This window comes from Streptomyces sp. NPDC048516 (genome assembly GCF_043199875.1).
Classification (GTDB): Bacteria; Actinomycetota; Actinomycetes; order Streptomycetales; family Streptomycetaceae; genus Streptomyces.
In genome coordinates this window covers 40050-95052 of the sequence record NZ_JBICWS010000009.1, presented here as the reverse complement: position 1 = coordinate 95052, position 55003 = coordinate 40050, and the positions used below count along the sequence as shown (strand labels likewise).

56 protein-coding genes, 2 pseudogenes and 1 riboswitch (1 of these 59 running past the window's edge) are annotated in these 55003 nt (G+C 72.0%); of the genes and pseudogenes, 30 read left to right on the top strand and 28 right to left on the bottom strand.

Features of this window, described 5'->3' with window-relative positions; all coding sequences use genetic code 11:
- Positions 1-44, top strand: the final stretch of a protein-coding gene (locus ACGFR7_RS19515) for a winged helix-turn-helix domain-containing protein (protein WP_393320446.1). Its footprint begins 532 nt before the window's first position; the window shows 44 of its 576 coding nt (coding positions 533-576); its start codon lies beyond the left edge, outside the window; it ends in the stop codon at positions 42-44.
- A 168-nt stretch (positions 45-212) separates the two neighbouring features.
- On the opposite strand, the gene ACGFR7_RS19510 is transcribed toward ACGFR7_RS19515, so the two are convergent.
- A complete protein-coding gene (locus ACGFR7_RS19510; protein ID WP_393320443.1) occupies positions 213-1922 on the bottom strand; it encodes an enoyl-CoA hydratase-related protein in 1710 nt (569 codons plus the stop codon).
- Between the two features lie 346 nt (positions 1923-2268).
- Between ACGFR7_RS19510 and ACGFR7_RS19505 the strand changes: the two genes are divergently transcribed.
- The 8 genes from ACGFR7_RS19505 (at position 2269) to ACGFR7_RS19470 (ending at position 9119) form a co-directional block, all read left to right on the top strand.
- Positions 2269-2424: a hypothetical protein gene (locus ACGFR7_RS19505; RefSeq protein ID WP_393320440.1), complete on the top strand. Its 156-nt coding sequence runs from the start codon at positions 2269-2271 to the stop codon at positions 2422-2424.
- Between the two features lie 139 nt (positions 2425-2563).
- Positions 2564-3802: a hypothetical protein gene (locus tag ACGFR7_RS19500; protein ID WP_393320437.1), complete on the top strand. Its 1239-nt coding sequence runs from the start codon at positions 2564-2566 to the stop codon at positions 3800-3802.
- Between the two features lie 37 nt (positions 3803-3839).
- Complete coding sequence (locus ACGFR7_RS19495) at positions 3840-4430, top strand: hypothetical protein (RefSeq protein ID WP_393320434.1); 591 nt, start codon at positions 3840-3842, stop codon at positions 4428-4430.
- A gap of 45 nt (positions 4431-4475) precedes the next feature.
- A complete protein-coding gene (locus ACGFR7_RS19490) occupies positions 4476-5783 on the top strand; it encodes an MFS transporter (protein ID WP_393320431.1) in 1308 nt (435 codons plus the stop codon).
- Positions 5784-5883: 100 nt separating this feature from the next.
- Complete coding sequence (locus ACGFR7_RS19485; protein WP_393320428.1) at positions 5884-6351, top strand: hypothetical protein; 468 nt, start codon at positions 5884-5886, stop codon at positions 6349-6351.
- 91 nt (positions 6352-6442) lie between these two features.
- Positions 6443-7045: a carbonic anhydrase gene (locus ACGFR7_RS19480; protein ID WP_393320425.1), complete on the top strand. Its 603-nt coding sequence runs from the start codon at positions 6443-6445 to the stop codon at positions 7043-7045.
- A 17-nt stretch (positions 7046-7062) separates the two neighbouring features.
- Entirely contained in the window at positions 7063-8517 is a 1455-nt protein-coding gene (locus ACGFR7_RS19475) for a SulP family inorganic anion transporter (protein ID WP_393320422.1), read from the top strand.
- Between the two features lie 155 nt (positions 8518-8672).
- Positions 8673-9119 (top strand): nitroreductase family deazaflavin-dependent oxidoreductase, encoded by a 447-nt coding sequence (locus tag ACGFR7_RS19470; RefSeq protein ID WP_393321003.1) that lies wholly within the window; start codon positions 8673-8675, stop codon positions 9117-9119.
- 21 nt (positions 9120-9140) lie between these two features.
- Here ACGFR7_RS19470 and ACGFR7_RS19465 read toward each other — a convergent pair whose 3' ends face one another.
- From ACGFR7_RS19465 to ACGFR7_RS19455, 3 genes are all read right to left on the bottom strand, one after another.
- On the bottom strand, positions 9141-11114 hold the full coding sequence (locus ACGFR7_RS19465) for an ABC transporter permease (RefSeq protein ID WP_393320420.1): 1974 nt from the start codon (positions 11112-11114) through the stop codon (positions 9141-9143).
- 169 nt (positions 11115-11283) lie between these two features.
- The gene (gene modA, locus ACGFR7_RS19460) at positions 11284-12084 is read right to left on the bottom strand and encodes a molybdate ABC transporter substrate-binding protein (protein ID WP_393320417.1); all 801 of its coding nucleotides are present in this window, start codon (positions 12082-12084) and stop codon (positions 11284-11286) included.
- Positions 12085-12228: 144 nt separating this feature from the next.
- A complete protein-coding gene (locus tag ACGFR7_RS19455) occupies positions 12229-12624 on the bottom strand; it encodes a molybdopterin-binding protein (RefSeq protein ID WP_393320414.1) in 396 nt (131 codons plus the stop codon).
- A gap of 298 nt (positions 12625-12922) precedes the next feature.
- Here ACGFR7_RS19455 and ACGFR7_RS19450 point away from each other — a divergent pair, with 298 nt between their 5' ends.
- On the top strand, positions 12923-13342 hold the full coding sequence (locus ACGFR7_RS19450) for a molybdopterin-binding protein (RefSeq protein ID WP_393320411.1): 420 nt from the start codon (positions 12923-12925) through the stop codon (positions 13340-13342).
- A gap of 106 nt (positions 13343-13448) precedes the next feature.
- Here ACGFR7_RS19450 and ACGFR7_RS19445 read toward each other — a convergent pair.
- Positions 13449-13787: pseudogene (locus tag ACGFR7_RS19445) on the bottom strand (molybdopterin-dependent oxidoreductase); the annotation flags it as partial.
- Positions 13788-14241: 454 nt separating this feature from the next.
- Here ACGFR7_RS19445 and ACGFR7_RS19440 point away from each other — a divergent pair.
- From ACGFR7_RS19440 to ACGFR7_RS19420, 5 genes are read left to right on the top strand one after another with little or no spacing between them, the layout of a single operon-like run.
- The gene (locus tag ACGFR7_RS19440) at positions 14242-14427 is read left to right on the top strand and encodes a hypothetical protein (protein WP_393320408.1); all 186 of its coding nucleotides are present in this window, start codon (positions 14242-14244) and stop codon (positions 14425-14427) included.
- 16 nt (positions 14428-14443) lie between these two features.
- The gene (locus ACGFR7_RS19435; protein WP_393320405.1) at positions 14444-15145 is read left to right on the top strand and encodes a hypothetical protein; all 702 of its coding nucleotides are present in this window, start codon (positions 14444-14446) and stop codon (positions 15143-15145) included.
- Positions 15142-16125, top strand: a complete 984-nt coding sequence (locus tag ACGFR7_RS19430) for a DUF6895 family protein (protein ID WP_393320403.1) — start codon at positions 15142-15144, stop codon at positions 16123-16125. The genes ACGFR7_RS19435 and ACGFR7_RS19430 overlap by 4 nt, the downstream gene beginning before the upstream one ends.
- Positions 16122-17045: a DUF6895 family protein gene (locus ACGFR7_RS19425; protein WP_393320400.1), complete on the top strand. Its 924-nt coding sequence runs from the start codon at positions 16122-16124 to the stop codon at positions 17043-17045. The genes ACGFR7_RS19430 and ACGFR7_RS19425 overlap by 4 nt, the downstream gene beginning before the upstream one ends.
- Positions 17042-18094 (top strand): serine hydrolase domain-containing protein, encoded by a 1053-nt coding sequence (locus ACGFR7_RS19420; RefSeq protein WP_393320397.1) that lies wholly within the window; start codon positions 17042-17044, stop codon positions 18092-18094. The genes ACGFR7_RS19425 and ACGFR7_RS19420 overlap by 4 nt, the downstream gene beginning before the upstream one ends.
- A 12-nt stretch (positions 18095-18106) precedes the next feature.
- Here ACGFR7_RS19420 and ACGFR7_RS19415 read toward each other — a convergent pair whose 3' ends face one another.
- The 4 genes from ACGFR7_RS19415 to ACGFR7_RS19400 form a co-directional block, all read right to left on the bottom strand.
- Positions 18107-20137, bottom strand: coding sequence for an ATP-binding protein (locus ACGFR7_RS19415; RefSeq protein WP_393320394.1), 2031 nt, complete (start codon positions 20135-20137; stop codon positions 18107-18109).
- Positions 20138-20232: 95 nt separating this feature from the next.
- Positions 20233-22059 (bottom strand): alkyl/aryl-sulfatase, encoded by a 1827-nt coding sequence (locus ACGFR7_RS19410; RefSeq protein WP_393320391.1) that lies wholly within the window; start codon positions 22057-22059, stop codon positions 20233-20235.
- A gap of 192 nt (positions 22060-22251) precedes the next feature.
- The gene (locus tag ACGFR7_RS19405) at positions 22252-22692 is read right to left on the bottom strand and encodes an SPW repeat protein (RefSeq protein ID WP_393320388.1); all 441 of its coding nucleotides are present in this window, start codon (positions 22690-22692) and stop codon (positions 22252-22254) included.
- Positions 22693-22827: 135 nt separating this feature from the next.
- Positions 22828-23400: a histidine phosphatase family protein gene (locus ACGFR7_RS19400; protein WP_393320385.1), complete on the bottom strand. Its 573-nt coding sequence runs from the start codon at positions 23398-23400 to the stop codon at positions 22828-22830.
- A 160-nt stretch (positions 23401-23560) separates the two neighbouring features.
- Positions 23561-23646: riboswitch (cobalamin riboswitch) on the top strand.
- Positions 23647-23709: 63 nt separating this feature from the next.
- Between ACGFR7_RS19400 and ACGFR7_RS19395 the strand changes: the two genes are divergently transcribed.
- Both ACGFR7_RS19395 and ACGFR7_RS19390 read left to right on the top strand, forming a co-directional pair.
- Positions 23710-23928: a CbtB-domain containing protein gene (locus tag ACGFR7_RS19395; protein WP_350249405.1), complete on the top strand. Its 219-nt coding sequence runs from the start codon at positions 23710-23712 to the stop codon at positions 23926-23928.
- Between the two features lie 15 nt (positions 23929-23943).
- Positions 23944-24693 (top strand): CbtA family protein, encoded by a 750-nt coding sequence (locus tag ACGFR7_RS19390; RefSeq protein ID WP_393320382.1) that lies wholly within the window; start codon positions 23944-23946, stop codon positions 24691-24693.
- Between the two features lie 105 nt (positions 24694-24798).
- Here ACGFR7_RS19390 and ribA read toward each other — a convergent pair whose 3' ends face one another.
- The gene (gene ribA, locus ACGFR7_RS19385) at positions 24799-25482 is read right to left on the bottom strand and encodes a GTP cyclohydrolase II (protein ID WP_393320379.1); all 684 of its coding nucleotides are present in this window, start codon (positions 25480-25482) and stop codon (positions 24799-24801) included.
- A 112-nt stretch (positions 25483-25594) separates the two neighbouring features.
- Here ribA and ACGFR7_RS19380 point away from each other — a divergent pair, with 112 nt between their 5' ends.
- Complete coding sequence (locus ACGFR7_RS19380) at positions 25595-26350, top strand: creatininase family protein (protein ID WP_393320376.1); 756 nt, start codon at positions 25595-25597, stop codon at positions 26348-26350.
- A pseudogene (locus ACGFR7_RS19375) lies at positions 26310-26981 on the top strand (RibD family protein); the annotation flags it as partial. The gene ACGFR7_RS19380 and the pseudogene ACGFR7_RS19375, both read left to right, overlap by 41 nt.
- A 102-nt stretch (positions 26982-27083) precedes the next feature.
- On the opposite strand, the gene ACGFR7_RS19370 reads toward ACGFR7_RS19375, so the two are convergent.
- From ACGFR7_RS19370 to ACGFR7_RS19350, 5 genes are all read right to left on the bottom strand, one after another.
- Complete coding sequence (locus ACGFR7_RS19370) at positions 27084-28091, bottom strand: lysylphosphatidylglycerol synthase transmembrane domain-containing protein (protein ID WP_393320373.1); 1008 nt, start codon at positions 28089-28091, stop codon at positions 27084-27086.
- Positions 28088-28969, bottom strand: coding sequence for a methyltransferase domain-containing protein (locus tag ACGFR7_RS19365; protein WP_393320370.1), 882 nt, complete (start codon positions 28967-28969; stop codon positions 28088-28090). The genes ACGFR7_RS19370 and ACGFR7_RS19365 overlap by 4 nt, the downstream gene beginning before the upstream one ends.
- The gene (locus ACGFR7_RS19360; RefSeq protein ID WP_393320367.1) at positions 28966-30087 is read right to left on the bottom strand and encodes a glycosyltransferase family 4 protein; all 1122 of its coding nucleotides are present in this window, start codon (positions 30085-30087) and stop codon (positions 28966-28968) included. Before ACGFR7_RS19360 ends, ACGFR7_RS19365 begins: the two co-directional genes overlap by 4 nt.
- Positions 30084-30482 carry a 6-carboxytetrahydropterin synthase gene (locus ACGFR7_RS19355; protein ID WP_088796329.1) on the bottom strand — a complete coding sequence of 133 codons (399 nt, stop codon included), beginning with the start codon at positions 30480-30482 and terminating at the stop codon, positions 30084-30086. Before ACGFR7_RS19355 ends, ACGFR7_RS19360 begins: the two co-directional genes overlap by 4 nt.
- A gap of 77 nt (positions 30483-30559) precedes the next feature.
- Positions 30560-31543 carry a zinc-binding alcohol dehydrogenase gene (locus ACGFR7_RS19350; protein ID WP_393320364.1) on the bottom strand — a complete coding sequence of 328 codons (984 nt, stop codon included), beginning with the start codon at positions 31541-31543 and terminating at the stop codon, positions 30560-30562.
- A 166-nt stretch (positions 31544-31709) separates the two neighbouring features.
- On the opposite strand from ACGFR7_RS19350, the gene ACGFR7_RS19345 reads away from it, so the two are divergent.
- Positions 31710-32447 carry a CDP-alcohol phosphatidyltransferase family protein gene (locus ACGFR7_RS19345; protein ID WP_393320361.1) on the top strand — a complete coding sequence of 246 codons (738 nt, stop codon included), beginning with the start codon at positions 31710-31712 and terminating at the stop codon, positions 32445-32447.
- Here ACGFR7_RS19345 and ACGFR7_RS19340 read toward each other — a convergent pair.
- Complete coding sequence (locus ACGFR7_RS19340; RefSeq protein WP_393320358.1) at positions 32416-32583, bottom strand: hypothetical protein; 168 nt, start codon at positions 32581-32583, stop codon at positions 32416-32418. The two genes, ACGFR7_RS19345 and ACGFR7_RS19340, sit on opposite strands and share 32 nt — an antisense overlap.
- Positions 32584-32941: 358 nt before the next feature.
- A complete protein-coding gene (locus ACGFR7_RS19335; protein ID WP_393320355.1) occupies positions 32942-33322 on the bottom strand; it encodes an ArsR/SmtB family transcription factor in 381 nt (126 codons plus the stop codon).
- A 554-nt stretch (positions 33323-33876) separates the two neighbouring features.
- Here ACGFR7_RS19335 and ACGFR7_RS19330 point away from each other — a divergent pair.
- The 3 genes from ACGFR7_RS19330 to ACGFR7_RS19320 all read left to right on the top strand — a co-directional run bounded on the left by ACGFR7_RS19330 (position 33877) and on the right by ACGFR7_RS19320 (position 37005).
- The gene (locus ACGFR7_RS19330) at positions 33877-34443 is read left to right on the top strand and encodes a VOC family protein (protein WP_393320352.1); all 567 of its coding nucleotides are present in this window, start codon (positions 33877-33879) and stop codon (positions 34441-34443) included.
- A 419-nt stretch (positions 34444-34862) separates the two neighbouring features.
- Positions 34863-35969: a nitrous oxide reductase family maturation protein NosD gene (locus ACGFR7_RS19325; RefSeq protein WP_393320349.1), complete on the top strand. Its 1107-nt coding sequence runs from the start codon at positions 34863-34865 to the stop codon at positions 35967-35969.
- Positions 35970-35976: 7 nt separating this feature from the next.
- Positions 35977-37005, top strand: coding sequence for a methyltransferase (locus ACGFR7_RS19320; protein WP_393320346.1), 1029 nt, complete (start codon positions 35977-35979; stop codon positions 37003-37005).
- A 113-nt stretch (positions 37006-37118) separates the two neighbouring features.
- Here ACGFR7_RS19320 and ACGFR7_RS19315 read toward each other — a convergent pair whose 3' ends face one another.
- From ACGFR7_RS19315 to ACGFR7_RS19285, 7 genes are all read right to left on the bottom strand, one after another.
- Entirely contained in the window at positions 37119-37451 is a 333-nt protein-coding gene (locus tag ACGFR7_RS19315) for a TcmI family type II polyketide cyclase (RefSeq protein ID WP_159478707.1), read from the bottom strand.
- Positions 37452-37507: 56 nt separating this feature from the next.
- Entirely contained in the window at positions 37508-37981 is a 474-nt protein-coding gene (locus tag ACGFR7_RS19310; RefSeq protein WP_393320343.1) for an SRPBCC family protein, read from the bottom strand.
- Position 37982: 1 nt separating this feature from the next.
- Complete coding sequence (locus ACGFR7_RS19305; RefSeq protein WP_393320340.1) at positions 37983-38270, bottom strand: acyl carrier protein; 288 nt, start codon at positions 38268-38270, stop codon at positions 37983-37985.
- A gap of 15 nt (positions 38271-38285) precedes the next feature.
- Positions 38286-39536 (bottom strand): ketosynthase chain-length factor, encoded by a 1251-nt coding sequence (locus ACGFR7_RS19300; RefSeq protein ID WP_393320337.1) that lies wholly within the window; start codon positions 39534-39536, stop codon positions 38286-38288.
- Positions 39533-40801 (bottom strand): beta-ketoacyl-[acyl-carrier-protein] synthase family protein, encoded by a 1269-nt coding sequence (locus ACGFR7_RS19295; protein WP_393320334.1) that lies wholly within the window; start codon positions 40799-40801, stop codon positions 39533-39535. The genes ACGFR7_RS19300 and ACGFR7_RS19295 overlap by 4 nt, the downstream gene beginning before the upstream one ends.
- Positions 40798-41232, bottom strand: a complete 435-nt coding sequence (locus tag ACGFR7_RS19290) for a cupin domain-containing protein (RefSeq protein WP_088796354.1) — start codon at positions 41230-41232, stop codon at positions 40798-40800. Before ACGFR7_RS19290 ends, ACGFR7_RS19295 begins: the two co-directional genes overlap by 4 nt.
- Before the next feature lie 67 nt (positions 41233-41299).
- A complete protein-coding gene (locus tag ACGFR7_RS19285; protein ID WP_393320331.1) occupies positions 41300-42418 on the bottom strand; it encodes a SchA/CurD-like domain-containing protein in 1119 nt (372 codons plus the stop codon).
- Positions 42419-42671: 253 nt separating this feature from the next.
- Here ACGFR7_RS19285 and ACGFR7_RS19280 point away from each other — a divergent pair, with 253 nt between their 5' ends.
- The 3 genes from ACGFR7_RS19280 (at position 42672) to ACGFR7_RS19270 (ending at position 45273) form a co-directional block, all read left to right on the top strand.
- Entirely contained in the window at positions 42672-44306 is a 1635-nt protein-coding gene (locus tag ACGFR7_RS19280) for an FAD-dependent oxidoreductase (protein ID WP_393320328.1), read from the top strand.
- A gap of 207 nt (positions 44307-44513) precedes the next feature.
- Complete coding sequence (locus tag ACGFR7_RS19275) at positions 44514-44825, top strand: hypothetical protein (RefSeq protein WP_393320325.1); 312 nt, start codon at positions 44514-44516, stop codon at positions 44823-44825.
- Positions 44785-45273 carry a glutathione peroxidase gene (locus tag ACGFR7_RS19270; protein ID WP_350249423.1) on the top strand — a complete coding sequence of 163 codons (489 nt, stop codon included), beginning with the start codon at positions 44785-44787 and terminating at the stop codon, positions 45271-45273. Before ACGFR7_RS19275 ends, ACGFR7_RS19270 begins: the two co-directional genes overlap by 41 nt.
- Positions 45274-45438: 165 nt before the next feature.
- On the opposite strand, the gene ACGFR7_RS19265 is transcribed toward ACGFR7_RS19270, so the two are convergent.
- A complete protein-coding gene (locus ACGFR7_RS19265; protein ID WP_393320321.1) occupies positions 45439-45855 on the bottom strand; it encodes an STAS domain-containing protein in 417 nt (138 codons plus the stop codon).
- A gap of 609 nt (positions 45856-46464) precedes the next feature.
- On the opposite strand from ACGFR7_RS19265, the gene ACGFR7_RS19260 reads away from it, so the two are divergent.
- From ACGFR7_RS19260 to lnt, 4 genes are all read left to right on the top strand, one after another.
- Positions 46465-47877 (top strand): GAF domain-containing protein, encoded by a 1413-nt coding sequence (locus tag ACGFR7_RS19260; protein ID WP_393320318.1) that lies wholly within the window; start codon positions 46465-46467, stop codon positions 47875-47877.
- A 147-nt stretch (positions 47878-48024) separates the two neighbouring features.
- Positions 48025-49968, top strand: a complete 1944-nt coding sequence (locus ACGFR7_RS19255) for an ABC transporter ATP-binding protein (RefSeq protein WP_393320315.1) — start codon at positions 48025-48027, stop codon at positions 49966-49968.
- A 61-nt stretch (positions 49969-50029) separates the two neighbouring features.
- Positions 50030-50512 (top strand): nuclear transport factor 2 family protein, encoded by a 483-nt coding sequence (locus ACGFR7_RS19250; RefSeq protein WP_393320312.1) that lies wholly within the window; start codon positions 50030-50032, stop codon positions 50510-50512.
- Positions 50513-50645: 133 nt separating this feature from the next.
- Positions 50646-52256, top strand: coding sequence for an apolipoprotein N-acyltransferase (lnt, locus tag ACGFR7_RS19245; RefSeq protein ID WP_393320309.1), 1611 nt, complete (start codon positions 50646-50648; stop codon positions 52254-52256).
- Here lnt and ACGFR7_RS19240 read toward each other — a convergent pair.
- The 3 genes from ACGFR7_RS19240 to ACGFR7_RS19230 form a co-directional block, all read right to left on the bottom strand.
- Complete coding sequence (locus ACGFR7_RS19240; protein ID WP_393320306.1) at positions 52225-53133, bottom strand: Gfo/Idh/MocA family protein; 909 nt, start codon at positions 53131-53133, stop codon at positions 52225-52227. The genes lnt and ACGFR7_RS19240 overlap by 32 nt on opposite strands.
- A gap of 135 nt (positions 53134-53268) precedes the next feature.
- Positions 53269-53805, bottom strand: coding sequence for a hypothetical protein (locus ACGFR7_RS19235; RefSeq protein WP_393321001.1), 537 nt, complete (start codon positions 53803-53805; stop codon positions 53269-53271).
- Positions 53806-53944: 139 nt separating this feature from the next.
- Positions 53945-54613: a uracil-DNA glycosylase gene (locus ACGFR7_RS19230; protein ID WP_393320998.1), complete on the bottom strand. Its 669-nt coding sequence runs from the start codon at positions 54611-54613 to the stop codon at positions 53945-53947.
- Positions 54614-55003 lie beyond the last annotated feature (390 nt).

Genomic DNA, 55003 nt, shown 5'->3' with positions numbered 1-55003 from the left:
GCTACAAGTACCTGCCTGCCGCACAGGCCGACGGCCGCGACTGACCCGCCGCCGCAGCCGTCACCAGCCCGCCGCCAGCCCCCGTGGACGCAGACAGCGGGCCGGCGACCGACGGAAATCGGCCACCGGCCCGGCCTGCCGGGAGGCCCGGCCCGCCCGCCGTTCCCCGGCACTCACGCGGCACTCACGGCCACGGACCGGGGCCGTCCCCCTCAGGTCCCGGCGGGTGAGGTGTTCAGGTGTGCGGGGGCTCCGGCCGCGGGTTCCTTGCGTACGAAGGCCCGGCGCAGGGCGTGATACGGCTCGTCAGGGTCGAAGAAGGTGCGGTGCATACGGGCCAGTTCATCCTCCCGGTAGGCGGCGAGCGGCCGCTCGGCCTCGTCGCGCTCCCGGGACGCCTTCTTCGTGGCGATACGGGCCTGGGTCGCGGAAGCCGATGCCAGCCGGACGGCGAGGCGGGCGGTCTGTGCGGCGAAGTCCTGCGCGGTGCAGTCGATGATCCGGTCGACCAGGCCGAGCCGCGCACCGGCCGCCGCGGTCATCGGCAGGGCGCGGGCCATCAGCTGCCCGGCCACCTCGGGGCCTGCCCGGCCGGGCAGCGTGTAGGTCCAGTACTCGGAACCGTAGAGCCCCATCAGCCGGTAATGCGGGTTGAGCACCACGGCCGAGCGGCACCACACCTCGTCGGCGGCGAGGGCCAGCATCGCCCCGCCCGCCGCGGCATTGCCGCCGAGCGCGGCGACCACCAGCCGGTCCGTGGTGGTCAGGACGGCATGCACCAGGTCGTCCATGGCGTTGATATTGGCCCAGGACTCCTCGGCGGGGTCGGCGGCGGCCTCGATGACATGGAGATGGATGCCGTTGGAGAAGAAGTCCCGGCGGCCGCCGAGGACCAGCACGGAGGTCGGCCGGGCACAGGCGTGGCGGTAGGCGGCGAGCAGGCGCCGGCAGTGACCGGTACTCATCGCACCGCCGGGAAAGGAGAACTCCAGGAAGCCGGCCGGCCCGTCCTCGCGGTAACGGATGTCGCTCCAGGTACGGGGGCCGCCGCCGGGGTCGAGCGGGGCCGGGATCTCCGGGAGCCGCGGGAGGCGGTCACCCAGCGCCAGTGTGGCGGGCAGCTTGGGGGTGCCGGGCTCCCCCGGCGCGCGGGGCGCCCGCAGCTCCGGGATCCATACCGCGCCGTCGGCCGTCGCCCGGCAGATCGCACCGCCCCGGGTGGCGAGCAGCTCACCGGGCCGGCCCGTCAGGGTGTCCTCGGGGTGGCCCCCGTGCAAATACCAGCGCTCGCCGAGGAGTTCATCACGGACACCTGGCTGTGAATCGGCGGCACGCAGCGTGCGTACGACGGTATCGGTGGGGTCGGACCGCCAGTCGATCCGGCGCAGCTCCTGACGGAAGGGCGGGCGGGGGCGGCCGGGCCGCGCGGCGTCGGGCAGGGTGGCCTGCGGCTGCGGCCGGTGGGTGCCGGAGGCCACCCGGGCAACGGCCGTCAGCACCGCTTCGACCGCACCGTCGGCGATCTCGTTGCGGTACAGGTCGCTCTTGCCGACCTCGGGTACGGGGAAGTCGGCCGCCGCCCAGATGTCGCCGGCATCCATCTCGTCATTGGCCTGCAGGACCGTGACCCCCCACCGGTCGGCGCCCAGGTGCACCGCCCAGTCCACCGAGGACGGGCCGCGGTCGCCGACGGGCCCGGGGTGCACGATCAGGCAGGTGTACGCCGACCACACCTCGTGGGGCACGGCCGTCTTGAGCATCGGTGCCACGATCAGGTCGGGGGCGTGCCGGCGTACGGCCTCAAGGAGCGGCGTCCCGCGCGTCACCAGCTCCACACCCACGTGGTGCCCTCGCTCGCCGAGTTCCGCGTAGACGCGCTGCGTCAGGCTGTTGAACGCGCCGGCGATGAGCAGAATGCGCACAGCGGACTCCCCTGGGGCTGGAACCGGTCAGCGGGTGATTGGTCGTGATCGTTCCTCACGGGCGGCCGTCCGACTCCGGAGCCGCGCCAGGGGTCACCCGATCGCGGCCGCCGTGCGGCCCAATGCGCGCCCGAGACACGAGTTGACAGGCCGTCAGTTAGTTCCGCCTGAAGATCATCTCGACGGAATCCCGCCAAAGTTGGCGCACTCCACACACTTCCGCGGACCGCGACATTGCCGTTAATTGACATTCACTTGGTCATACTTTTACCTTCGATGGTGCGGCATCAGCGCAGGTCAGCGCCGTATGCCCGGTTCGTCTTCCGCAATCTCACCGGAGGTTCCCATGGAGCAGCTCATCAAGAAGATGGCCCAGGACCACGTCTGGCAGAGCTGGCTGGCCGCCAACTCCGCACAGCAGACGGCGAAGAACGGTTGCATCAGCGCGGCGCCGAAGGCGGGCTGCATCAGCGCCGCACCCAAGGCCGGCTGCATCTCCTGACCCTCGCGGCTCAGGTGCCCGGAGCGGACCGGCGATCACCGGGAGCGGGCCACCCCCGCCCCCGGCCACCGGCCCGCTCCGGGCACCACCCCCTGCCTTCCCGTGTGGGCACCGTCTCCCGACCAAGGACGAGGAATCCATGGATGGTCAGCCGACCGCCGAGGTCATCGAGCAGATCCGCGACATACCGATCTACCGTGCGTCGCTGGCGAAAGGCCACTTCCCCCTGCTCGACAAGCCGGAGATCGCGCGCGGCTTCCCCGACAACTGGATGACCCCCCGGCTGGCCGCGGCCCTGGAGTCCGGGGAGGCGGAGTTCGTTCTCTCCACCGGCACCCACCACGCCCGGATGCAGATCATCCGGCCCCCGTATTTCCTGCTGCACTCCTACTACCGGCTGTGGAGTGAACATCCCGATATCGCCGACACCTGGGAATCAGGCTGCCGGCGGGTCTCCCTGACCACGGTGCTGGCCACGGAACACGTGGCGCGGGTCAATGCCGCCCGGCGCGGTACTCCGCCGGATCCGGTGCCCGCCCTCGCCGACCGGCAGCTCGATGCGCGTACCTGCTACCTCAATCTGCGGCTCGATCCGGCGCTGTGGGAGCGCGACGAGGTGGTGCGGATGCTCCGGGAGATCCGGACCGCCGCGCAAGCGCACCCGCGCGGCTGGTACCACCTCGACTGCTCCGGCTATCACCTGGCGCATCTGCTGCGGAAGGTCGCCGCATGGGGGCTGTGGGACGACTTCCCGCCGCCCGCCAGCATCATCCACGCCTACGAGTACACCCCGGTGAACGTCCGGCGTTTTCTGCACCAGCACTTCGCCTGCCCGGTCATCGACCTGTTCGGCAGCACCGAGCTCGGCTATCTCTACTTCAGCGACCGCCGCGGCACCTACCGGCCGCATCTCGGCAAAATGAGCGTCGAACTCCATCCGGTCGCCGACGGCAGCACGATCCACCAGCTCATCGTCACCAGTGTGCGCAACCCCTTCATGCCGCTGGTGCGGTACCGCTCGGGCGACTGTGTACGCACCCTGGACGGAACGCCGGACCCGGGAAAGATCTCCCAATTCTGCGGTCGTGAAAAGGAATTGCTCGACACTCCGCACGGTCCCGTCGCGCAGGGCGACCTCGACCGGTGCATCGGCGAGGCGTCCCCGCAGGTCTTCCTGTACCAGTTGCGGCTGACCGGCGAGGCGACGGCACGGCTGGTGTACACGACGTTCGACGGCACACCCGTCGAGCCCGCCCGGGCCGCGGCGCTGGAGGAAGCAGTCGGTGAACTGACCGGGCGGCGCTGCCGGCTCGACCACCGCCCGCACCTCCCCATCGGGACGTCGGGAAAGTACGCCTGGCTCACGACCGGACACTGACCCACCCGGACGTCTTCCTCACCCGGACAGGAGAAGCATGACCACCCCGCCACGGATATCCCCCGACGCCCTCACAGACCTGCTCGGTAAAGCGCTGTACACCGAAGTGGTGACGTATTTCGACGGCAAGAGCGCCGCGCCGCGAGAGTTCGTGGAGCGCCAGGTCACCGAGTGCCTGCGCTATCTCTATCTCGTCTCCCGGCACCACGACCGGCTCAGCGGTCTGTTCCTGCCCGTCGAGCAGGACATCGACGAGATCTGGCACTACCTCATCCTGCAGACCGGCGAATACCGGGCGTTGTGCGAGGAACGGCTGCCGGGGCGCTTCTTCATCGAGCACCGCAGCATCGCCTACGAGGACTACCAGCAGGAGCCGGGCCGCGAGCAGGCCCTCGAAGAGGCGCTGCGCTGGATTCCGCTGTACTGCCGGGAATTCGGGCCGTTCGACGAGGGGGCGCTGCCGCACTGGACCATCGTGCGCTTCCTCCATGAGCAGATGGGGCTGTCGCTCGCGGACATCGCGGCGCTGGAACCGACGGAGTCGGCGACCGCGACGGCGACGGCGAGCGCGTCCGCGACCACGACCGCGACCGCGTCCGCGACCGCGACCGCGACCGCGACCGCGTAGAGCCTGTCTTCGCCGGCCCCCGTCCGCCACGAACCGGAAGGAATCATGAGGGCTCGCCACGCTGACCTCGCCGAGCGCGAAGTACCGGAACAGCGGCGGATTCTGGCTGTCCTGGTCTTCTCCCAGATCCTCAGCGGCGCAGGTCTCGCCGCGGGGATCACCGTCGGCGCGCTGCTCGCCGAAGAGATGCTCGGCTCGACCGGCCTGGCGGGCGTGCCCAGTGCGCTGTTCACCGCCGGAGCCGCGCTCGGCGCCGTCGGCATCGGCCAGGTCTGCCGGCGCCGCGGCCGGCGCCCCGGTCTTGCGCTCGGCTACGCCGTCGGGGCGCTGGGCAGCCTCGGGGTCGTGGTGGCGGCCGCCCTCGGCCAGGCGCTGCTGTTGTTCGCGTCCCTTTTCGTCTACGGAGCGGGCACCGCGACAAACCTGATGGCACGTTACGCGGGTGCGGATCTGGCCTCGCCCGCACGGCGCGGACGGGCCGTGAGCACCGTGCTCTTCGCCACCACGCTCGGTGCGGTGATCGGCCCCAACCTGGTGACGCTGACGGGCCGGGTCGCACACTCCTGGGGCATCCCCCGGCTCGCCGGGCCGTTCCTGCTGGCCGTCGCCGCGTTCGGGGCGGCCGCGGTGGTCCTGGCCGTTCTGCTGCGGCCCGATCCGCTGCGGCTGGCCGAGAAGCTGGCCGCGACGCAGGCCGGGACGGCGGCCGAGAGCCCCGCGGACGAGGCCTGCGGCGGGCCGGCTGCCCGGCCGGACCGGCGCGGGGTGGTCACCGGCACCGGGATCATGGTCCTCACCCAGCTCGTGATGATCGCCGTGATGACGATGACGCCGGTGCACATGCAGGCACACGGCCATGGCACGCAGGCGGCCGGCTGGGTCATCGCCCTCCATGTCGGAGCGATGTTTCTGCCCTCCCCGCTCACCGGTCTGCTGGTCGACCGGGTCGGCCGGCGGTGGATCGCGGGCGCGTCCGGTCCGGTCCTGCTCGCCGCCGGGGTGGTGGCCGCCGCGGCACCGGACTTTGTGCCCGCCCTCGCCGCGGCACTGGTACTGCTCGGCCTCGGCTGGAACTTCGGGCTGGTCAGCGGCACCGCCCTGGTCACCGACGCGCTGCCGCCCGCCCGTCGTGCGTCGGCGCAGGGGCTGGTGGACGTCGGGATCGCCCTCGCGGGCGCCACCGGGGGGATGCTCTCGGGCCCGGTCGTCGTACTGGCCGGCTACCCGACGCTGGCACTGGCCGGCGGCATCCTCGCGATGGCGCTCATCCCCGTCCTCGCGTGGGCGGCCCGCCGGCCGCCGCGCACCGTCACCGCGCCCGCGGCTCCCCCTACGGAAACGGAACGGGCATGAACCTCCCTTCGCCGTACGGATGTTCCCGGCTGTTCTCCGGGGGAATCTGGAAACTTGGCGTCATTTCTCGTTATCACGCTCGAAACCTGGATGCTGCACTGTGAAGGCAGAGTGGAACCGTGCGGACGAACCACGGGGGGCGATGATGCGGAAGGACGCCTGTGTAGCGGGCATACCCGTGCTGCGCCTGTGCCGTATGTCGCTGACCGCCCTGCTGGTGGTCATGGCCTTCCTGCTGGGTGGCGGTGCGGCGGCGCCCGGTGCGGCCAAGACCGCGTTCTCCGCCTCGTCCGCCGCGAAGTCCGCGAGCACGTCGGCCGTCAAGCCCGGCTATGAGAGTGAAGAGGAAAAGGCGAAGCGCGAGGCCGAGCGCGGTCAGCCCCGGCGCACCGCCCGGACCTCCGTCGGCGTTCCCCAGCACACCGGCCGCCCGCTGCCGCCGTTCAGCTCGGGCGCCATGACTCCCGTCGCCACGACGGCCTCCGGTGTCCCGGCGCCCGGCAGCTCCACCAAGGCCGCGTCCAGAGGGGCCGGGCTGACCGTCCTGCACTGCGTCTTCCGCTGCTGAGAGCGGCGTGGTGGCCTGCCCCACCCCCCGCACCATGCACGTTTCCGCCACCACCCCACAGTGGCACCACTCATCAGCAGGAGACCTCCTCGTGGAGACCTTCATTCAGCATGCCCGGGGCCTGACGGCCCGTATCGCCGACCGGCGGGAAGAACAGGAGACCTACGGCCGGCTCGCGGCCGGACAGTCCCCCCTCGCCCTGTTCATCACCTGTTCCGACTCGCGGGTCGTCCCCGCCCTGATCACCGGGGCGCGGCCCGGTGAACTCTTCGAACTGCGGACCGCAGGCAACGCCGTGCCCGTCTACCGCGAGGACATGACGGCCTGCGCGGAAGCGGCCACCATCGAGTACGCGATGCGCGTCCTGGGCGTGGCCGACATCGTGGTGTGCGGTCATTCGCACTGCGGCGCGGTCGGCGCCAAGGCCCGCGGTGAGGACCTGACCGGCGCACCCGCCGTACGGGACTGGCTGGCGGAACAGTTGTCCGACCACCTGCCCGACGACGAGGAACCGACGGTCGCCGCCGCGGTCCAGCACCATGTGCGCGAACAGCTCCACCGGCTGCGGGGCTACCCCTGTGTCCGGGAGCGGCTGGACGCCGGCGAGGTGAACCTGCACGGGTGGTTCTACGAAGTGCACACCGGCCTGGTGGCCGCGCATCACCCGTCCTCCGACCTGTTCCTCCCGCTGTGAAGGCGGGTGGGCACCTCATGAAGCGATTCACCTCCTTCCGGGCGGACTTCACCGCCTCCCTCGTCGTCTTCCTCGTGGCCGTCCCGCTGTGTGTCGGGGTGGCCGTCGCCTCCGGGGTACCGGCCGAGCTGGGCCTGGTCACCGGCGTGGTCGGCGGACTGCTCACCGGTCTGCTCCCGGGCAGCAGCCTTCAGGTCAGCGGCCCTGCCGCCGGTCTGACGGTGCTGGTCTTCGAAGCCGTCAAGGAGTACGGCATCGGGGCGCTCGGCGCGCTGGTGCTGGCGGCCGGCGCACTGCAACTGACCATGGGCGCCCTGAAGTTGGGGCGCTGGTTCCGGGCGATCTCGGTCGCCGTGGTCCAGGGCATGCTGGCCGGCATCGGCCTGGTCCTGATCGCCGGACAGCTCTACGCGCTCGCGGACGCCAAGGCACCGGGCAGCGGACTCGCCAACCTCGGCGGCCTGCCCGGCCTGGTCACCGCCACCGCGGGGTCGGGGACGGCACTGGCCGCGCTCGCCATCGGCGCCGGCACCATCGCCGTCCTGGTGCTGTGGCCGCGCTGGCGGCGCGCCGCGCGGATCCTCCCGGCGCCGCTGGCCGCGGTGGCGCTCGCCACCGGCACGGTGTGGGCGCTGGATCTGCCCGTCGCCCGCGTCGAGGTCAGCGGGCTGCTGGACGCGATCCAGCCGCCCGGCCTCACCGACCTCGGCCGGCTCACCGATGTCGGGGTGCTCGGCACGGTCCTCGCGTTCGCGCTGATCGCGTCCGCCGAGTCCCTGTTCAGCGCCGCCGCGGTCGACCGGCTGCACGACGGGCCGCGCACGGACTACGACAAGGAGCTGATGGCCCAGGGCGTGGGCAACACCGTCTGCGGTCTGCTCGGTGCCCTGCCGATGACCGCCGTCATCGTCCGCAGCGCGGCCAATGTCCAGGCGGGCGCGAAGACCAAGGCCTCGCGGGTGCTCCACGGTGTCTGGCTGCTGGTGTTCGCCGCGGCGTTCCCGGCCGCACTGGGTGTGGTGCCGGTGGCCGCGCTGGCGGGTGTGCTGGTCCACGCGGGCTGCAAGCTCATCCCGCTGCGCGCGCTGCGGCCGCTGTGGCGCGAACACCGCGGCGAGGCGGTGGTTCTCCTGGTCACGGCCCTCGCGATCGTGACGGTCAACATGTTCGAGGGCGTCCTGATCGGTCTGCTGCTGGCGATCGCGAAGACGGCGTGGGATACCTCCCATGTGCACCTTGAGATCGACACTCCGGAGGACGAGGACGAGCCGGTGCGGGTACGCGCCGTCGGCAACGCCACGTTCCTGCGGCTGCCCAAGATCCTCGATCAGCTCGACTCGCTGCCCGCCGAGCGGGGAGTGGAACTCGACCTGAGCGGGCTGCGCCATCTCGACCACGCGTGTGGTGCCGCGCTGACGAACTGGGCCGAGCAGCACCGTCGTACCCGGCGGGCCGTGGAGCTGGTGTCCTGACGACCGGCCGCCCGGCGGTACGGTCACCTCTCCGTACGGCCGGGCGGCGGGGCCGGGAAGGTTTCCCTCGTTACGGTTGTTGACCGAAGGACAGGCCGGCCGCGGTGGACACCGTTGCCGGCGCCAGACGTGTCGTCGTCGAGGGGACGGACGGTATGCCTCTTCAGGGTGAGTACGAGCCGAGCCCGGAGCAGTGGGTGCGCGATCAGGTCGAGGAGTACGAACGCTCCGGCGGCACGAAAGGCACCACGATCCGGGGGATGCCCGTCGTGGTGCTGACCACCCGGGGCGCGAAGAGCGGAAAGATCCGCAAGAGCCCGCTGATGCGGGTGGAGCACGACGGGGCGTATGCGGTGGTGGCCTCGCTGGGCGGCGCACCGCGGCACCCGGTCTGGTACCACAACGTCGTGGCGGACCCCCGGGTGGAGCTGCAGGACGGCCCACAGCGCCGGGACATGACGGCCCGTGAGGTCAGCGGCGAGGAGAAGGCCCTGTGGTGGGCCCGCGCGGTCGAGGCGTACCCCGATTACGACGACTACCAGAAGAAGACGGACCGGCAGATCCCGGTGTTCGTCCTGGAGCCGGCGGCCACGGCGCACTGATCACCGGGTCCCTCGTGACGCTCAGAGCGTCACGAGGGAGACCTCGGTGGCCTTGACGCTGGTCCACACGGACACGCCGTCCGCGAGGCCGAGTTCGAGGGCGGCCGACGGGGTGATTTCGGCCACCAGGTCGGGGGCCTCGTGCGAGGTGAGGAGGACCCGCAGGCGGCTGCCCGCCGAGGTGATCTCCCGGACGGTGCCCGGCCACACGTTGCGGGGGCTGCCCGTGGGCTTGTCGAGGTGCAGGGACACGGCTTCGGGGGCGATGATCGCCAGTGCCCGGGTGCCGTCGGGGAGCCGGTCGGCGGCGACGAGGCGGCCGCCGTCGGTGAGTGCAAGGCCGTCATCGGTGGCGGTGCCCGGCCAGGCGTTGCGGCCGAGCATCCGGGCGACCCAGGGCGAGCGCGGGTGCTTGGTGACCTCCGCCGGCGGGGCGTCCTGGAGGGCGCGGCCGTCCTCCAGAACGAGGACACGGTCGGCGAGCGAGACCGCCTCGACGGGGTCATGGGTGACGATCAGGCAGACGCCGCCGAAGCCCGCGAGATGACGGCGCAGGGTGTGCCGGACGTGGGCGCGGGTGGTCTGGTCGAGCGCGGCGAGCGGTTCGTCGAGCAGCAGCAGACGGGGCCGGGCGGCCAACGCCCTGGCGAGGGCGACGCGTTGCCCCTGCCCACCGGAGAGCTGGGCGGGCTTGCGGTGCGCGAGCGGCCCGACGCCGAGCCGGTCGAGCCAGAGTTGTGCCGTACGGCGGGCCTCGGCGCGCGGGATGCCATGGGCGCGCAGCCCGTAGGCGGTGTTGCCCAGGGCCGTCAGGTGCGGGAAGAGCGCGCCGTCCTGCGGGACCCAGGCGACGCCGCGGCGGTGCGGGGCCAGCGTGGTGACGTCGGTGTCGCCGAGACGCAGCGTGGCGCGGGCACGCGGGGTGAGCCCGAGCAGGGCGCGCAACAGGGTGGTCTTTCCGGCGCCGTTGGGGCCGACGACGGCGAACGTGGTGCCCGGTTCGGCGTCCAGGGTCAGCTGGTTGAAGCCGGTGACCTCGGCGTGCAGCGGCCAGTTTCCCGGGGGCGCCGCCGGGGTCGTTGCGGGCTCCTCGACGCGGAGGACGGGCGGCGCCGCGAGGCCGGTGTCGTCGGTGGTGGGGACGGTGCGGGCAACGCGGGCGGTGGTGGCGCCGGTCCAGCGGCCGCGCAGTGCGACCAGTACGCCCATGGCGATGACGAGCAGCAGCAGCGAGACCGAGGTAGCGGCCTCCGGGGACCCCTGGAGCAGCAGGTAGACCTGGAGCGGCAGGGTCTGGGTGGTGCCGGGCAGATTGCCCGCGAAGGTGATCGTCGCACCGAACTCACCGAGTGCGCGGGCCCAGGTCAGTGCGGCGCCGGCGGCGAGGCCGGGGGCGACCATGGGGAGGGTGACGGTGCGGAAGACCCGTACCGGTGAGGCGCCGAGGGAGGCCGCGGTCTCCTCGTAGCTCGTGCGCAGGCCGGCGAGGGTGCCCTCCAGGCTGATGACGAGGAACGGCATCGCGACGAAGGTGGCGGCGACCACGGCGCCGGAGGTGTGGAACGGCAGCACGATGCCGAAGGTGTCCTCCAGCCAGGGGCCGAGGAGTCCGCGGCGGCCGAAGCCCATGAGCAGTGCGACACCGCCGACGGTCGGCGGCAGCACCATCGGCAGCAGCACCAGCGAGCGGACCAGCGCCTTGCCGCGGAAGCTGACCCGGGCCAGCAGCCAGGCCAGGGGCACCCCCAGCAGCAGCGCGAGCCCCAGCGCGCAGAACGACACCAGCAGCGACAGCCGGAGCGCTTCGAGGACGTCGGGGCTGGTCAGGTGGGTGCCGAGGTCGCTCCAGGTGGTGCGGGCGAGGATGCCGGCCAGGGGCATCAGGAGGAACGCGATGGCGACCAGCGCGGGCACGGCCAGCGCGACGGGGGCACGGCTGCCGGGCACGCGGAGCCTGCCTGCCGGGGGCCGGGCGAGGGTGCGGGGGCGTCTCATCGAGGTCCTGGGATTCGGGGCGGGCCGGGGTACGGCGGCGCGCACGGGCCGGGGTACGCCGGCGCGCACGGGCCGGGGTACGCCGGCGCGCACGGGCCGGACCGGGATACCGCGGCGCACACGGGCCGGGCCGCGTCCCCGGGCCGGCGGTCCGTGCGCGCCGCTCGGATCACGGCTTCTGGAAGCCGGCCTGCTGCAGGAGCTTCTGCGCCTCGGGCGTGCTCAGCCACTTCACGAACGCGGCCGCGGCGGCGCTGTGCTGAGAGGCCTTCAGCGTGGCGGCCGGGTAGGAGGCGACGGCGTTCTGCGCGTCGGGGATGTCGACGGCGTCGACCTTCTTCGGCGCGGTGGCGGCGTCCGTCTTGTAGACGATGCCGGCGTCGGCCTCGCCGAGCTCGACCTTGCTGAGCACCGCGCGGACGTTGGGCTCCTGAGAGACCGGCTTGACCTTCAGTTTCTGGGCGTCCAGGACCTGCTTGCTGTAGCGGCCGACCGGCACCTCGGAGGCGGCGAGGACGACCTTCAGCTTGCTGCCGGTGAGCGCCTTGAGGTTGTCGATCTTCTTCGGGTTGCCCTCGCCGGTCGCGATGACCAGGCGGTTCTTGGCGATGACGGTGGGCGTGCCGACATCGGCCTTGAGCCCGTCCATGGTCTTGGTGTCGGCCGTGACCACGGCGTCGGCGGGGGCGCCCTCCCTGACCTGGGCGGCCAGTTCCTGAGAGCCGGCGAAGGAGAAGTGCACCTTGGTGCCGGGGTGTTCCTTCTCGTACACCGCACCGGCCTTCTTGAAGACATCGGTCAGCGAGGAGGCGGCGAGCACCGTGAGGTCCGCCTTGGGGGCGGCGCTGCCGCCGGACTTCTCGGCGTCCTCGTCCTTCTTGCCGTTGCCGCCGCAGGCGGAGAGCGGAACGAGGAGGGCGGCGGTCACGAGCGCGGCGGCGGCGCGGCGTCCGGTGAAGAGCTGGGACATGGGCGGGACTCCTTGGAGCGCGGGACGACGGGTGTCGTCCGAGCGGATGGGAAAAGCCGCGCCGGGACGGGCGACGCCGCTGGTGTGCGCAGCCGGCCGGTGGGGGACGGTGGTTGCGGATCGGCCGGGTGCTACCGCGGTGGGTCAGGTGCGGTCGATGTGCACGCTGGTGGACTTCACGCGGGCGGTGGCCTGCATGCCGACCTCCAGGCCCAGTTCCTCCACCGCTTCCCGGGTCAGCAGGGACACCAGGCGGTGCGGACCGGCCTGGATCTCGACCTGGGCCGCGACATCGCCGAGCTTGACGGCGGTGACGATGCCCGGGAAGGCATTGCGCGCGGAGGTGTACGAGGCGTCGTCCTCGACGGTGCAGGTCTGTGCCACCTCGACGGAGAAGGCGGCCAGATCGCGGCCTTCGATGAGGCGGCGGCCGCTGTCGTCACGATGGGTCGCGACTTTGCCGGCGTCCGCCCAGCGGCGGGTGGTGTCCGGGCTGACGCCCAGCAGCCGCGCCGCCTGGCCGATCGTGTAGGACTGCATGTGCGACAAGATATGCGGTATCGGCTGGCATTTGCAATTCCTCGGGGGAAGCTATATGGCAGATGCCAGGCATTCTGGAGGAAGGAACGAAAAGCGGCCCGCCGGCCGGTGCGTGCCCCGAATGACCGGTGGGATTCTCCGCACCTTCGCTGTTTTGCCAGGCGCATTCGGATATCTGCCCGGCATCTGCCATGTACGCCCGGAACGCGGCGCGTTGTGTGGTTAGGGTGCAGACATCAGAGCAGGGAAAACGCGACATTCCACCCTCCGCTTTCCACTCCACCGGTGAGGCATTTCGATGAGCCTGAGCATTCGTAACCAGATTTCCGGCACCGTTCTCTCCGTCACCCCCGGCGAGGTCATGGCGACCGTCAAGGTGCGGCTGGAGGGCGGCCAGCAGATCACCGCGGCGATCACCCTGGAGGCGGTGAAGGAGCTGGGCATCGACGAGGGTTCCGCGGTGCGCGCACTGATCAAGTCCACCGAGGTCGCGCTCGCCACCGGCGCGGTGGACGGTCTGAGCATCCGTAACCGGATCCCCGGCACCGTCACCGATGTCACCACCGGCGGCGCGATGGCGGGCGTCAAGGTCGCCGTCGCGGGCGGGGAGCTGACCGCCGCGATCACCAGGGACGCGGCGGAGGACCTGGGCCTGGCCGCCGGTGCCGAGGTCACCGCGCTGGTCAAGTCGACCGAGATCTCGCTCGCCGCGATCTGAGCGCGGACCGCCGAAGTCCCCGGTGCCACGCGGGACTTCGGCCCTCCCGGCGTTCGTCCTCTCCGGCGTTCGGCCCTTCCGGTGTTCGGCCCTTTCCGGTATTCGGTCAGAACACGCCCGCCCCCGGCCCCCGCCCGCCGGAGGGGAACCCGTCCGCCGCGGGCGGGAAGCAGGTACCCAACCAGATGCCGGTGACGGCGCTGATGTAGCGGGCCCCGCAGCGGTCCGAGGGCACCACGAGCCGGCTGCCCGCGGCATCGAGCGCCCGCCCGTCCAGAGCCGTGCCCAGCAGGACCGGCGTGTCCCCGGAGGCGGCGTCGAGCTCCGCCCAGGACAGCGCGGTGTGGTGACCGTCCCGGCCGGTGACCGCCAGGACGTAGCGGGAGCGGTCCTTGCCCCGCCGGACATCGAAAGCCGACGATGACGTCACCACCCGCTGGAGCGGTTCCCGCAGGGCCGCACACAGAGGCCGTGATCACGGCCGAGCAGCCAGGGGTGGTCAGTGACCTGCCCCTCGTCGCCGAAGTATTCGCCCAGCTCGACTCCGAAGCCGTCCCGGGATGACGCGCGCGCGAGCCACCCGTCGCCCCACCCGGCAGCGGGCCGCGGCGGGCGTCCGCTCCGCGGCGGGCATCCGCTGCGCGCCGTGCATCCGAACAGAGCAGTCCGATCCCCCATCGGTGCGCCTCCCTCCCCCTTGGGGCCCTCTCCCCGTACGCCTGCCTGCCGCGCCGGAGGGCGCGCCATCAGACGGGCATGACAAGGGAGTTGTGGGTCGCAGGGCTGGTCGGAAGGGATGCGAAGTCACCCGGAAGGCCGTCGTTTGTCAGATTTTTCCCCTTGCGTCGCAAATATGCCGATGTGAATCTGGGATCCCATTCGTCGAAGGAGTTGATCGCATGGTTACGGATCGCACAGCGCCGGTCGAGACGGCCGCCCTGGCCGCCGAGGTCGCGGGACTGCTTGAACCCGCCGAGGCCGACGGTGTCTTCCGCGATACCCGCGAGTGCGGAGGTGCGCTGCTGCTGGCCGCGCTGCTCCTGATCTCGCCGCCCACCCCCCGGCCCAAGACCGACGTTCGCTGAGGCTGAGGGGAAAGCGTTGGCTGATCAGACGCAGGGAGCAGTCCCGCTGAGCGCTGTGATTGCCGATGCCGCAACCGGGGTCGCCCTCGCCCTGCGGGGCGAGGGCGACCCTTATGCGTTGTCGGCCGTTCTGCGGCAGAGCGATGCGCTGGCTCCGGCCGCCCTCCGGGTGCTGGGTGCCGATGCGCTCGCGCCGTACGCAATGGACCATCCCGCAGCGCCCGTCGGCGGGGACGATGCCGAGGTCGTCCGGCAGGCGCTCTCGGCCTATCCACCGGGAACGGACGCCTCGGAGGTGTCGGTGTGGACCTACCGGGGCCTGGTCGAGGCCTCGCACGCGTTTCTGTCCGGAAGTACACAGCCCTGGCCGCCGCCACCCGAGGCCGCGGCCGGATGGGTCGAAACCGACCCCTGGCCGAAGCTTGCGCATCGCGTGTCACAGCTCGCCGCGCTCGCGCTGCCCGGGCTGGCGCCCGGTCTCGCCGAGCAACTGGCGGCCCGCACCGACGATCTGGCCCGTGGTTTCGTCCGGGCGGTCCGCCGCAGGGACTGGCTGCAGGCGGCCGGTCTGGGCCGCTGGCTGTCCCGGCTGCCCGACGTGCCGCAGACCCTGGGGCTCGACAGCGGGCTGGCGTTCGTCCGTCACATGGGCGGCGCCGACCCGCGGGTGACGCTGCACATCGTGGCCGCCCAGCGCTTCTACGGGCGGGGTTGGTGACCGGCGGCCGGGGCGACCCCGGGCTGCTGGACCGGATGGTCCACGGCAGCCTGGGGTGGCTGGAGGAGACGCGCGACCACTTCCGCCTGCCCCCGAACGTCACCACGGACGCCGACCCCAATCTGACCCTCAAACCACTGGGTGAACTGGCCGAACTGACCCAGCTGATCGGCGTGTTGCACCCGTGTGACGAGATCCGGCAGACCGCCCGCGGACTGTTCGCGTTCGCCTGGAACGAGACCCGCGACGGGGAGCTGTTCGCCGAGCTGATCCGCGGCGAGCCGTTCGCGACCTATCCGGTCGAGCTGTACGGCGTGTTCGCCCAGGCCGGGCTGCGCCATGCCGAGGCCGACCGACTGGTGGACCTCACGACCCGGCTGCGTGGCTGGCGGGTGGCCCGCGAGGATCACACCCGTACGCTCGGTGTGCTCAACGCGGAGAGGCGGATCGGACTGCGCCGGCACGCCGACTTCGGCGCCGTCCTGGCCCTGACCGGCCTCGGCGGGCTGCCGGAGCCCTGGGCGCTGGACCGCAAGGCGGCGTACGGCGTGACCCATGACGTCTTCCACCTCACCGACTGGGGCCGCAACCGGCAGCGGCTCTCCCCCGAGCTCGCCGGCTATCTGCGGCTGTGGCTCCCCTCCTGGCTGGAGAACTGGCTGGAGGAACAGCTGTGGGACCTGGCCGGTGAGTTGCTGGCCGTGACGGCCTGCCTGCCCCAGGCCCCGTACCATCCGGAGGCCTGGCAGCGGCTGGCCGGCGCCCAGGCGGCCGACGGCAGCGTGCCGGAGATCGGCACCGCACCGCCGGCCGGCGACCGGGCCGGGGCGTTCACGGCCTGCTACCACTCCACCCTGGTGACCGCGTTCGCCGCCACCCTCGCCCGTACCGCCTCCGACGAGGCCGAGGCCGGGCTCCCGGCCGGGGATACGGCGATGGCGGGCGGGCGGACCTCCTGTGAAAGCGAGACAGCCCCGTGACCGTGACGGCCGCATCCCCCGCCTTGCTGCACGGTGTCGGCGACCGCGCCCTGACCTGGCTCGATGCTCACCGTGAGCACTTCCGGCTGACCCCCGACGACCTCGCCACCAACGGCGCGGTCGTCGAACGGCTCAAGCCCATCGGGGAGCTGGCGCTCAATATGCAGGTGCTGTTCCGGGAGGGCGTGGCCGGCTCCCGGCAGAAGGAACGGGCCGGGAAGCTGCTGGACTTCGCCTGGCGGGAGCTGCTGGACGGCGGCAATGTGCTGGCCCGGCTACAGCACGACGAGCCGCTCTCCCCCGTGCCCCTGGAGGTCTATGCGACCTTCCACGAGCTCGGCCACCGCCACCCGGGGCTGGAGGCCGCGCTGGAGATCTGCCGGCGCACCACCACCTGGACGGCGCTGGAGATGATGCCCAACCGGCGGCTCGGTGTGCTCAACGCGGAGCGCAAGCTCGGCCTGCCGCCCAGCAGCGACTTCGACCAGGCCGTGGACCGCACCTGGCTGGGGCAGCTGCCCGAGCCGTGGACGGTGCAGCTGCACATCGCCTACGACCTCACCCACACCGTCTTCCACCTCACCAACTGGGGCGAGGCACCCGAGCGCATCCCGCCGGCCATCGCCGACTACCTCACGCGGTACCTGCCCGCCTGGATGGAGGACTGGGCGGACCTCGAACACTGGGATCTGCTCGGCGAACTCCTCGTCGTCGACGCCTGCCTGCCGCGGCCCGCCCTGGACGCGGAACTGTGGGCGCGGTACGCCGCGGCCCAGTCGCCCACCGGCGCGATGCCCATCCAGCGCCGGATGCCGGAGGGTGACGCGGCGCGGGTCTTCGACCTGGTCCACCACCCCACCCTGGTCGCCGCGTTCGCCTCCGCGATGGCCACCTCCCGGGCCTTGTCCGCCGTCGGATGACTCCCGAAAGCCCCGGGCCGGCACTCGGGGACCGTCTCGCGGACGCGGTCACCGAGATCGACGCGCCGGACGTCGTGCTGGCGGTCACCCGCAACGGCCGCCGGACCGTGATGACCGGTGGCTCGGCGCTGGCGCCGCCCACCCCCCGCCATGCGCTGCGCTACGAACTGGGGTCGCTGTCCAAGACCTTCACCGTGCTGCTGCTCGCCGGGCTGGCCAGGGACGGTGTGCTGTCCCTCGACGACCGGCTCGTCGACCGTCTGCCCGAGCTGGCGCTGCCGCATCCGCACTCGCGCCGGATCACTCTGCGGCAGCTGGCCACCCACACCTCCGGGCTGCCGCGGATCCCCCCGGACCTGATCGCCGGCGCGCTGGTGCACCCGTACGCCAACGGCTACGCCCGCTACGACACCGAGCGGCTGCTGCGCACCTTCGCCCGTACCCGGCCGCGGCACCGTCCCGGCACCCGCTGGCGGTACTCCAACTTCGGGCTGGCGCTGCTCGGCCCGGCCATGTCCGGTGCCGCGGACGCCGGTTACCCCGCCCTGCTCGCCGACCGGGTGCTGCGCCCCCTCGGGCTGACGGACACCACGCTGGGCCCCGGCACCACCGGCACCGACGCCATCGGCCACCGCACGAACGGGGTGACGCCGGTCGGCAGTGCCGACATGGGCGCCTTCGTCGCCGCCGGGTCGGTCCGTGCCACCCCCGATGACCTGCTCACCTACCTCGAAGCGCACCTCTCCCCCGAGGGCACGCCGCTGGCCGGGCCGCTGCGCGACGTCCAGGTGCCACTGCTGCGCCGCGGCTGGCGCAAGCGCCACACCCACACCCTGACGTGGTATCAGCATCCGGCTCCGCGAGGCCCGTTGCTCTTCCACGTCGGTGCGACCTTCGGCCAGCAGGCGTTCCTGGGCTACCACCCGGCGTCGCACACCGGGCTGGTCGCGCTGGCCACCCGCCGCGGCCGCACCTGCGGGATGATCAGTACCGCCTACGAGCTGCTGTACGCGCTGGCCGGCGATCCCGCCGCCGGAAGCGAGCGGTGAGGGCCAACCCGGTCACAGCTCGCCCGCCAGGATCCGGGCGAGCGAGGCCTGGGGCCGCTCCTCGCTGGCCCGGTGGAAGAGGTCCGCGTACGCCTCGTCGCCGATCGCCGCGCGGGCCCGCCGCTCGCACTCCTCGCGTACCGCGCGCAGCTCGGGGGTGCCGCGCTGGGGATGCCCTACGGTCCGCCAGAGGGCCTGGCCGCTGCCGTAGACGCGGGCGGCGGCCGCTCCGTGGCCCTGGGCCGCCACCGCGGCCGCGAGCAGGTCCAGGCCGAGCGCGATACCGAACTTGTCGCCGATGCCCGCTTTGGCCGCGAGCATCGACCGGGCGTGGCCCGCCGATTCCTCCGGCCGGCCCTGGAACAGCGAGATCAGTGAGAGCTGGTAGTCGATATAGGACCGGGTCCAGTATTCGCCGCGCTGGACACACCCGCGGCGCAGCGCGCTCGCCGCGGCACGGGCCTCGGTGAGCTTGCCCAGGCCGGTCAGCGCGAAGAGCTGTACGAGGTGGCAGCGCAGCCGTCCGGGAGAGTCGAAGGGGGTGCACCGCGCGGGGGCGAGCGCCTGTTCCGCGACGGTGTGCGCGGACATCGGACGACCCGCCATCAGATGGGTGAGGCCGGTGAGATAGCCCGCCTGGAGCTGCGCCTCCGCATCGTCATCCGCCCGTGCCGCGCGGGCGCACTCCAGGCCCAGGTCGTCGGCGAGCGTCAGATCGCCCTGCAGCAGTACGGCCACGCCCAGTGCCCACAGCGCCCGGGTGCGTGCCGGGCCCGGCCCCTGGTGGGCGGCCAGGGCGCGGGCCACGTAGTCCCTGGCCTCGTGAAGATGGCCGCAGCAGCTCCAGAAGAAGCCGATCGACGCGCTGAGGTCCTGGGCCCGCTCCGGGTCGGTGGCCAGGAGGTGGTCCAGTGCGGTGCACAGGTCGACGTGGGCCTCGGCGACCCTGCCGTACCACCCGACCTGTTCGGGGCCCAGCCAGCCCCGTTCGGCGCGGCGGCCGAAGGAGGCGAAGTGCGCGGCGTGCCGGTCCGCCAGCGCCGTCGTCTCGTCCAGTTCGGCCAGCCACATCCGCCCGTACTCGCGCAGCGTGTCGAGCATGCGGTAGCGCGGGCCCTCGCGGGTGAGCACCGACTTGGCTGCCAGTGCGTCCAGCGTGGTGCGCACCTGTGCGGCGGTGAGCGGTCCGCCGGCACACACGGCACGCGCCGACTCCTCTTCGAAGGTGCCGCGGAAGACGGACAGCCGGGCCCACAGCAGCCGTTCCAGCGGTGCGCACAGTTCATGGCTCCAGCCGATGGCGCAGCGCAGCGTCCGGTGCCGCGGCAGACGTACCGGTCCGCCGCCCTCAAGGGTCTCGAAGCGGGAGGTGAGCCGGTCGGCGATCTGCTCGACGGAGCTGTTCGCCAGCTGGGCACCGGCCAGCTCCAGGGCCAGCGGGATGCCTTCGAGGCGGCGGCAGATGACGGCGGCGGCCGTCGCATGCGGTGGTGCGGTGAGCCGCAGGCCGGGGGCCGCGGCCGTGGCGCGTGCGGTGAACAGGGCCAGTGCGTCGTTGTCGCCCGTGCAGGGCAGCGGGCCGATCTCGGTGGTCCATTCGCCGACGAGGTCCAGCGGCTGCCGGCTGGTGACCAGCACGGTCACACCGGGGGCGGCGGTCAGCAGGTCTGCGAGCAGGTCGCGGCAGGCGTCGACGAGGTGTTCGCAGGAGTCCAGCACCAGCAGCAGCCGTTTGCCGGCGAGCCCTTCGCACAGCACCGCCACCGGCGTCCGCGCCGTGTGGTCGGCCAGCCCGACGGCATCGCAGACGCCGGCCACCAGCCGCCCCGCGCCCCGCAGGGGCCACAGATCCACCCAGCAGACCCCGTCGGGATACCGCGCGGCCGCCGCGCGCGCGGCCCGCATCGCGATCCGGGTCTTGCCCACACCGCCGGGGCCGGTCAGGGTGATCAGCCGGTGCTCCGTCAACTCTTCGTCGATCCGGCGCAGTTCGGCCCGCCGGCCGATGAAACTGGTCGGCTCCTCGGGAATGTTGCTCGCCACCGGCCCAGTTTGCCCCAGCCGCGGCGCCGGCCGGAGCCCGGTGCGGCGGGCCGGGGCACGAGGTTGACGGCCGCCGGCGGCGCGGGCGGTCCTCGTCAGGGCGTGACGACGGGGAATGTGGGGTCCGGCGTGCGGACGAGGCTCAGCAGCCGGTCCAGCGCCCCGGTCTCGCCGTGCTGTACGGCGTCGCCGGGACCGCGTCCGGCGAGCAGTTCGAGCAGCTGGGGCTTGGTGAGGGTGAGCGTGAGGTCGGGGGCGCGTTCGCCGGACGGTGTGGGGGCGCCGGGTGAGCTGAGGTGGGTGAGGGCTCCGTGGGAGAGCGTCAGCTGCCAGGTCCGGTCCTCTTCGGGGAGGTAGAGGTCGAGGGTGAGTGCGATGGACCAGGCCCGGGGGCCGTCGATGCGGATGGCGAGCGTGTCGAGGAGCTGGTCGACGGACAGGGCCAGGGCGATCTCGGGGTCGGCGGTGTCCGGGCGGGCCTCGGCCAGGGTGCCGCGCAGCTCCATGGCGCCGGTGAGGTAGAAGTTCCGCCAGGTGCCGTTCTCGCAGCCGTGGCCCAGCCGTTCGTACACCAGGGCCAGTTCGCGCCGGGCGCGGAGGTTGTGGGGGGCCGCGAAGACCGCATGGTTGAGCAGCGTGGCCGCGAACCGCAGATCGCCGTCGGCGGCGTACCGTTTGCCCGCGTCCACCGTGGCCTCGACGCCGCCCATGGTCTTGACATAGCGCTTGGACTGCTCGGCCGGCGGGTGTTCCCACAGGTGGGCCGGGTTGCCGTCGAACCAGCCCAGGTAGCGCTGGTAGATCGCCTTGACGTTGTGGCTGAGCGCGCCGTAGTAGCCGTGGAGGGCCTGGTCCTGCTCCAGGGCCGGCGGCAGCCGTAGCTCCTCGGCGATCTCGGTGCCGGTGAGCCCTTCGTTGAGCAGCCGCAGCGTCTGGTCGTGCAGATAGGCGTACAGGTCACGCTGGTGGGCCAGCAGGGTCTTGACGCGGTCCTTGCCCCAGGTGGGCCAGTGGTGGGAGGCGAAGGCGACTTCCGCCTCGTCGCCGAAGAGGGCCAGCGCCTCACCCAGGTAACGGGACCAGGCCCGGGCGTCACGGACGGCGCCGCCCCGCAGCGGCAGGACGGTGTGCAGGGTGTGGGTGGCGTTCTCGGCCAGGCACAGGGCTTCGTGCGCCGGGAGGCAGAAGTTCATCTCGGCGGGTGCCTCGGTGCCCGGGGTGAGCTGGAAGACCATGCGTACGCCGTCGACGATCTCCTCCTGGCCGGTGCGGGTGATGTCCACGGTCGGCGGGATGAGCGTCATGGTGCCGGTGGAGCGGGTGGCGCCCAGACCGCAGCCGATCTGGCCGTCGGGGCCCTTGGGGAGCCGTGTTCCGTACATGTAGACGGAGCGGCGGGCCATGGCCGTACCCGCGTAGACGTCCTCGCGGACCGCGTGCCGGAGGAAGCCGGCCGGCGCGAGCACCGGGACGGGGTGGTGGTCGTGCGGCAGGACGCCCCGTCCGCCGCCGAAGTGCTCTCCGTGCGAGTGGGTGTAGATCAGGCCGGTGACCGGCCGGTCGCCGCGGTACTTGCGGTAGAGCTCCAGAGCCGCGGCGGCGGTCTCGGCGGAGACCAGCGGATCGATGACGACGACACCGTGGTCGCCCTCGACCAGCGTCATATTGGACAGGTCCAGGCCACGGGCCTGGTAGATGCCCTCGGTCACCTCGTAGAGGCCCTGCCGGCTCACCAGCCGGCCCTGCCGCCACAGGCTCTCGTTCGCGGTCTCGGGGCAGTTCCCGGCCAGGAACCCGTAGGCCTCGGCGTCCCAGATCACCGTGCCGTCGTCCGCGGTGACCTGGGGCGGGTCGAGCGCGGCGATGAAGCCACGGTCGGCATCGGCGAAGTCCTGGTGGTCATCCACGGGTGCAGCGGTCACGGATCGCTCCCTCTCCGGGGCGGCGGGCCACATTCGGCGGACCCATGCAACCGATTTAACCGAATTTGCCGGGTTATCGCATGTGTGCAGGGATCCGTCCCCGGCGGGGTGCACAGGGGGCGGCCGCCGACCGGCTCGCCCCCGTGAGGGGCCCGCGGTCGGCGGCTGTCGCCTGCCCTCGGGGAGGGCGCGTCACGTGCCGCGGCGGCTCTTCGACGCTGCGGCGACACACATGGCACCCAGCAGGAACGTCAGGGCGCCGATGACGACGTTGTTCCAGATGACACCGGCGTCCGGGCTGCTTCCGACGATCCAGGGCGAGATGATCATCCACACGCCGATCGCGCACATCGCGCCGCTCAGGCCGTACATCCGCTCAGGGGTCACGGTGAAGCCGACCGCCAGGAGGGCGATCGCGATACCGAGGATGAGGTTGTGCGTCACGAGCGCCGGCTGTGCGGCGGTGAAGTGGAGGATCCACGGCGAGACGGCGCAGTACAGACCGACGAGCAACACCGGCCCGTCGACGAGTACCACGTCACGCCCGCCGAGCACCCGCTCGTACCGAGCCTGCATCTCAGAAGCATCGGGGTGACCTGCGAGATCTCCCCTGTGGTGTGAGAGGTCGGCCATGCGACTCGCCTCCTTCGCTCGCGGTCTGGCCGTTCAGCGTGGCATCGAGCCGCGCACCTTTATTCTGCGCTTATGTCGCCTTTATGTGTAGATGAAGTGCCAAGTGAATTTTGCCGGGTAGCGGCCGCACCGCCCTCACCTGCGGTCGGGTGCCCGCCCCAGGCCCAGATTCCAGCGCCCGCCGCGGCCGCTCAGCTCGGTCACGGTCAGCGGCGGCACATCCAGCCGCCAGAACGCCTCCACGGGAACCCCGAGCGCGCAGACCACCGCCGCCCGGACGACATCCGGCTCGACGACGGCCAGCACCCGGCCCGCATCCGGGGGCATCCGCGCCAGCCAGGCCCCGACCCGGTCGCAGAGCTGCCGCAGGGACTCCCCGCCGTGCCCCACGAAGTCCGGGTCCGAGAGCCAGGCGGACACCGCGAGCGGTTCGGCGTCGGCGACCTCCGCCAGGGTGCGGCCGCGCCAGCCGCCCATCGCACAGCCCGCCAGCTCCGGCGCGGGACGGGCCGGCAGCCCGAGCTCCCCGGCCGTGCTCCGGCATCGGGCGGAGGGCGAGACAAAGTTCCGGCCGGCCGCCGGAAGCGCTCCGGCCGCCTCCCGGACACGGCGCAGCCCGGCCTCGCTCAGCGGGCCGTCGTCGTCGAAGCGCACCTCGCGCTGGGCGTCGCCCGCGGCCGGTGAGACCAACATCACCCGAGTTGTCATGCCCTCTTCTTTCGCTGTTCACCGGCACCGGCAACGCCGTACCCGCGCAGGGGAGTTGTCCGGCCCGCACGCCCTTCCCCGCGCCTCTCCGCCCCCTACGCGGCCTTGGCCCGGGGTCAGGTTCGCGGTACCTTCCCGATGATATTGACGACGACATGACGGAAGCCGGTGAGATCCCGGCGCGGTCGCGCCACTGTATGTCCGGTTTTTTCCAGCCCAGCAGGGCCGGAACCGGGCGAGCCAGACCCGGCATGTCGTTACGCACTCCCACGAACAGGGACGCGAGTTCCCCGCACAGGAGGTTCCGCCATGGCCCAGACCATCGCACCCCCGGCCACCGGCGCCGTCACCCCGGCCCCGCTCCCCCTCAAAGCCATTGCCCCCTGGGCGCTGTTCTTCGGCGTCCTGATGCTCGTTCTGCTGTACTTCATCGGCGCGGAGCAGGGCGCCACCGCCGTGCTGTCCGGCACGGAGGTCCACGAGTGGGTCCACGACGGGCGCCACCTCCTCGGCTTCCCCTGCCACTGATCGGACGGCGCACCCATGAACTCCGTCACCATCAGAAACCTCCTGGTGCGCGGGATGCTCGCCGGTCTGGCCGCCGGCGTCCTGGCCCTCGTCGTCGCCTATCTGCTGGGTGAACCGCAGGTGGACGCCGCCATCGCCTTCGAGGAAGCACACAGCCACGAACACGAGATGGAAGTCGTCAGCCGCGGTGTGCAGTCCACGGCGGGCCTGGCCACCGGCGTGCTCGTCTACGGCGTGGCGCTGGGCGGCATCGCCGCACTCGCCTTCTGCTTCGCCCTCGGGCGGATCGGCAGGTTCGGTGCCCGGGCCACGGCCGCGCTGCTCTCCGGTGCGGCGCTGCTGGCCGTCTACCTCGTACCGTTCCTGAAGTACCCGGCCAATCCGCCGTCCGTCGGTGACCCCGACACGATCGGCAAACGCACCGCCCTGTACTTCCTGATGATGCTGCTCGGCATCCTGCTGGCCGTCGCCGCCACGATCCTCGGCAAGCGGCTGGCTCCGAAGCTGGGCACCTGGTACGCGGCGGTCGCGGCCGGGGCCGCGTTCGTGATCGCCATCGGCCTCGCCTATGCGTTCCTGCCGGCGATCAACGAGGTGCCGCACGGCTTCTCGGCCACGCTGCTCTGGCAGTTCCGGCTGTCGGCGATCGCCATTCAACTGGTGCTGTGGACCGCCTTCGGGCTGGTCTTCGGCCACCTCGCGGAGCGGGTCGTGCCGACCCGGTCCCAGGCCCCCGCGGCCGAGGCGGCACCCGCCGTCTCCTGATCCGGCGGTCACCGGGAAAGGGCCCGCGACGTCCGGCGTCGCGGGCCCTTTCCCGTGGTGCGGGACGTGTCGTCAGGTGGCCGCACGCACGAGGGTTCCGCCTCGTCAGGACAGGCCGGGGATGCCGTCCAGATGCGGCAGATCGTGGTCCAGGCGCTCCCGTTTGGCGCGGAGGTAGCGGATGTTCTCCGCACGGGGCGTCATCAGCAGCGGTACCTGTTCGGCGACGGCGATGCCGTACCGCAGCAGCGCCTCGCGCTTGCGCGGATTGTTCGACAGCAGCCGGACGGACCGGACTCCGAGGTCCAGCAGCATCTCCGCGGCGACGCCGTACTCGCGGGCGTCGACGGGCAGCCCGAGCGCGATGTTCGCCTCGACCGTGTCCAGCCCGCCCTCCTGCAGCTTCATCGCCTGGAGCTTGGCCAACAGGCCGATCCCCCGGCCCTCATGGCCCTGGAGATAGACCAGAATGCCGCGCCCTTCCGCCACGATCGCCCGCAGCGCGGCGTCCAATTGATCGCCGCATTCACAGTGGCTGGAGGAGAAGACATCACCGGTGAGGCATTCCGAATGCACCCGGGTCAGCACCGGCTCTTCCCCGACATCACCGTGGACCAGGGCTACTTGCTCGATCCCGCTGCGGCGGTCCAGATAGCCGACGGCGAGGAATTCACCATATGTGGTGGGCAGCCTGACCGTCACCACCTGTTCCACATCGGGTTTCCGACCGAGGGCATCATCGATTGCGACACGGAGGTCGGGGCGGGCATCGTCGTCGGCGTCCATCATGGCGCGATCGTACCCGCGGTGGGAATGGATCGCCGGTAGTCACTCAGAACACAACAAGTATGCTGCGACAACCATGACTCGGTGAGTCAGCGACGAAAGGCCGCAGCACACGATGACCGCTTCGGGACACCCGACTTCGGCGCCCGGCCTGTTGCCGGCGGACACCACACAGGACGTACGGGCACGGCAGCCGACGATGGCCGTGCTGCCCATCGGCAGCTTCGAACAGCACGGCGCCTTCCTGCCGTTGACCACCGATACCGTCATCGCCTGCACCATCGCCCGGGAGGTGGCCGCCGGCCGTCCCGTGCAGCTGCTGCCGCCGCTGACCGTGTCCTGTTCACACGAACATGCCGCATGGCCCGGGACGGTGAGCATTTCGGCACGTACCCTGCATGCGGTCGTCACGGACATCGCTGATTCGCTCCGCAAGTCCGGTATCGGCACGTTGATTCTCGTCAACGGGCACGGTGGCAATTATGTGCTGCGCAATGTCGTTCAGGAATCCGCGGGGAGCGGCATGCGGATGGCGCTCTTCCCCGGATCGGCCGACTGGGACGCCGCGCGCACCCGGGCCGGGGTGCAGACGTCCGGGCACACCGATATGCATGCCGGAGAGGCCGAGACGTCCATTCTGCTGTACGCCCATCCCGAATTGGTCAAGGAAGGCTACGAATCGGCGGATTGCGTCGCCGATGACCGGAAGCAGCTGCTGACGCTCGGCATGTCGGCGTATACCGAATCCGGGGTCATCGGGCGCCCCTCGCTGGCCTCCGCCCGCAAGGGGCAGGAATTGCTGGCCGGCCTGGTCGAGGCATTCGACGAATATGCCGCGCTGTTCGGCGCAGGAACGGAAGGCCATGACTGACGTGCTCGACGTGGCGGCCGCCTGGGAGCGGCTGCGGGCGATCCGTACCGCGGACCAGGCACGGGCCGCCGGATGGGTGACGGACGGCGACGGCGGGCCGCGCTGGGACCGGCCCGCCGTCCCGGAGGCGGTGGAACTCGCCACGCGCTATCTGCCGCTGTGCCTGGCCGGGCCCCGGGTCGCGTTCGCGCAGCTCGGGCAGAGCCTGGACGGCTTCATCGCGACCCGTACCGGCGACGCCGACTATGTCACCGGCCCGGAGGACCGCTGTCATCTGCACCGGCTGCGCGCGCTGGCCGATGCGGTGGTGGTCGGGGCCGGCACCGCGGTGGCGGACGATCCGCGGCTGACCGTGCGCGCCTGTACCGGGGACAATCCGGTGCGGGTGGTGCTCGATCCGCGGGGGCGGGTGCCGCTGAGCAGCGGGGTGTTCACCGATGGCGCCGCGCCGACGCTGTGGGTGGTGGGCCCCGAGGTCACCGCCGTGCCGCGCGGCAGCGGCGTCGAGGTGCTGGTCCTGCCGGACGCGGACGCGTTCACCCCCCGGCGGGTGCTGTCGGCGCTGGCGCGGCGTGGTCTGGGCCGGGTGCTGATCGAGGGGGGCGGCGTCACCGTGTCGCGGTTCCTGCAGGAGCGGGCGCTGCACCGGCTGTACGTCACCATCGCACCGGTTCTGCTCGGCGACGGCGTGCCCGGTCTGCGGTTTCCCGGCACCCCGGTGATGCGGGAGGCGCTACGCCCGCCGCTGCGACGCGCCCTGCTCGGCGAGGACACGCTCTTCGAACTCGAACTGCGGGGGTTCGGCGCGCCGTCCGGCGGACCGGCGGACGAGCAGCACCCCGGCGCCCGGGAGGCTCGCGGCGAAGGCGAGCACACCGTAGATCACGGCGGTGGTGAGCCCCTGCGCCGCGCCTAGCCCGGCGGCGCCGAAGGCCCAGGCGGCGACGCCCTCCCGCGGGCCCCAGCCGCCGACGTTCAGCGGCAGCGCCATCGCGAGCAGCGCCAGCACCACGAGCGGCACCAGTTCGGTCGTCGGTGCGTCGGCTCCCGCGACCCGGGCGGCCAGCACGAACATCCCGAGGTAGCCCGCCAGGACCGCCACCGAGGAGAGCAGGACACCGGGCCAGACGCCGCGGGCGAGCAGGCCCTGACGCGCTTCGGTCAGCACGGTGCGCAGGGCACGTTCGGCGCGCGAGGCGCCCCGTCGCCGGCGCAGCAGACCGGCGACCGTCACCAGCAGCACGCCCCCCGCGGCCGCGGTCAGTGCGACAGCGGGCGAGGTGAGGAAGCGGGTGACCGGTGCCAGCACCGGCGAGGGCCGGGCGAGCAGCACCACCGCCCCGGCGACCAGCAGCACGACCTGGCCCGCGGTGCGTTCCAGGACCACTGCCCGCACGCCCCGACCGAGGTCACCGGAGTGCCGGCCGTGGCGTACGGCCCGGTGCACATCGCCCAGGACGCCGCCGGGCAGCGCCGCGTTCAGGAACAGCGCCCGGTAGTAGTCCGCGACGGCGCCGCCCAGCGGCAGCCGCAGGCCGAGGCCGCGAGCCACCAGGCACCACCGCCAGGCGCTGAACACCGTGGTGAGCAGGCCGATGGCGAGGGCGGCCAGCAGCGTGGCGGCATCGATCCTGCGCAGTCCGTCCAGGAACGCGGCGGAGCCCAGATGCCACACCAACGCCACCAGGATGCCCAGTCCCGCGAGCAGCCTGAGCCACGCCGCCCAGCGGGAGCGGTTCATCCCGCACTCCCGGAGGAGGGGGGTCCGGGCAGCGCCAGCAGATCCGTGTGGTGCACCGCGACGGACAGATCCCCCGCCGCACACTCCTCCAGCCGCCGGCACAGATAGGCCACCGCCTCAGGAGCCAGCGCCGGCCGCTGGGCGCGCGCCGCGCCGACCCAGCCACGCAGCCACTCCGCGGTCAGCGCGGATTCCGCACAGTCCAGCCGCCAGGGGCTGGACCGCACCAGCACGGTCGCGCCGCGCCGCTCGAACGCCGCGACCGCCGCCGCGACGGCGTCCGGCCCGAGCAGGGCGCGGCCCTGGTCCGTGCGCCGCTGATGGTCGTTGAAGGCCTCGGCGATCTCGGCGTCGAACGGATCGGAGGGGGTGAGGTCGACCCGTCCGGCGACGGAGAGCGCCAGCAGCGCCGGGGAGCCCGCGTCCACACAGGCCTCGGCAAGCGCCTCCACCTCCTCGCGGGTGAGCAGATCGAGCAGCGCGGAGGCGGTCACCAGCGAGGTGCCGGCGAGGTCGTCGGCGGTGAGGGCGGCCAGGTCGCCGCGCCGGGTCGTGGCGTCAACGCGCGTACCGTCGGCTGCCGTTACGGGCAGCCGCGCACCGGCGTGCGCGAGGAGCAGCGGGTCGAGGTCGTGCAGGATCCAGTGCTGGGGGCCGGGGAGCCGGACGGCGAGCCAGCGTCCCATCGAGCCGGTGCCACAGCCGAGATCGCGGATCACCAGACCGCCGGTGCTCCCGGGTGGGCCGGCGGGTGCCGGCCGCGCGGACATCCACTCCAGCAGTGGATGCAGCAGCTCGGGTGCGCGGGCGGCGGCATCGGCGCGCTCGCGCAACTCCAGCCAGCGCGGGGCGAACCGGGGCCTCTCGGACGCGTTCACCGTATGCTCCGGATCTCGTCCCGAAGCATTTCCAGCGCTCCGGCCAGACTGTGCGACGTCATCTCCCACCCCTCCAGCATGGCACGCCGTCCGCGTGCCGCGGTCTTCAACCGATCACGCAGTTGCGGATCGCCCAGCCAGTCACGCAGCGCCCCGGCAACGGCCGCGGGTCGGCCGGCCGGTACGAGCAGGCCGGGCACGCTGCCGTCGGGCGCCCGACCGACCGCTTCCGGTACGCCGTCAACCTCCGTCGCCAGCACCGGAATCCCCCGGGCCAGCGCCTCGGTGACGACCATGCCGTAGGTCTCCGCGTACGAGGTGAGGACCAGCAGGTCGGCCGAGGCGTAACGGGCCTCCAGGTCCGCGCCCGCCCGCGGCCCGGTGAGGTCGATCCGGTCGTCGAGGCCGGACTCCGTGATGCGACGCCGTAGTTGCGCGACGTAGCCGGGGTCGCGGTCGAGCCCTCCGACGCAGGCACAGCGCCAGGGCAGCTCGGTGACGGTGGCAAGGGCCTCCACCAGGAGGTGCTGCCCCTTGCGCGGGGTGACCGCGGCGACGCACAGCAGCCCGGTGACGCCGTCGGTGCCCGGCGCGAGGGGCGCGGCATCGGCTCCCGGCCTGGCGACACGGACCCGCGCAGGCGCCAGCCCGTGGTGGGCGACGAGCCTGCGGGCCGCCCACTCACTGGTGGCCACGACGGCCCCCACGGCGTGCAGGGCACGGCGTTCCAGGGCGTTCAACTCCGCCGCCAGGGCGGGGTCGAGTCCGGTCTCGTCGGCCAGCGGCAGATGGACCAGTACGGCGAGCCGCAGCCGTGCCGCCTCGGGTTCCAGGATCTCGGGGACACCGCAGGCGACCAGGCCGTCGAGGAGGACCACGGCGCCGTCCGGCAGCGCGGCCAGATGCCGCACGAGCCCCGCGCGGGCGGTGGCGTCCGGCCGCGGCCAGCTTCCGGGCGCCGCGTACGGGCGCGGCTGCCAGCCCGCCGCCGGGAGGTCGCGGCACACCCGGCGGTCGTAGGTGTTGCCGCCGCTGGGCACCGCCGGATCGTCGACATCGCCGGGGAGGACGACATGCACCACACGCTCCGCCGCGGCGGAGGCGCCGGCAGGGGTCACAGGGTGCGCTCGTACGTCGCCCAGGCGATGTGCGACTCGTGCAGGGTGACCGAGATCCCCGCCAGTTCGCGGGCGCCCGCACCGAAGTTGCCCGCCTCGATGCGGTCGGCGAGCCGGTCGGCGATGACCTTGGCGAGAGCCTCCGTCGAGGTGTTGATGCCGGCGAAGTCGGGCTCGTCGTCGAGGTTGCGGTAGTTCAGCTCACCGATCACGGCGCCGAGTTCCTGGGTGGCCAGGCCGATGTCGACAACGATGTTGTCGGCGTCGAGCTCCGCCCGGCGGAAGGTGGCGTCCACGATGAAGGTCGCGCCGTGCAGACGCTGCGCGGGTCCGAAGACCGCGCCACGGAAGCTGTGGGCGACCATGAGGTGATCGCGGACGGTGATGCTGAACAAGGCCGTTCCTCCGGTGTGATGTCGGTCTCAGTGAGGTGTCGTCGGGAAGCGAATTCCGGCCGGTCTTCCGCCGGTTGTCAGCCGTCCGCCGGCCCGTACCGGATGCGGTGACAGAGCGCCGGGAGATCGCCGGAGGAGAGCCGGGGAAGCACCCGCGGCAGGTCTTCGAAGGCCGACTCGCCGGTGATCAGCGCATCGAAGGCGGGGTCGGCGAGCAGGTCGAGGGCGAGCGCGAGCCGGTCTGCGAAGGTACGGCGGGGCCGGGCCGGGGAGACCGTGCCCACCTGGCTGCTGCGGACGACCAGCCGGCGGGAGTGGAAGGCCTCCCCCAGCGGCAGGCTGACCTGCCGGTCTCCGTACCAGCTCAGCTCGATCACGGTGCCTTCCGGCACGAGCAGTTCGAGCGAGCGGGCCAGCCCCTGCTCGCTGGCGCTGGCGTGTACGACCAGGTCACAGTCGCCCAGCGCGTCCGCGGGCGACGCGAAGTCCACGCCCAGCGCCCGGGCGGTGGCGGCGCGCGCGGGGTCGGCGTCGACCAACTGCACCCGGACCCCGGGGAAGCGGGCCAGGACCGCGGCGACGCTGCAGCCGATCATGCCCGCGCCGACCACCGCGATCCGGTCGCCGACCAGCGGCGCGGCGTCCCACAGGGCGTTCACCGCGGTCTCGACCGTGCCCGCCAGCACGGCCCGGGCGGCGGGGACGCTGTCCGGTACCGGGGTGACGGCGCTCGCCGGGACGACGAAGTGCGTCTGGTGCGGATACAGGCAGAAGACCGTACGGCCCAGCAGGTCGTGCGGGCCTTCCTCGACGACGCCAACATTGAGATAGCCGTACTTGACCGGTGCCGGGAAGTCGCCTTCCTGGAACGGCGCCCGCATCACGGCGTGCTGGCTCTCGGGGACGCCGCCACGGAAGACCAGGGTCTCCGTTCCACGGCTCACTCCGGAGCAGACCGAGCGCACCAGGACCTCACCGGCGGCGGGCTCCGGAAGGGCTACCGTCCGGATCTCGCCCTGACCTGGAGCGCTTAGCCAAAAGGCACAAGCGGCACGCGGCATCGGGATCCTCCTGGACGCTACGGCGATGGTTCATCGATGCTGGGGATCATGAGGACGCCGTCACCCTACGCGGCGCCCTTCGACTCCGCTACACATCCCGGGAGGCAGGGTGGCCGTACAAACGCTCTACGACACAAGGCCGTTCGGACCGGACATTACGGCCGGTATGGGTGTTCAACTGCTGGTTCTGGAAGTCCTGTGCCGGGTGGGCGGTCTGGGCGCCGTGGGGTGGTTCACGGGGTGCCTCTTCGCCGTGGCCACCTGGGCCGTGCTCACCGTCGCGCTGCGCCGGACGTGGACCACGTCATTCGGGCCGGCCAACCGCGTCACACTGGCCCGCACCATTCTCGTCGGCGGGGTGACCGCGCTGGTCGCGGACTCCTTCGCCCGGCACACACCGGTCACCGTGCTGATCGTGTTCGCCGCGGTGGCGCTGGTCCTGGACGCGGTCGACGGACAGGTGGCCCGGCGCACCGGCACGGCGACGCCCCTGGGGGCGCGCTTCGACATGGAGGTCGACGCCTTCTTGATCCTGGTGCTCTGTGTCCATGTCGCGATCCCGCTGGGCGCCTGGGTGCTGGCCATCGGCCTCATGCGCTACGCCTTCGTCGCGGCCTCCTGGGTGCTGCCGTGGCTGCGCGGTGACCTGCCGCACAGCATGGCCCGCAAAACGGTGGCGGCGCTGCAGGGTGTCGTGCTGGTCGTGGCCGGTACGGGGATCCTGCCGCAGACCTGGGCGGTCACCACGGTGGCCGTGGCGCTGGCGCTCCTGGTGTGGTCGTTCGGACGCGATGTGGCGTGGCTGTGGCGGACCGGAGCGGGCGAGGCGTCCGCGGCGGGCATCGGCGCCCCTGTTCTCGCCGGCCTCCGCGTCACGTCCCGGCGTGCCGGCCCAGATAGATGACCAGCGCCAGGAAGACCAGCAGCAGATGGGTCACGAGGATGGAGAGCAGCACCTGCCGCCACGGGCTGCGCCGTGGAGCCCGGTGGGTGAGCAGTACCGCACCGGGCAGCCGCGCCAGCTGTGTCCCGGGGCGCACCGCGGTCGCACGGTCCCGCCGGACGCCACAGCGCGGCGCGGTGCCGTGGCGGGCGACGCTCTCCGGGCACGCACAGCCGTGTCCGCGAGCGGTGCGCAGCGGCCCACGTCCGGGGGGACGTCCCCGGCAGGGCCGTACGGTCCCCGGCCCGAGGGGCGTGGGTATGCAGGTACGGGAGCGGACCGCCCGCCATGGCGGCGGTCCCTTACGCCGTGGTGATCCGGGCATCCGCTTCACCCTTTTCCGCTGGTGAACGGGCGGACCTTCCCCGGTCGGCCACCGTCCTCGGGATGACGGGGCCGAAGGGATCGAAGAGACCGAAGAGGTCGAAGGGGTCGAAGAGGTCGAAGGGGACGGATCACGAGACCGCCCCCACCCCGCCGGGCGCCGGCAGGGCGCCGGCCTCGGCCTGCCGCAGCTCGGTGAGTAGCGCGTGCTGCCCGGCAAGCACCTCGGTGAGGACCCGGCGGGCGGCGCGCAGCAGCTCCGCGACGTCGCCTCCGGCCAGCTCGTAGACGACGGTGGAGCCGCTGCGGGTGGCCGTCACCATGCCCGAGCGGCGCAGCACGGCGAGTTGCTGGGAGAGCGCGGACGGCTCCACCTCGATCGCGGAGAGCAGTCCCCGCACGGGCATCGGCCCGTCCTGGAGCAGTTCCAGCACCCGGATACGGACCGGGTGGCCCAGCATCCGGAAGAAGTCGGCCTTGGCCTGACAGAGCGGAAACCAGGCGCCGTTCATGCCCGCACCCCGCTCCCGGGACCGGGCCCGGTCAGCGCCGCGCGCGCCCGTATCCGTATCCGTAGCCGTATCCATACCGATTCGGCGAAACCGCCCACGCATATCCTCCGCGTTCAGGCCGACCGGCCGTCGCGTCATCTGTTGAATTGCGGAATTCTGCAACTGTAGACGACGGGGTCAGGCAACTTGAATGGGTGTACCGGACAAACCGTGGGCACACACGGCGCGGACACCGCGCCGCCGCCCCCGACCGACACCACCCGGCACCACCCGTGCCCGTGGGCACCGGACCGCCGGCGCCACCGTCCGCCCGGGCCGTCGCGCCGGACTCGGATCGAAGGGATCGAAGGGATCGAGCGAACTCGACTGCGGACACGGGTAGTTGCGGAACGGACAGGCTGGAGCCCTCGCCGCCGGTACGTCCCGCGGGTCCGCCGGCTGCGAGGCCGGAACCTCCCGATGCCGCCCGGTACCGTCCCGGGCGGCCACCCGTACCATGTGGTTTCCGCTGGGCAGCCCCCTGCCCCCTGCCCCCCAACCGCACAGTGACGCCCATGACTTCACTGATACGTCACACCACGATACTGATACGTCACACCAGGATCGACTGCACCGATGCCTACCGCCTGGCGAGCTTTCGGGCACAGGTGCTGGACGGCACGCCGGCCGAGGACGACCTGCCGGGCGATCCGGAGGCCACGGTCACGGCCACGGGTGGCACCTTGCTCTTCGTCACGGCGCCCGATCCCAGGGCCGGGAAGAACAGAGTGCACCTGGATCTGCAGCCCCAGGACCGGAGCCGGGACGAGGAGGTCGAACGGCTGCTGGCGCTCGGCGCGACCCCGGTGGCCGACCACCGGCGGGCCGACGGGGCCGGGTGGGTGACACCGGCCGATATCGAGGGCAACGAGTTCTGTGTGGAGCGCAGCGCGGCCGAACGGGCGGGCTGGCCCCGGTGGCTCCGGTTGCCCCCGGTGGCCCGGTGGCTCTGGTTGCCCCGGTGGCCCGGTGACCCGATGGCCCGGTGGCCCGGACGGCGCCCGATGCGGCGCTCCCCCGATGCGGCGCCGAGCGACGGCCGACGCCCGTTCAGCGCCGCCTCCCCGGGGCCGTTGGGGTGATCAAACGCGCCGACGGCCCTGAGCGGGTGTCGTCGGGCGGGCCTGGCGCGTTGGTCCTCCGTGACCCTTTCCCGCGCCCGTCCATGGTTTCTGCCGACCAGCCTCGCGGCCTTCCTGACCGAGACGTGGCCGGACGGACCGGCTGACGACCCGTCGGACGCCCGGCCCGATGCCGAGTCCGGCACGCCGTCCGATACCCGGTCAGGCGAGGGCGCTCCGGCCGGTTGCCGGCCGCGCACCGAGGCGTCCGGTGCTGCCGACGACGACCGGGAAAAACCCGCTGACCGGCCCTGACCGGCCATCCGGTGCGGCGCCGGGCCGCGGACTTGACGGCGTGTCGAAAGCTGGCCACTGCACGCACCGTCATCATCGGGTCACCACATGTGGCGAGGGGAAGTGATCGCCCATAGCTTCGCTTCATGGCGCTACGACAGATGAAATACATGGGCTGCGTCGCCGCGATGCTGGTCGGCGGACTGGGCGCGGCATCACCGAGCGACGCAACGGAACGACTCGTCGTCCACCCCGGTCAGTCGATCCAACGGGCGGTGGACAGAGCGAAGCCGGGTGAGACGGTCATCATCCGGCCCGGCCTCTACCGGGAGAGCGTGGTCATCCGCAAGCCGCGGCTGCGCCTCGTCGGTGCGGGCCCCAAGACGGTGATCGGCCCGATCGGCAAGCGCGCCGGGAACATGTGCGCGAAGGCCGGCAACGGCATCTGCGTCATCGGCAAGGCGGGCAGGCCGCTGCGGGATGTCAGCATCCGTTCGCTGACCGTCAAGGGATTCAAGAAGAACGGCGTCTGGGCCTCCGGCACCGACCGGCTGGCCGTGCGTCACGTGTTCGCACGGAACAACGGCGTGTGGGGCATCGCCCAGGAGAAGTCCGTCCGCGGGCTGTTCCGGGACAACGTCGTCACCGGCAACGGCGACTCCGGCATCTTCCTGGCCAACACGGTCAAGGAGGAGGGCGGGGCCACCGACACCCGCGGGGCCACGGTCACCGAGAACTACCTCGCGAGGAACCGGGTCGGCATCACGGTACGCCGCGTCAGAAACCTGACGATCGCCCACAACACCATCACCAGGAACTGCGCCGGCATCTTCGTCGTCGGAGACGAGTCCCGCCCCCGGGCGGGAGCCCTGGCGGTCCGGAACAACACCATCGTCAAGAACAACAAGTACTGCCCCGCCAACCCCCGCCTGCCGTTCCTCCAAGGGTCCGGCATCGTTCTCACCGGCGCCGAGAAGACGCTGGTGCGGCGGAATCTGATCCGCGACAACGTCGGCAAGTCCCCGCTCTCCGGCGGCGTCGTGCTCTTCCACAGCTTCGTGAAGACGACCAACGAACGCAACCTCATCATCGACAACCTCGTGCTGCACAACAGGCCGGTGGACCTCGCCAACCGCGACCCCAAGGGCAGGGGAAACCGGTTCGTCGACAACATCTGCCGGACCTCGCAGCCGGCCGGTCTGTGCCGACGGCATGAGGTGCACGCGGCGCAGCCCTCTTCAACCGGAGAATAGAGGCGGAATGACCACCGTAAGTCCCACCCCCCAGCCGGCCATGCGGCTCCGGGAGCTCGTCTTCGGAGCCGCCTGTGCGGCGGCCGTGCGGGCGGCGGCGCAACTCCGCGTCGCCGACGCACTGGGCGACCGGCCCACCACCGCGGAGGAACTGGCCGCCGCGGTGAAGACCGAGCCCCGGCCGCTGGACCGGCTGCTGCGCACCCTGTCGTGCTACGGGATCTTCGAGGAGACCGACGACGGCAAGTACGTCCACACGGAGATGTCCCGGCTGCTGCGGGAGGACACCCCCAACAGCCTGCGGTACATCTCGCTGTGGTGCACCGAGCCGTGGACCTGGGCGGCCTGGCCGCGGCTCGACGATGCGGTGCGCACCGGCCGCAGCGTCTTCGACGACCTGTACGGCAAGAGCTTCTTCGAGTACCTGCACCAGGACGCCGGGGACTCGGCCGAGGTGTTCAACCGCGCGATGACCACGTCCAGCAAGCAGTCGGCGCAGGACATCGCGGACCTGCTCGATCTGACCGGTGCGTCGTCGGTGGCGGACATCGGCGGCGGCCAGGGGCATGTGCTCGCCAGTCTGCTGGAGAAGTACCCCGCTCTCGAGGGCACGCTGCTCGATCTGCCCACCGTCGTGGCGAACCCGGACCCCCGGCTGCGCGACGGCGGCCCGCTCGCCTCGCGGGTACGGGTCGTGCCCGGCGACTGCCGCGAGGACATCCCGGTCCGGGCCGATGTCTACATCATCAAGAACATCCTGGAGTGGGACGACGAGAGCACCCGCAGGACGCTGCACCACGTGGTCGCGGCCGCCCGCCCCGGGGCGCGCGTCGTGATCATCGAGAATCTGGTCGACGACAGCCCCTCGATGAAGTTCACCACCGCCATGGACCTGCTGCTGCTGCTCAACGTCGGCGGCGCCAAGCACACCAAGGCGAGCCTGGTCAGCCGGATGACGGAGGCCGGCCTGAAGGTCGGCGAGATCCGGGAGGTCAACCCGTACCTGCACGCCTTCGAGTGCACCGTCCCCGAATGAGCATGACCCGGCACGGCAGGCCGCCCGGTGAGGAGCGCTCTCCTCACCGGGCGGCCTTGCCCGTGTCCGGGACGGCGCGGGAACCGGGGGGTCGCCTCGGCTCCGCGTACGCGTCAGCCGCTGCCGTCGCGCTGCCAGCTGTAGAACTGCTGGGCCATCGCGTCCTTGGGGCTTCGCCAGGTCTCGGGGTCGTACGCGCTGACGAAGGCGGACAGCTTGTCGCTGACGGCGCGGAACTCGGGGTGTTCCGTCACCTTGGCGATCTCGGGGCCGGGCGGCCGGTCGGATTCGATGAGGTGCAGATACACGTCACCGAACTGGAAGAGGGTCCGTCGCGAGACGCCGACCAGATGCGGCAGTTCCGTACGGTCGGAGGCCTGGAAGACCTCGGCGATGTCCGGAGCCGAACCGGGCGCCATACGAGCGACGATCAGAGCGTGATGCATCGGGAAGATCCCTTCATTGCCGCCAAGCGGCGGTCCGCACGCGGCCTGGCGGTCCTTCAGCTGACGGTGGTGGACCGGAGCTCGCGGTCCCGCTGCTCGATGCGGTCGCGGATGAGCTCCATCTGGATCCGGGAGTTGCGGTTGATGAGCTCGGTCATGCCCTTGTCGTCGACCGGGGCGTCGGGCTTCATCGCGAAGTCCTGGGTCCAGTGCATGGAGGTGCCGCCGGGGATCTCGGCGTACTTCCAGTGGATGTCCATGTGCGCGAACGGGCCGGTCTCGACCCGGCGGGCGCGCACGGTGCGGTTCCGGCGGTCGACGACGCGCTCGGAGACCCAGCTCCAGACCGTGCCGTTGTCGTCCGGGTGCATTGTCAGCCGGAAGGTGGTCTTGTCGCCCTCCTTGGACAGCACCTCGACCGAGGCGTACTCGCTGAACAGCTGCGGCCAGTTCTCGATGTCGTTGGTGATGTCCCAGACGAGGTCGAGCGGCGCCGCGATGGTGATGTCGTTCTCGGTGTGGCCGGACATGTCAGGCTCCTGTCGTAGACACGTTCTCTTGGACGGTGGGGACGGTTTGGGCGGCGTTGACGAGGGCGAGGAAGTCGCGCGGCGTCTTGCAGCGCTCCGCGTCGGTCGGCATCGGCCGGCCCTGCCGGTTCTCCAGCTCGCCGACGATGCCGAGGAGGCCGAGCGAGTCCAGGCCGAACTCGGTGAACGTCGCGTCGGGCCGGTTCGCCAGCTCCTTGGGGTCGACGGTGAGCCCGGCGGCGGACTTCATCAGCGCGGCCAGCTCATTGAGCGTCAGTTGAGCGTTCATGTGCGGTTCTCCTTCTCACGAGGGGGACGGGGAGCCCTTCCGCAGCACCATTGCCGCGTTCGAGCCCATCAGCCCCCGGCTCAGCACCAGCGCCGTCCGCAACTCGGCGGGACGGGCCCGGCCGGTCACCACGTCAAGGTCGTGGCAGACATCGACGACGTTGGGGGTGGGCGGCACGACGCCCTGTTCCATGGAGAGCACCGCGGCCGCGGTGTCCAGAACAGGGGCGCCGCAGTACGCCCGGCCGGTGCCGGTCTTGGGTGCGGTCACCGGGACCTGCGAGGCGTGCCGGCCCAGGGCGTCCGCGATCGCCAGCGCCTCGGCCCGGTCGGCCGCGGGAACGCCGAGCGCATCCGCGAACACCACATCGATCTCCTCCGGGGCGCACCGCGCATCCGCCAGTGCGCCGCGGATCGCATGCGCGAGCCCGTCCCGGGACTCCTCCCACAGGGAGGCTCCGGTGAAGGTCGCGGCGTGCCCGGCCAGCAGGGCCCGGACGCTCGCCCCACGGCTGACGGCCGCCGCCTCTTCCTCGACGATCAGCATCGCGCCGCCCTCGGCGGGCACGAATCCGCAGGCGCCGCTGGTGAACGGCCGGTAGGCGCGGGCCGGGTCGTCGAGCTTGCTCAGATCGTCGTAGCCGAGCTGGCAGACGACCGAGTAGGGGGCCAGAGGTGCCTCGGCGGCACCCACGACGACGGCATCGGTGCCGCGCCGGATGGTGCGTCCGGCATGTGCCAGGGCGTCCAGTCCGCCCGCCTCGTCGCTGGCCACGACTCCGCACGGCCCCTTGAAGCCGCCGCGGATGGAGATCTGTCCGGTGCTCGCCGCGTAGAACCAGGCGATCGACTGGTACGGGCCGACGTGGCGGGAACCCTGGCCCCAGAGCCGTTGCAGCTCCCGCTGGCCGAACTCGCCGCCACCGGATCCGGCGGCCGTGACGACGCCCACCGCGAAGGGTGAGTCGTTGTAGTCGGCACGGCCGAGCCGGGCGTCGTCCAGCGCGAGGTTGGCCGCCGCCATGGCGAAGTGAGTGAACCGGTCGGTCTGGACGAGGTAGCGCTCCTCGATCAGATCCGCCGGGTCAAAGCCGCGGACCTCGCCCGCGACCTTGAGCGGAAGATGCTCACATCCCTCACGGGTGACGCGGTCGAGGACGCTGATGCCCTCGACCGTCGCCTTCCAGAAGGTCTCGGTGCTCACCCCGTTGGGGGCGATGACACCGATGCCGGTGACGACGGAACGACGTGTTTCCGGGGAGCTCATGATGCCCTCCCACCCTGTCGGGTCAGTACCACCGCTGACTGGAATCCACCGAAGCCGCTGCCGACCGAGAGCACCGAACGCAGCGGCAGCTCCCGTGCGGTCTTGGGCACGTAGTCGAGGTCGCACTCCGGGTCCGGAGTCTCGTAGTTGGCCGTGGGCGGCACCACTTGATGGGTGAGTGCCAGCACACAGGCCACGATCTCGATCGCACCGATGGCCCCGAGCGAGTGGCCGACCATGGATTTGATGGAACTCATCGGGATCTTGCGGGCGTGTTCGCCGAGCGACCGCTTGACCGCGGCCGTCTCGTGCCGGTCGTTCTGCTGGGTGCCCGAGCCGTGCGCGTTGACGTAGTCGACCTGGGTGGCGTCGATCCTGGCGTCTCCCAGGGCCCGGTTGATCGCCTCGGCCATTTCCAGGCCTTCCTGGGTGAGACCGGTCATGTGGTACGCGTTGCCGAAGGTGGCGTAGCCGCGGATCTCGCAGTGGATCGTCGCACCCCGGGCGCGGGCGTGTTCCAGCTCCTCCAGGACGAGGACGGCGCCGCCCTCCCCCATCACGAATCCGTCGCGGTGGGCGTCGAACGGCTTGGAGGCATGGGCGGGGTCGTCGTTGTTCGCGGACGTCGCCTTGATCGCGTCGAAGCAGGCCACGGTGATCGGGGAGATCGGCGAGTCGGATGCGCCGGCGATGCACACATCGACCCGGCCCTCCTCGATCGAGTGGAAGGCGTACCCGATGGCGTCGAGGCCGGAGGTGCAGCCCGTGGAGACGGTCTGCACCGGGCCGTGGGCCCCGATCCGTTCCGCCACCGCGGAGGCGAGCGAACTGGGAGAGAACGCCCGCTCCAGATAGCGGCCGGCCGGCCGGTGGTCGACATCCCACCGTTCACCGTGGTTGCTGACGGCGACATAGTCGTGTTCCAGGCGGGTGGTGCCGCCGACCGCGGTGCCCAGGGACACCCCGATGCGCCAGGGGTCCTCGGCCTCCGTGTCCAGGCCGGCGCTGCGCAGCGCCTCGTCGGCGGCGACCATCGCGAACTGGACGTACCGGTCGGAGCGGGCCACCTGCTCCTCGCTCAGACCGTGGGCCGCGGGATCGAAGTCGCACTCGGCGGCGATACGCGAGCGGAACCCCTCCGGGTCGAAGAGGGTGATGCCACGGGTCGCCGTGCGGCCTGCGGACAGCAGGTCCCAGAAGGCGGGCACACCCACGCCGCCCGGAGCGACGATCCCGACGCCGGTGACCGCCACTCGGCGGGTCATGACACCGGCTCCGTGCGTTCCGGTGGTGCGGCCGGTGTGCTCTCTTCCGTGCCCTCGGTGTCGACGTGGCCTAGCTCCGGGCGCGGGGCCAGCGGGCCGAGGTGGAAGACCATCCGGGCCTCCACGTCGCCGACATTGCGGAAGCGGTGCCGCATGTACGGGGGGATCAGCAGCCCCTGGTCAGGGCGGAGCGGGTGCGGTTCCCCGTCGAGGTCCACTTCGAGCGCGCCTTGGACGACGTACACGAACTCCTCGGAATAGGGGTGGTAGTGCTCACCGATGCGCTCGCCGGGCTGCACGAGTGCCATGCCCATGAAGCCGCTCGTGGCGCCCACCGCGCTGGGTGTCAGCATGGCGCGCAGATCACCTCCGCGCCGGCGGTTGGGCTGGGTCTCGCTGAGGTCCACGATGCGTGGGCGGTACGTGGTCATGGCTGCTTCCTCCAGGGGCTGGGGCCGGGGGTGAATGAGGGAAGAGACCTGCTGCGGCCGGGCCCGTTCAGGCGCCCGGTGCCCGGCGGTCCGTGATGAGGGCCATGTCGGCGCGCTCCAGGAAATGTGCGAGCTCCCGGTCGTTGGACAGACCGCCGGCCACCTCGGTGTCGAGCAGACGCCGCAGCACGGCCGTCTTGCGCGGACCGCGCACGCCGAGCGCGAGCACGGGATCGCTCTCGATCGGGATCCGGAGATCGATGAGGCGGACGACCACGTCGTCACGCTGGAAGATGGTGCTGCCGGCGATGGGGCAGGAGGGATCGTCCGCGGCCAGCTCGTCCTGGCGGGCGAGCATCTGGGCCAGCGTCATGCCGCACCCTTCCTTGGCAGGGTAGAAAAGCGCATGCCGCCTGATGCCGTCGGGCTGCTGTCCGCCCGAGGCGACGTGGTGCACCGCGGGCAGCGCGGCGCGGGTGAAGAACACCCGGGCGGAGTTCGGATCGCTCAGGTCGCGGTCCTGCTCCAGATAGGGGTTGATGGCCTCCTCGACGGCCCGGACCTCGGGCTGCTGGGAGATGTGCCGCAGCGCGGCGACGAGGTCGCCCTGCACCTCGACCGCACGCACGACGCGGTTGCCGTGCATGAAGAGGGAGGTGCGGCGGAGCCGGGTGGTGTCGTCGACCCGGGCCTCCGGGGAGGTGTACCCGGCGAGGATGTCCGCGACCATCGATTCGCTGCCCGGCTTCACGGTGAAGGTCAGCGCGTGCCGGACCACCCCGTCGCCGACGCGGGGGTTGGCCTGCAGGCGGCCCTTGGGAGGCTCGGGCGCGAGGCGGGCGACGTTCGAGGTCTCGCGCAGGACGCTGAAGCGCAGCGACCGGGTGTCACGGACACAGCCGTGCAGCGGCTGGACCATCTTGACGTGTTCCTCGCTGTTGACCCAGGCCAGGAACGGCGGTGCGCTCTCCCATTCACTGGTGATGAGCCACTGGGAGGGGTTCTCGATGGACTGGCACAGCTGGTCGGTGATGTGTCCGGGGACGGACGCGACCTGGTTGCGCAGGTGCTCGTAGGCTTCGAGGAAGTCCTGCTGGGCTCCGTCGTGGAGGTCCAGGAGCAGCACGACCCTCAGCCGGGAGCCGTCGAAGGCCGACTGGGATATTCGTTCCGACAGCGTTGTCATCGTCTACGCATCTCCTTCGGGGCCCGATGGCCCCAGTGGTGCGTCGTCAGTTCCGGTGCGATCCGGGGGACTGAGCCGGATGGTGGGGACGGCCGCTCCGAATGACGCGGGGGGCGTCCCGGATTCGATCGTCGCCGCGACCCACGGGTGGCGCGAGATGTGTGAGCCATGCAGGTGAACCGTGATCGAACAGGTCCTGAGCCGGGCATTCGTGCTCCATCTGCCGTAAGCGTCCCTGGAGCTGGAGCACGCAATGAATCCCACCGTCGAAGACCGGGTTCCGGTACTCGTCGTGGGCGGGTCCCTGGTCGGCCTGTCCGCGTCGCTGTTCCTGGGACGCCTGGGTATCAGACATCTGCTGGTCGAGAAGCACGCGGACACCTCCCGCCATCCCCGCGGGCGGGGCAACAACGTCCGCACCATGGAGCTGTTCCGGGTGGCCGGTGCGGAGCAGCCCATCCGCGAGGCCGCGTCGGTCCTGGCCGACAACCACGGAATCCTGCAGGCCCGTTCGCTCACCGGCGACGACCAGGAGTGGCTGTTCAAGGAGATCGACCCGGGCGGCGGCCTGGCCCGCATCAGCCCGTCCGCCTGGTGCCTGTGCAGCCAGAACGACCTGGAGCCCGTCCTGGTGCGCTGTGCCCGCGAGCACGGCGGTGACCTGCGGTTCTCCACCGAACTGAGCTCCTTCGAACAGGACGCGCAAGGGGTGCGGGCGACGCTGAAGAACCGGGAGACCGGCGAGCTCACCACCGTGCACGCGGACTACCTGATCGCCGCCGACGGGCCCCGCAGCCCGGTCCGCGAGCGGCTGGGCATCGGCCAGACGGGGCCCGGCGACCTGTTCCACAACGTGAGCATCACCTTCCGCGCGCCGCAGCTCGCCGAGGTCGTGGGCGACCGCCGCTTCATCGCCTGCTACTTGACCCACCCCGAGGCCGACGGCGCCCTGCTGCCGGTCGACAACAAGGCGGACTGGGTCTTCCACGCCCCCTGGCACCCCGACACGGGCGAGACCCTGGAGGACTTCACCGACGAGCGGTGCATCGACCACATCCGCCGGGCAACGGGCGTACCGGGCATGGAGATTGAGATCACCGGCAAGGCCCCCTGGCACGCCGCCGAGCGGGTCGCCGAGCGGTACGCCGCCGGCCGGGTCTTCCTCGCCGGCGACTCGGCCCACGAGATGTCCCCCACCGGGGCGTTCGGCTCCAACACCGGCATCCAGGACGCCCACAACCTCGCCTGGAAGCTCGCCACCGTGCTCAACGGCGCGGCGGGCCCCGAGCTGCTGGCGACCTACGAGGCGGAGCGGCAGCCGGTGGCGCGGGAGACCAGCGCCCGCGCCTCGGCGCGCTCGGCCGAGCACAGCCACCCGGGGTACGCGCCGGCTCCCGGCGCGAGCGGCGGCCGGCAGCGCGGGGTGCTCACCGTCGCCCTGGGGTACTGCTATCCGCGGGGCGCGGTCGTCGGCGCCGACCCCGCGCTGCCGGTGGTACCCGACCAGATGCGGCTCACGGGCGAACCGGGCACCCGCGCCCCGCACATGTGGCTGCGGGCCGGCACCGAGCGGCGCTCGACCCTCGATCTGTACGAGAAGTCCTTCGTCCTGCTGACCGGTACCGACGGCGAGATGTGGCGCACCGCGGTCAAGGGCGCCAACGAGGAGTTCTCCCTCGGGCTGGACTGCTACATGATCGGCACCGGGCCGAACGACGACCTGGCTCCCGAGGACGGCGCCGACTGGGCCGAGAAGCACGGCACGACACCCGAAGGTGCGGTGCTGGTGCGCCCCGACGGCTTCGTGGCATGGCGGGCCGAGGGACGGGTGGCCGACCCCGAGGCGGCGCTGCGGGAGGTCCTTGCGGCGCTGCTGTGCCGGAGCTGACCCGCCCGGCACACCCGCGCCCCGTGCGAACAACGGCCGGGTGGGGTGACGGACGAGACTGTCGTTGACGGAGGGGCCGGTGGGACATCCACCGGCCCCTCCGTCACGCGCGAACGTATCTTCTGCCCGTCACCACCGCAGGGGCATCTCGGGACCGCCCCGGCCGCGTCCCGCAACTCGGGGGCCGATTTCCGGTTGAGTCCGGGCATGGACGCCAAGAAGCCCGCCCCGCACCCCTTTCAGCGCATCTCCCTCCCCCACCAGCCGCCGGCCCTGCCACCTCCCGCCCCGCAGGCGCGCCGCCCGGCCGCGGAGGAGACGCCGATCTTCGACCAGCTGCTCAAGGAGTGGCGCGCGGGGGCGATCAGGCCGGTCGTTTCCTGGCCGGTCGACGATCCGGGGAAGATCGGGACGGGCGGCGCGGTGGGGACGGATGATGGACGTCCGTATCCGCGGACCCGTGACGAGGAGCATGCCCGTGAGCCTGTACGACATCCCCCTGCGCACCCTGACCGGTGAGCCCGCTTCACTCGCCGACTACCGGGGCCAGGCCCTGCTGGTGGTGAATGTGGCGTCCAAGTGCGGGCTGACCCCGCAGTATTCCGGTCTGGAGCGGCTGCAGCAGCGCTACGCGGACCGTGGCTTCAGTGTGCTGGGCTTTCCCAGCAACCAGTTCGCGGGCCAGGAGCCCGGCACCGCCGAGGAGATCGCCACCTTCTGCTCGGCGACGTACGGCGTGAGCTTTCCGCTGTTCGAGAAGACCGACGTCAACGGCGCGGACCGGCACCCGCTGTACACGGCGCTGACCGGCACCGAGGACGCCGAAGGGGCGGCCGGTGACGTCCAGTGGAACTTCGAGAAGTTCCTGATCGATCCCCAGGGCCGGGTCGCGGGCCGTTTCCGGCCGCGCACCGAGCCGGAGGCCGAGGAACTGGTCACCGCCATCGAGGCGGCTCTGCCGGCCTGAGTCCCGTACCGCGCCGCCGGGCCGTGGGCGGGGTGCGGTCCGTCGGCGCGGCGCGGCGCAAGGGCCGGGCGGCCGCGTGGCATACGGGCGACGGCGGAACGGCTGGGGCGAGTCGGGCGACGGCCGGGGCGAGGGGGGCAGGCGAGGGCCGAGGCGAGGGGCGGGTCAGGCGACGGCCGTGCCCGCGGCGTCCGTGACCGTGGCCGTGACCGCGGTCGATCCGGGTGAACCGGATGATCCGGCGGCTCCGCCCCCGTCGTCGTCGCCGGTCTCGTCGGACAGGATCTCGAAGCTGCCGGTCAGCCCGGTCATCCGCAGCAACCGGGCGACGCTCCCGCCGCCACAGACGCCGGTCAGCCGCAGCCGGCCGCCGCGCTGCCGCGTCCGGTAGCGGGCGCGGCTCAGCAGGGACAGTCCGGCGCAGTCGATGAACGTGACCGCGCGGACGTCGACCACGAGGTCGGTGCCCTGTGTACCGGTGATCTCGTCCAGCCGGTCGGACAGCACCGACACGGCGAGGATGTCCAGCTCACCGCGGAGCTCCAGCACGGTCGTGCCGCCCGCGGCGCTGCTGGGTCCCACGAGTCTCGGGTAGTACTGACCTGTATCCATCGGCCCGGCCCACTTTCGTGCCGAGGCGCGGGATATGGCCACGCGTCTGCGGCGGAGATGTTCGGAAGGTGTGGGGGGCGCCCGGCGCGATCCGGGCGGGTCGGCCCGTCTCCGGGTCGTCGGTAGTGCGGCGGTGTGTCGTCTGTGTCCCTGTGTTTCTGCTGCTGTGCCCGTAGTTGTCTACGGCTTACCCGCGGGCCGCGCCCTCAAAGTCCCGGCGTACGCCTGAGCTTCAGGTTGTCTCAAAGTCGCCCCTTGCGGGCGTGGCCGAGATAGGTGATCACGGGCCCGGGCGGCGGGCGCCGCCAGGCCGCGGGGGCGGTCGGCCCCGGGGCTCCGCGGCGCCGCCACCCAGGTGACCGGCCCACCGAACGCCTCTCCGGCACCCCACCCGAGTACGCACCCCGGGAGCCCCAATAACACTCTTTCGGGCGAATTACACTGTCCGGACCGCCCGAAAGTGAGAGGTGTGTCCTGAAGCCGTCGGATCCCGCGGGAGATCTCCCCGACCGCACCGCGCAGAGCCTGCGCGAGTTCGCCGGTGGGCCGGTCTCCCGGTTTCCGCAGCTGCTGGAGGCGATGGCGGCCGTCGGCTCCGACCACGACCTGGGCCGCGCCCTGGGCCGTATCGCCGAGACCGCCGCCTCCCTCACCGGTGCGCGCCACGCCGCCGTCGGCCTCCGCGACGCGGACGGCGAAGGGCCCGGCGAGCCGGTCACCCACGGCGCGCCTCCCGACGGCGAGCCGCCCGCCGGAAGCTTCCTACAGGTGCCCATCCAGGTGCAGGAGGAGCTGTTCGGCACGCTGTACGTCGCGGGGAAGGGCCACGGCGAGGAGTTCAGCGACGCGGATCTGCACCTGGTGCGGGTACTGGCCACCGAGGCCGGTATCGCCCTGACCAATGCCCGGCTGCACTCCGCCGCCCGGCAGCGCCGACGCTGGATCGACGGCGCGGCATCCATCACCACGGCGCTGCTGGCCGGGCCCGAGACCGGCTCGACGACCACCCACGCCCTCACGGTCGTCGCGGAGAAGGGCCGGGAGCTGGCCGAGGCCGCGACCGGAGCGGTCCTGCTGCCGCACGCCGAGGGCGGGATGGAGGTCGTGGCGATCTCCACCGTGCTGTCCGAGGCCGTACGGACCGAGGCGTACCGCGGCAGGATTCCGCCCCGGAGTCCGGTCGTCCACCAGATATACGCCGGGCTCGCGGTCTTCTCCGACGACTTCGCCGACGACCCGCGCTCGATCTCCCCGATATCGCGGCACTACGGCCCGACGATGCTGCTGCCACTGCGCAGCAGCGGGCGGGTGCTGGGAGCCCTGGCGCTGTGCCGGATGTCCGGCGACCGCCGCTTCAGCCACACCGAACGGACCCTGGGGACACAGTTCGCCGCGCAGGCCGCGGTGGCGCTCGTGCTGGCCGACCGGCACCGGGACCGCGAGCGGTTGGCCGTCTTCGAGGACCGCGACCGGATCGCCCGCGATCTGCACGATCTCGTCATCCAGCGGCTGTTCGCCACCGGGATGCTGCTGGAGACCGCCCGGCGCAAGGCGCTGGTGCCGGAGGTGCAGGAGGCAGTGGGCCAGGCGGTCGACGAGCTGGACGCCACGATCCAGGAGATCAGAACTGCCATCATCGCGCTGCAACAGGGACCGCCCGAGGCCCCTCCCCGGCTGCGCACCCGCGTGCTGCGGGAGGCCGGCGCGGCCACCGTGGCGCTCGGCACCCGGCCCTCGGTCCGGTTCACCGGACCGGTCGACACCCGGGTCGACGACAAGAGCGCCCGTGAGCTGCTGGCCGCACTCCGCGAGGCGCTGGCGGCAGTGACCGCCCCGGCACCGCCACAGCCGGCCCGTGTGGAGATCGCCGTGGATGTCACCGCCCCGCTCCGCGACGGCCGGCCGGGCATCCGGCTGACCGTGACCTGCCCGGACGGCGCCGGCCGGCCCATGAACTGGGAGCGTCCGCTCCGGGACGGGTTCGACGCCTGAGCCGCCGCCGGGCCCCTTCCGGCGCGCCGGGCGGGTGAGGTCACCGGAATCGCTTGACCTCAATATTGGTTGAGGTCATAGGTTCCTTGTAGTCGCCGGTCACACACGGCGATCCCGTGACGACCCGGCACACCGGAGGCCCACCCCATGGACATGGAAGTCACCGCCTGGCATGCGCTGCACAGCACGATGACCGCGCAGCAGGGCAGGCGCCGCTTCTCCCGCGGCACCCTGCGCCGCATCACGGCCTTCGCCCGGCCGCACCGCCGCCGCCTGCTGTGGTTCCTCGTACTGAGCACGGTGACCGCGATGCTCGCGGTGGCCACCCCGCTGCTGGCCGGGCGGGTGGTGGACGCGATCGTGGGCGGCGACTCGGCGTCCCTCGTCGTCAGACTCTCCGGGCTGATCGCCGTGATCGCGGTCGCCGAGGCGGGCCTGGGGCTGGTGACCCGCTGGCTGTCGGCAAGCATCGGAGAGGGGCTGATCCTGGATCTGCGGACGACCGTGTACGACCACGTCCAGCGGATGCCCGTCGCTTTCTTCACCCGTACCCGCACCGGAGCGCTGGTCAGCCGCCTGAACAACGATGTGATCGGCGCCCAGCGGGCCTTCAGCGACACGCTGTCCGGGGTCGTCAGCAATGTCGTGACGCTGCTGCTCACGCTCGTGGTGATGCTCGGTCTGTCCTGGCAGATCACCCTGATCGCGCTGGTGCTGCTGCCGGTGTTCGTGCTGCCCGCCCGCCGGGTCGGCCGGCGGCTGGCGGATCTGCGCCGGGAGGGCGCCGACCACAATGCGGCGATGGGCACCCAGATGACGGAGCGGTTCTCCGCGCCGGGCGCCACCCTCGTCAAGCTGATGGGCCGCCCGGCCCGGGAGTCCGCCGAATTCGCCACCCGGGCCCGCCGGGTGCGCGATATCGGGGTCCGCTCGGCCATGGTCCAGACGTACTTCGTCACCGCGCTCACCCTGGTCTCCGCCCTGGCCCTGGCCGTCGTCTACGGCCTGGGCGGGTACCTCGCGCTGCGCGGACAGCTGGAGCCCGGCGCGATCGTCTCGCTGGCCCTGCTGCTCACCCGGCTCTACGCCCCGCTGACCGCGCTGTCCGGCGCCCATATCGAAGTGATGAGCGCGCTGGTCAGCTTCGAGCGGGTCTTCGAGGTGCTGGACCTCAAGCCGCTGATCTCCGAGAGGCCGGATGCCCGCACGGTCCCCGAGGGCCCGGTGTCCGTGGAGTTCGACTCCGTCCGCTTCGGCTACCCGTCCGCCGACAAGGTCTCGCTGGCCTCGCTGGAGGAGGTCGCCACCCTCGACACCCGGGGCGGCGAGGAGGTCCTGCACGGCATCTCCTTCCGTGCCGAACCCGGCCAGATGGTCGCCCTGGTCGGCTCCTCGGGCGCCGGCAAGTCGACCGTGGCCCAGCTGCTGCCCCGCCTGTACGACACCGACTCCGGCGCCGTCCGGCTGTCCGGCGTGGACGTCCGCGAGCTGACCGCCGCCTCGCTGCGCGACGTCCTGGGGATGGTCACCCAGGACGGGCACCTCTTCCACGACACGATCCGCGCGAACCTGCTGCTGGCCAGGCCGGAGGCCACCGAGGAGGAGCTGTGGGACGCGCTGCGCCGGGCGCGTCTGGAGGACCTGATCGCCGGGCTCCCCGACGGGCTGGACACCGTCGTCGGCGAGCGGGGCTACCGCCTCTCGGGCGGCGAACGGCAGCGGCTGACCATCGCCCGGCTGCTGCTCGCCCACCCCCGGGTGGTGATCCTGGACGAGGCCACCGCCCATCTGGACAACACCTCCGAGGCGGCGGTGCAGGAAGCACTCACGGAGGCCCTTGACGGCCGTACCGCACTGGTCATCGCCCACCGGCTGTCGACCGTCCGGGCCGCGGATCTGATCCTGGTCGTCGAGGGCGGACGGATCGTCGAGCGCGGGACGCACGAGACGCTGCTGGCCGCGGACGGGCGCTATGCGGAGCTGTACCGGACGCAGTTCACCGACTCGGAGGAGCGGCCGGAGCCCGCCGAGGAGGCCCGGCGGGCGGATTCCGGCCCGGATGCCGTGCCGGAGTCGGCGCTGGTGAACTGACGCCGCGCCGGACGGCCCCCGCCTCTTGGCGGGGGCCTTCCGGATGCCGAAAACTGAGGTGATGACGCAGCGCGCGGAACACTCCACTGTCATGGACCGCCTCGCCCTCGACGATCTGATCACCGGGTACGCCATCGCCGTGGACGACGGTGACTGGCCCGGCTACCGAGCTCTGTTCACCCCGGACGGCCGGGCCGACTACCGCTCCGCGGGCGGCATCGAGGGCGGCGTGGACGAGATCGCTGCCTGGCTCGGCGAGATGCTGCAGCACTTCGTCATCCGGCAGCACCTGATCGTCAATCGCCGCATCACCCTCGCCCGCCCGGACGGCTCCCCCGGGGACACCGCCACGGTCCAGGCCGACTACCTCAACCCGATGCGGCTCGCCGGCCCCGCGACGGAGGGCGGGGGCGGCCCGACCGCCCCCAATTACACCTGCGCCGGCCGCTATGAGTTCACCGCCCGGCGCACCGCCGACGGCTGGCGGCTGACCGGCGTCGTCGTCCATGAGAAATGGCGTGAGGTATGGGCCGACGGTGAGTGACCGCCCACGCCGGGCGTCGCCCCCCGGTTCGGCCGTTGCGGCGACCCCCCTTTCCCCGGCCGGCCCCGCCGCGCACACTGGCCGTCCGGCCGGCCCAGACCGGCACCGGGCGGGCCGTATCCAGGGAGGCCGCATGGACACACCGCCAGGCCGTCCGGCGCGGTGGCTCGGCTCCCCCTGGGTCCGGGGGGCGGCCGCCGCGCTCGCCGGGGCGGTGCCGGTCCTCATCTTCCCCGCGCCGTCGTGGTGGTGGCTGGCGTATGTCGCGCTGGTGCCCTGGCTGCTGCTGGTGCGGTCGGCACCGACCCGCCGGCGGGCGGCGCTGGACGGCTGGCTGGGCGGCACCGGCTTCATCCTGGCCGTCCACCACTGGCTGCTGCCGAGCCTGCACGTCTTCATCCTCGTGCTCGCCCTGCTGCTCGGTGCGCTCTGGGCGCCCTGGGGGGTGCTGGTGCGTGTGCTGCTGGGTGACGCGGCCCCGGCGCGCGGGCGTCCGCGCGAGGGGCCCGCGCGGACGAAGCCCGGGGAAGCCTTGGCCGAAGGACAGCGGCGGGCGGCGGGCGGACGGTGTGCCGCCGCGCTGGTGCTGGTGCCGTCGGGCTGGCTGATGGTCGAACTGGTCCGTTCCTGGGAGTACTTGGGCGGCCCCTGGGGGCTGCTGGGCGCCAGTCAGTGGCAGCTGCCGCCCGCGCTGCGGCTGGCGTCGATCGGCGGGGTGTGGCTGGTGAGCCTGCTGGTGGTGGCGGTGAACACGGCGGTGGCCGAGCTGGTCGCCCGCCCGGCGGCACGGCTGCCCGCTGTCGCCGGGCTGCTGGTGTGCGCACTGGCGGTCACCGTGGCCTGGTTCTGGGCGCCGGTCCCCCGCATCACCGGCACGGTGCGGGTCGCGGTCGTCCAGCCGAACCGGACCGGCACCCCCGCGGCCCGCCTGGCCCGCAGCGAGGTCCTGACCCGGTCGCTGGCGGGCCGCGGGGTGCGCCTGATCGTCTGGGGCGAGAGCAGCCTCTACACGGACCCGGCGGACCACCCGGCGCTCGCCGCCCGCCTCGCCGCCCTCTCCCGGCGGACCGGCGCCGAGCTGCTGATCAACGCCGACTCCGCGCACGCCGAACGGCCGGGCATCTCCAAGAGCGCGGTCCTGATCGGTCCGGACGGACCCACCGGGGACCGCTACGCCAAGATGCGGCTGGTGCCCTTCGGCGAGTACATACCGTTCCGGTCCGTGCTGGGCTGGGCGACGCGGGTGGGCAAGGCGGCCCCCAGCGACCGGCTGCGCGGCACCGGCCAGGTGGTGATGCCGGTCGCCGCCGCGGGCGGACTGCGCATCGGTCCGCTGGTGTGCTTCGAGACCGCCTTTCCCGACCTGAGCCGCCATCTGGCGCGCGACGGCGCACGCGTACTGGTCGCCCAGTCCGCGACCTCGACCTTCCAGAACAGCTGGGCGCCCGCCCAGCATGCGTCACTGGCCGCGCTGCGTGCCGCGGAGACCTGGCGGCCCATGGTGCACGCCACGCTCACCGGCATCAGTGCGGTGTACGGCCCCCGGGGTGAGCAGCTCGGCGAACGGCTCGGCACCGACCGCAGTGCTGCGGCCGTCTACGATCTGCCCCTGGCCGCGGGCACCAGCCCGTACACCCGGTTCGGTGACTGGGCGGTGTACGGGGCGATGGGTGCGCTGGTGCTGGCCGGCGGGTACGCGGGACTGCGGGCGCTCAGCAGGCGGACTGGGCGAGGGCGTCGGTGATCACCCGTTCGCACAGTTCATGGGTGCGCAGGGCGTCCTCGGCGGACGGCTGCCGGCCGGCCCGTACGTCGTCCAGGAACGCCAGGACGATCTGCTCGATACCGCGCTGCCGGGCGACCGGCACCCAGTCGCCACGGCGCCGGATGCTCGGCTGCCCCTTGTGGTCGATGACCTCGGCGAGATTGACGACCTGACGCTTGGTGTCCTGTCCGGAAACGTCCAGGATCTCCTCGGTGGATCCGCTCAGGCGGTTCATCGTGCCGAGGGCGGTGAAGCCGTCTCCGGAGAGCTGCAGCACCACATGCTGCATCAGCCCGTCACGGATCCGGGCACGCACATCGATGTGGTCGATCTCGCCGGGGGCGAGGAACCGCAGGGTGTCCACGACGTGGATGAAGTCGTCCAGCACGAGCGTGCGCGGATCCTCGGGCAGTCCGATCCGGTTCTTCTGCATCAGGATCAGATCGCGGGCGTGCTCGCGGCACTGGGCGTAGGCGGGAGCGAAACGGCGGTTGAAGCCGACGGCGAGTCCCACCCCGCGGTCTTCGGCCAGCGCGACGAGGCGCTGGGACGTGGCGAGTTCGTAGGAGAGCGGCTTGTCGACATAGGTCGGCACCCCTGCCTCGATCAGCCGGTTCACGATCTCGGGATGGGCGGCGGTGGCGGCGTGCACGAAGGCCGCGTCCAGGCCGGTGGCGAGCAGCGAGTCCAGGTCGCCGTGGAGCTGCGCCCCGGTCAGCCGGTGAGCGGCGCCGACGCGTTCGAGGGTGGCCGGGGTGCGGGTGTGCAGATGCAGTTCGAGCCCGGGTTGTGTGCCCAGTACGGGGAGGTACGCCTTCTGGGCGATGTCGCCGAGTCCGATGCAGCCGACCTTCACTCGCGCTCCTTGGGTTGTGCCGCGGCCCTGGTGCCTCGCGTGCCGGAAGCATACGTGCCGGCCGGCGGCCGTCGGTCGGCGGTTTCGTCCAGGGCCCGCAGCATCAGATCCGGGGCAAACCGGGAGGTGACGGCCTTACAGGGTGTGGCCCGCGGTGCCGTCGAGTCGCAGCTGCAGCCGGTCGATGGCGTCCCGCAGCCCCTGGCGGTATTCGCCGTCGGCGAGGGCGTTGACCGAGGCCCGGGCGCGCCGTAGCTGCGCCCGCGCATCGGCAGGCCGGTCCAGGGCGGCGTAGTCGGCCGCGATGTTGAGATGCAGCGAGGGGAAGAACGCCCGGAGGGCGACGAGGGGGTGGCGGGGACCGGGGCCGTCGGCCACCTTCGGCTCTTCCGGCGCGGCGGTGTTCCCGGGCCGTTCGGTGACAAAGCCCTCGGCGGCCTCCAGGGCTCTGAGGTCCCAGTCGAGTTCGTCCCTGGGGTCGTCCTGGGTGTCGGCCATGTAGTGGGCGAGAGTGCAGCGGTGGAAGGCGTCTCCCTGCGGCCCGATCTCGTGCCACAGCGCCGAGAGACGGTTGCGTGCCTCCTCCCGGTCGCCCGCGCGATGCAACATGATCGCCTGGCCGATCCGGGTCAGCACCCCGTCCTCGGGCGTCGCCTCCCGCCGCTTGTCCACCACCGTGCACTCCGTATCCGCTCACCACGGCCACTGCCGTTCCCCCGACGCTAACCGCCGGAAGGGACCTGCGCGCGGTGTGCGCGACGCACCGGGTGGTGGGGCTCCCCCGCCATGGTCGGCCGGAAGGGCCGGCGGCTCAGCCCAGGTCAGGGATCCGCCAGTCGATCGGGGTATGCCCCTGTGCGGCGACCGCCGCATCGATCTGGGTGAAGGGGCGGGAGCCGAAGAACTTCTTCGCCGACAGCGGGGAGGGGTGCGCACCCTGCACCACCGCATGCCGCTCCTCGTCGATCAGCGGCAGCTTCTTCTTGGCGTAATTCCCCCAGAGCACGAAGACCGCCGGGTCGGGCCGGGAGGCCACGGCACGGATGACCGCGTCGGTGACCTTCTCCCATCCCTTGCCCTTGTGCGAATTGGGCTCGGCCTCGCGGACCGTGAGGACGGCGTTCAGCAGCAGCACTCCCTGCCGGGCCCAGGGCATCAGATATCCGTTGTCCGGAACCGGGTGGCCCAGCTCTTCCTTCATCTCCTTGTAGATGTTCCGCAGCGACGGCGGTGTCTTGACACCGGGCTGCACGGAGAAACACAGGCCGTGCCCCTGGCCCGCGCCGTGGTACGGGTCCTGGCCCAGGATGAGCACCTTCACCTGGTCGTAAGGCGTCGCCTCCAGTGCCGCGAAGACCTGCTCGCGGGGCGGGTAGACCGGCCCGGCCGCCCGTTCCTGCTCGACGAAGTCGGTGAGCTCCTTGAAATAGGGCTTCTCCAACTCCTCGCCGAGGACCCCGCGCCAGGATTCGGGCAGCATGTCGGTCACCACGTCAACAACCTCCGGTGTGCATCGCGTTCTCACTCCCAGAACCTACCGGCGACCACTGACAACGCCGTCCGCGGGCCGGTGGCCCGGTCCGCCCGACCCGGTCCGCAACCCGTGCCCTGCCCGCCTCGGGCGGTGTCGGGCCGGGATGGCCGTAGCGCGTGAGCGCGTGGGCAGCGGCCCCGGCCCACACGGGAGCAGGCACCTGCTTTCAGCGTCCCAGGCCGTTCCCCTGGCCGTTCCCCTGGCCGACCGGCGCCAGAACGGGGTGGGGGGGCCCCCCCCCCCCCCCCCCCCCCCCCCCCCCCCCCGGGGCGCCCCCCCCCCCCCCCCCCCCCCGGCCCCCCCCCCCCCCCCCGCCCCGACCGCGTAGCCACAAAA

What these genes read in the sequence shown, in the direction of transcription:
- ACGFR7_RS19505 (WP_393320440.1), top strand. Translation starts at nt 2,269, where the DNA reads ATGGAGCAGCTCATCAAGAAGATGGCCCAGGACCACGTCTGGCAGAGC.
- ACGFR7_RS19500 (WP_393320437.1), top strand. Translation starts at nt 2,564, where the DNA reads ATGGATGGTCAGCCGACCGCCGAGGTCATCGAGCAGATCCGCGACATA.
- ACGFR7_RS19495 (WP_393320434.1), top strand. Translation starts at nt 3,840, where the DNA reads ATGACCACCCCGCCACGGATATCCCCCGACGCCCTCACAGACCTGCTC.
- ACGFR7_RS19490 (WP_393320431.1), top strand. Translation starts at nt 4,476, where the DNA reads ATGAGGGCTCGCCACGCTGACCTCGCCGAGCGCGAAGTACCGGAACAG.
- ACGFR7_RS19475 (WP_393320422.1), top strand. Translation starts at nt 7,063, where the DNA reads ATGAAGCGATTCACCTCCTTCCGGGCGGACTTCACCGCCTCCCTCGTC.
- ACGFR7_RS19470 (WP_393321003.1), top strand. Translation starts at nt 8,673, where the DNA reads ATGCCTCTTCAGGGTGAGTACGAGCCGAGCCCGGAGCAGTGGGTGCGC.
- ACGFR7_RS19465 (WP_393320420.1), bottom strand. Translation starts at nt 11,114, where the DNA reads ATGAGACGCCCCCGCACCCTCGCCCGGCCCCCGGCAGGCAGGCTCCGC.
- modA (WP_393320417.1), bottom strand. Translation starts at nt 12,084, where the DNA reads ATGTCCCAGCTCTTCACCGGACGCCGCGCCGCCGCCGCGCTCGTGACC.
- ACGFR7_RS19455 (WP_393320414.1), bottom strand. Translation starts at nt 12,624, where the DNA reads ATGCAGTCCTACACGATCGGCCAGGCGGCGCGGCTGCTGGGCGTCAGC.
- ACGFR7_RS19450 (WP_393320411.1), top strand. Translation starts at nt 12,923, where the DNA reads ATGAGCCTGAGCATTCGTAACCAGATTTCCGGCACCGTTCTCTCCGTC.
- ACGFR7_RS19440 (WP_393320408.1), top strand. Translation starts at nt 14,242, where the DNA reads ATGGTTACGGATCGCACAGCGCCGGTCGAGACGGCCGCCCTGGCCGCC.
- ACGFR7_RS19420 (WP_393320397.1), top strand. Translation starts at nt 17,042, where the DNA reads ATGACTCCCGAAAGCCCCGGGCCGGCACTCGGGGACCGTCTCGCGGAC.
- ACGFR7_RS19405 (WP_393320388.1), bottom strand. Translation starts at nt 22,692, where the DNA reads ATGGCCGACCTCTCACACCACAGGGGAGATCTCGCAGGTCACCCCGAT.
- ACGFR7_RS19400 (WP_393320385.1), bottom strand. Translation starts at nt 23,400, where the DNA reads ATGACAACTCGGGTGATGTTGGTCTCACCGGCCGCGGGCGACGCCCAG.
- ACGFR7_RS19395 (WP_350249405.1), top strand. Translation starts at nt 23,710, where the DNA reads ATGGCCCAGACCATCGCACCCCCGGCCACCGGCGCCGTCACCCCGGCC.
- ACGFR7_RS19390 (WP_393320382.1), top strand. Translation starts at nt 23,944, where the DNA reads ATGAACTCCGTCACCATCAGAAACCTCCTGGTGCGCGGGATGCTCGCC.
- ribA (WP_393320379.1), bottom strand. Translation starts at nt 25,482, where the DNA reads ATGATGGACGCCGACGACGATGCCCGCCCCGACCTCCGTGTCGCAATC.
- ACGFR7_RS19380 (WP_393320376.1), top strand. Translation starts at nt 25,595, where the DNA reads ATGACCGCTTCGGGACACCCGACTTCGGCGCCCGGCCTGTTGCCGGCG.
- ACGFR7_RS19370 (WP_393320373.1), bottom strand. Translation starts at nt 28,091, where the DNA reads ATGAACCGCTCCCGCTGGGCGGCGTGGCTCAGGCTGCTCGCGGGACTG.
- ACGFR7_RS19350 (WP_393320364.1), bottom strand. Translation starts at nt 31,543, where the DNA reads ATGCCGCGTGCCGCTTGTGCCTTTTGGCTAAGCGCTCCAGGTCAGGGC.
- ACGFR7_RS19345 (WP_393320361.1), top strand. Translation starts at nt 31,710, where the DNA reads ATGGGTGTTCAACTGCTGGTTCTGGAAGTCCTGTGCCGGGTGGGCGGT.
- ACGFR7_RS19335 (WP_393320355.1), bottom strand. Translation starts at nt 33,322, where the DNA reads ATGAACGGCGCCTGGTTTCCGCTCTGTCAGGCCAAGGCCGACTTCTTC.
- ACGFR7_RS19330 (WP_393320352.1), top strand. Translation starts at nt 33,877, where the DNA reads ATGACTTCACTGATACGTCACACCACGATACTGATACGTCACACCAGG.
- ACGFR7_RS19325 (WP_393320349.1), top strand. Translation starts at nt 34,863, where the DNA reads ATGGCGCTACGACAGATGAAATACATGGGCTGCGTCGCCGCGATGCTG.
- ACGFR7_RS19320 (WP_393320346.1), top strand. Translation starts at nt 35,977, where the DNA reads ATGACCACCGTAAGTCCCACCCCCCAGCCGGCCATGCGGCTCCGGGAG.
- ACGFR7_RS19315 (WP_159478707.1), bottom strand. Translation starts at nt 37,451, where the DNA reads ATGCATCACGCTCTGATCGTCGCTCGTATGGCGCCCGGTTCGGCTCCG.
- ACGFR7_RS19310 (WP_393320343.1), bottom strand. Translation starts at nt 37,981, where the DNA reads ATGTCCGGCCACACCGAGAACGACATCACCATCGCGGCGCCGCTCGAC.
- ACGFR7_RS19305 (WP_393320340.1), bottom strand. Translation starts at nt 38,270, where the DNA reads ATGAACGCTCAACTGACGCTCAATGAGCTGGCCGCGCTGATGAAGTCC.
- ACGFR7_RS19300 (WP_393320337.1), bottom strand. Translation starts at nt 39,536, where the DNA reads ATGAGCTCCCCGGAAACACGTCGTTCCGTCGTCACCGGCATCGGTGTC.
- ACGFR7_RS19295 (WP_393320334.1), bottom strand. Translation starts at nt 40,801, where the DNA reads ATGACCCGCCGAGTGGCGGTCACCGGCGTCGGGATCGTCGCTCCGGGC.
- ACGFR7_RS19290 (WP_088796354.1), bottom strand. Translation starts at nt 41,232, where the DNA reads ATGACCACGTACCGCCCACGCATCGTGGACCTCAGCGAGACCCAGCCC.
- ACGFR7_RS19285 (WP_393320331.1), bottom strand. Translation starts at nt 42,418, where the DNA reads ATGACAACGCTGTCGGAACGAATATCCCAGTCGGCCTTCGACGGCTCC.
- ACGFR7_RS19280 (WP_393320328.1), top strand. Translation starts at nt 42,672, where the DNA reads ATGAATCCCACCGTCGAAGACCGGGTTCCGGTACTCGTCGTGGGCGGG.
- ACGFR7_RS19275 (WP_393320325.1), top strand. Translation starts at nt 44,514, where the DNA reads ATGGACGCCAAGAAGCCCGCCCCGCACCCCTTTCAGCGCATCTCCCTC.
- ACGFR7_RS19260 (WP_393320318.1), top strand. Translation starts at nt 46,465, where the DNA reads ATGGCGGCCGTCGGCTCCGACCACGACCTGGGCCGCGCCCTGGGCCGT.
- ACGFR7_RS19255 (WP_393320315.1), top strand. Translation starts at nt 48,025, where the DNA reads ATGGACATGGAAGTCACCGCCTGGCATGCGCTGCACAGCACGATGACC.
- ACGFR7_RS19250 (WP_393320312.1), top strand. Translation starts at nt 50,030, where the DNA reads ATGACGCAGCGCGCGGAACACTCCACTGTCATGGACCGCCTCGCCCTC.
- lnt (WP_393320309.1), top strand. Translation starts at nt 50,646, where the DNA reads ATGGACACACCGCCAGGCCGTCCGGCGCGGTGGCTCGGCTCCCCCTGG.
- ACGFR7_RS19230 (WP_393320998.1), bottom strand. Translation starts at nt 54,613, where the DNA reads ATGCTGCCCGAATCCTGGCGCGGGGTCCTCGGCGAGGAGTTGGAGAAG.